Annotated in this window: 51 protein-coding genes and 2 pseudogenes (1 of these 53 only partly in view); 39 read left to right on the forward strand and 14 right to left on the reverse strand. The window is 61.3% G+C overall.

The genetic code is table 11. The features are described from left to right. The 4 genes from msrA to ABI660_RS00860 all read left to right on the forward strand — a co-directional run. On the forward strand, positions 1 to 475 hold the 3' portion of the coding sequence (gene msrA, locus ABI660_RS00845) for a peptide-methionine (S)-S-oxide reductase MsrA (RefSeq protein ID WP_348064091.1). It extends 206 nt beyond the left edge of the window; only the last 475 of its 681 coding nucleotides appear in the window; its start codon lies off the left edge, out of view; the stop codon is at positions 473 to 475. Positions 476 to 596: 121 nt separating this feature from the next. Continuing rightward, a complete protein-coding gene (locus ABI660_RS00850) occupies positions 597 to 1658 on the forward strand; it encodes a 3-deoxy-7-phosphoheptulonate synthase (protein WP_348063983.1) in 1062 nt (353 codons plus the stop codon). A 33-nt stretch (positions 1659 to 1691) separates the two neighbouring features. Further along, entirely contained in the window at positions 1692 to 2312 is a 621-nt protein-coding gene (locus tag ABI660_RS00855; protein WP_348063985.1) for a YdeI/OmpD-associated family protein, read from the forward strand. A gap of 181 nt (positions 2313 to 2493) precedes the next feature. Next, positions 2494 to 2922, forward strand: coding sequence for a MerR family transcriptional regulator (locus ABI660_RS00860; protein ID WP_348063987.1), 429 nt, complete (start codon positions 2494 to 2496; stop codon positions 2920 to 2922). On the opposite strand, the gene ABI660_RS00865 is transcribed toward ABI660_RS00860, so the two are convergent. Both ABI660_RS00865 and ABI660_RS00870 read right to left on the reverse strand, forming a co-directional pair. Further along, positions 2919 to 3056, reverse strand: coding sequence for a hypothetical protein (locus ABI660_RS00865; RefSeq protein WP_348063989.1), 138 nt, complete (start codon positions 3054 to 3056; stop codon positions 2919 to 2921). The two genes, ABI660_RS00860 and ABI660_RS00865, sit on opposite strands and share 4 nt — an antisense overlap. Continuing rightward, positions 3049 to 3393 (reverse strand): hypothetical protein, encoded by a 345-nt coding sequence (locus tag ABI660_RS00870; RefSeq protein ID WP_348063991.1) that lies wholly within the window; start codon positions 3391 to 3393, stop codon positions 3049 to 3051. Before ABI660_RS00870 ends, ABI660_RS00865 begins: the two co-directional genes overlap by 8 nt. 222 nt (positions 3394 to 3615) lie before the next feature. Here ABI660_RS00870 and ABI660_RS00875 point away from each other — a divergent pair, with 222 nt between their 5' ends. From ABI660_RS00875 to ABI660_RS00885, 3 genes are all read left to right on the forward strand, one after another. Continuing rightward, positions 3616 to 4212 carry a cytochrome b/b6 domain-containing protein gene (locus ABI660_RS00875; protein WP_348063993.1) on the forward strand — a complete coding sequence of 199 codons (597 nt, stop codon included), beginning with the start codon at positions 3616 to 3618 and terminating at the stop codon, positions 4210 to 4212. Between the two features lie 35 nt (positions 4213 to 4247). After that, a complete protein-coding gene (locus ABI660_RS00880) occupies positions 4248 to 5039 on the forward strand; it encodes a molybdopterin-binding protein (protein WP_348063995.1) in 792 nt (263 codons plus the stop codon). A gap of 85 nt (positions 5040 to 5124) precedes the next feature. Then, entirely contained in the window at positions 5125 to 5376 is a 252-nt protein-coding gene (locus tag ABI660_RS00885; protein WP_348063997.1) for a pentapeptide MXKDX repeat protein, read from the forward strand. Between the two features lie 232 nt (positions 5377 to 5608). Here the strand turns inward: ABI660_RS00885 and ABI660_RS00890 are convergent, their stop codons facing one another. Next, positions 5609 to 6055 carry a nuclear transport factor 2 family protein gene (locus ABI660_RS00890; RefSeq protein ID WP_348063999.1) on the reverse strand — a complete coding sequence of 149 codons (447 nt, stop codon included), beginning with the start codon at positions 6053 to 6055 and terminating at the stop codon, positions 5609 to 5611. 260 nt (positions 6056 to 6315) lie between these two features. Continuing rightward, positions 6316 to 8793, reverse strand: coding sequence for a transglycosylase domain-containing protein (locus ABI660_RS00895; protein WP_348064001.1), 2478 nt, complete (start codon positions 8791 to 8793; stop codon positions 6316 to 6318). Positions 8794 to 9117: 324 nt separating this feature from the next. Between ABI660_RS00895 and ABI660_RS00900 the strand changes: the two genes are divergently transcribed. From ABI660_RS00900 to ABI660_RS00935, 8 genes are all read left to right on the forward strand, one after another. Continuing rightward, entirely contained in the window at positions 9118 to 9327 is a 210-nt protein-coding gene (locus ABI660_RS00900; RefSeq protein WP_348064003.1) for a DUF3606 domain-containing protein, read from the forward strand. A gap of 51 nt (positions 9328 to 9378) precedes the next feature. Then, a complete protein-coding gene (locus ABI660_RS00905; protein ID WP_348064005.1) occupies positions 9379 to 10659 on the forward strand; it encodes a phospholipase D-like domain-containing protein in 1281 nt (426 codons plus the stop codon). Between the two features lie 251 nt (positions 10660 to 10910). Beyond that, positions 10911 to 11084 carry a DUF3606 domain-containing protein gene (locus ABI660_RS00910; protein WP_348064007.1) on the forward strand — a complete coding sequence of 58 codons (174 nt, stop codon included), beginning with the start codon at positions 10911 to 10913 and terminating at the stop codon, positions 11082 to 11084. A 96-nt stretch (positions 11085 to 11180) separates the two neighbouring features. Then, positions 11181 to 11579: an MAPEG family protein gene (locus ABI660_RS00915; RefSeq protein ID WP_348064009.1), complete on the forward strand. Its 399-nt coding sequence runs from the start codon at positions 11181 to 11183 to the stop codon at positions 11577 to 11579. Then, complete coding sequence (locus tag ABI660_RS00920) at positions 11576 to 12223, forward strand: SDR family NAD(P)-dependent oxidoreductase (RefSeq protein WP_348064011.1); 648 nt, start codon at positions 11576 to 11578, stop codon at positions 12221 to 12223. Before ABI660_RS00915 ends, ABI660_RS00920 begins: the two co-directional genes overlap by 4 nt. Beyond that, positions 12223 to 12903 carry a cupin domain-containing protein gene (locus tag ABI660_RS00925; RefSeq protein ID WP_348064013.1) on the forward strand — a complete coding sequence of 227 codons (681 nt, stop codon included), beginning with the start codon at positions 12223 to 12225 and terminating at the stop codon, positions 12901 to 12903. The genes ABI660_RS00920 and ABI660_RS00925 overlap by 1 nt, the downstream gene beginning before the upstream one ends. A gap of 18 nt (positions 12904 to 12921) precedes the next feature. Further along, on the forward strand, positions 12922 to 13632 hold the full coding sequence (locus tag ABI660_RS00930; protein ID WP_348064015.1) for a Crp/Fnr family transcriptional regulator: 711 nt from the start codon (positions 12922 to 12924) through the stop codon (positions 13630 to 13632). 265 nt (positions 13633 to 13897) lie between these two features. Next, on the forward strand, positions 13898 to 15541 hold the full coding sequence (locus tag ABI660_RS00935; protein ID WP_348064017.1) for a hypothetical protein: 1644 nt from the start codon (positions 13898 to 13900) through the stop codon (positions 15539 to 15541). Positions 15542 to 15596: 55 nt separating this feature from the next. Here the strand turns inward: ABI660_RS00935 and ABI660_RS00940 are convergent, their stop codons facing one another. From ABI660_RS00940 to ABI660_RS00960, 5 genes are all read right to left on the reverse strand, one after another. Then, a complete protein-coding gene (locus ABI660_RS00940) occupies positions 15597 to 16031 on the reverse strand; it encodes a nuclear transport factor 2 family protein (protein WP_348064019.1) in 435 nt (144 codons plus the stop codon). A gap of 71 nt (positions 16032 to 16102) precedes the next feature. Continuing rightward, positions 16103 to 17569 carry an aspartate aminotransferase family protein gene (locus ABI660_RS00945; protein ID WP_348064021.1) on the reverse strand — a complete coding sequence of 489 codons (1467 nt, stop codon included), beginning with the start codon at positions 17567 to 17569 and terminating at the stop codon, positions 16103 to 16105. Between the two features lie 12 nt (positions 17570 to 17581). Continuing rightward, entirely contained in the window at positions 17582 to 17857 is a 276-nt protein-coding gene (locus ABI660_RS00950) for a hypothetical protein (RefSeq protein WP_348064023.1), read from the reverse strand. Continuing rightward, positions 17854 to 18186 carry a hypothetical protein gene (locus tag ABI660_RS00955; RefSeq protein ID WP_348064025.1) on the reverse strand — a complete coding sequence of 111 codons (333 nt, stop codon included), beginning with the start codon at positions 18184 to 18186 and terminating at the stop codon, positions 17854 to 17856. Before ABI660_RS00955 ends, ABI660_RS00950 begins: the two co-directional genes overlap by 4 nt. Positions 18187 to 18281: 95 nt before the next feature. Then, complete coding sequence (locus tag ABI660_RS00960; RefSeq protein ID WP_348064027.1) at positions 18282 to 18905, reverse strand: DedA family protein; 624 nt, start codon at positions 18903 to 18905, stop codon at positions 18282 to 18284. Between the two features lie 187 nt (positions 18906 to 19092). On the opposite strand from ABI660_RS00960, the gene ABI660_RS00965 reads away from it, so the two are divergent. The 3 genes from ABI660_RS00965 to ABI660_RS00975 are packed head-to-tail and all read left to right on the forward strand — an operon-like array spanning position 19093 to position 20334. Further along, positions 19093 to 19374, forward strand: coding sequence for a DUF4389 domain-containing protein (locus tag ABI660_RS00965; protein WP_348064029.1), 282 nt, complete (start codon positions 19093 to 19095; stop codon positions 19372 to 19374). Between the two features lie 34 nt (positions 19375 to 19408). After that, positions 19409 to 19765, forward strand: a complete 357-nt coding sequence (locus ABI660_RS00970) for a VOC family protein (protein WP_348064031.1) — start codon at positions 19409 to 19411, stop codon at positions 19763 to 19765. Positions 19766 to 19797: 32 nt separating this feature from the next. Then, positions 19798 to 20334: a GNAT family N-acetyltransferase gene (locus ABI660_RS00975; RefSeq protein ID WP_348064093.1), complete on the forward strand. Its 537-nt coding sequence runs from the start codon at positions 19798 to 19800 to the stop codon at positions 20332 to 20334. A 65-nt stretch (positions 20335 to 20399) separates the two neighbouring features. Here the strand turns inward: ABI660_RS00975 and ABI660_RS00980 are convergent, their stop codons facing one another. Beyond that, positions 20400 to 21203, reverse strand: a complete 804-nt coding sequence (locus tag ABI660_RS00980) for a tetratricopeptide repeat protein (RefSeq protein ID WP_348064033.1) — start codon at positions 21201 to 21203, stop codon at positions 20400 to 20402. 274 nt (positions 21204 to 21477) lie between these two features. Between ABI660_RS00980 and ABI660_RS00985 the strand changes: the two genes are divergently transcribed. The 7 genes from ABI660_RS00985 to ABI660_RS01015 all read left to right on the forward strand — a co-directional run bounded on the left by ABI660_RS00985 (position 21478) and on the right by ABI660_RS01015 (position 29726). Next, positions 21478 to 22458 (forward strand): tripartite tricarboxylate transporter substrate binding protein, encoded by a 981-nt coding sequence (locus tag ABI660_RS00985; protein WP_348064035.1) that lies wholly within the window; start codon positions 21478 to 21480, stop codon positions 22456 to 22458. A gap of 97 nt (positions 22459 to 22555) precedes the next feature. Further along, positions 22556 to 23233, forward strand: a complete 678-nt coding sequence (locus tag ABI660_RS00990) for a hypothetical protein (protein WP_348064095.1) — start codon at positions 22556 to 22558, stop codon at positions 23231 to 23233. Positions 23234 to 23592: 359 nt separating this feature from the next. Further along, entirely contained in the window at positions 23593 to 24039 is a 447-nt protein-coding gene (locus ABI660_RS00995) for an SRPBCC family protein (RefSeq protein WP_348064037.1), read from the forward strand. Between the two features lie 41 nt (positions 24040 to 24080). Beyond that, positions 24081 to 24728 (forward strand): dihydrofolate reductase family protein, encoded by a 648-nt coding sequence (locus tag ABI660_RS01000; protein ID WP_348064039.1) that lies wholly within the window; start codon positions 24081 to 24083, stop codon positions 24726 to 24728. A gap of 105 nt (positions 24729 to 24833) precedes the next feature. After that, a complete protein-coding gene (locus tag ABI660_RS01005; protein WP_348064041.1) occupies positions 24834 to 25871 on the forward strand; it encodes a VWA domain-containing protein in 1038 nt (345 codons plus the stop codon). Positions 25872 to 26160: 289 nt separating this feature from the next. Then, positions 26161 to 29289 carry a metallophosphoesterase gene (locus ABI660_RS01010; protein WP_348064043.1) on the forward strand — a complete coding sequence of 1043 codons (3129 nt, stop codon included), beginning with the start codon at positions 26161 to 26163 and terminating at the stop codon, positions 29287 to 29289. Positions 29290 to 29540: 251 nt separating this feature from the next. Continuing rightward, a complete protein-coding gene (locus tag ABI660_RS01015; protein ID WP_348064045.1) occupies positions 29541 to 29726 on the forward strand; it encodes a hypothetical protein in 186 nt (61 codons plus the stop codon). Positions 29727 to 29976: 250 nt separating this feature from the next. Here ABI660_RS01015 and ABI660_RS01020 read toward each other — a convergent pair whose 3' ends face one another. After that, complete coding sequence (locus ABI660_RS01020) at positions 29977 to 30360, reverse strand: energy transducer TonB (RefSeq protein ID WP_348064047.1); 384 nt, start codon at positions 30358 to 30360, stop codon at positions 29977 to 29979. Beyond that, positions 30360 to 30590, reverse strand: a pseudogene (locus ABI660_RS01025) (aminotransferase class I/II-fold pyridoxal phosphate-dependent enzyme); the annotation flags it as partial. The gene ABI660_RS01020 and the pseudogene ABI660_RS01025, both read right to left, overlap by 1 nt. A 427-nt stretch (positions 30591 to 31017) precedes the next feature. Between ABI660_RS01025 and ABI660_RS01030 the strand changes: the two are divergent. The 6 genes from ABI660_RS01030 (at position 31018) to ABI660_RS01055 (ending at position 36339) form a co-directional block, all read left to right on the forward strand. Next, the gene (locus ABI660_RS01030; protein ID WP_348064049.1) at positions 31018 to 31818 is read left to right on the forward strand and encodes a hypothetical protein; all 801 of its coding nucleotides are present in this window, start codon (positions 31018 to 31020) and stop codon (positions 31816 to 31818) included. 35 nt (positions 31819 to 31853) lie between these two features. Further along, complete coding sequence (locus ABI660_RS01035; RefSeq protein WP_348064051.1) at positions 31854 to 32714, forward strand: hypothetical protein; 861 nt, start codon at positions 31854 to 31856, stop codon at positions 32712 to 32714. Between the two features lies 1 nt (position 32715). Continuing rightward, the gene (locus ABI660_RS01040; protein WP_348064053.1) at positions 32716 to 33507 is read left to right on the forward strand and encodes an N-acetylmuramoyl-L-alanine amidase; all 792 of its coding nucleotides are present in this window, start codon (positions 32716 to 32718) and stop codon (positions 33505 to 33507) included. Positions 33508 to 33676: 169 nt separating this feature from the next. Next, on the forward strand, positions 33677 to 35320 hold the full coding sequence (locus ABI660_RS01045; RefSeq protein WP_348064055.1) for a hypothetical protein: 1644 nt from the start codon (positions 33677 to 33679) through the stop codon (positions 35318 to 35320). Further along, on the forward strand, positions 35317 to 35970 hold the full coding sequence (locus tag ABI660_RS01050) for a hypothetical protein (RefSeq protein WP_348064057.1): 654 nt from the start codon (positions 35317 to 35319) through the stop codon (positions 35968 to 35970). The genes ABI660_RS01045 and ABI660_RS01050 overlap by 4 nt, the downstream gene beginning before the upstream one ends. 21 nt (positions 35971 to 35991) lie before the next feature. Beyond that, the gene (locus ABI660_RS01055) at positions 35992 to 36339 is read left to right on the forward strand and encodes a hypothetical protein (protein WP_348064059.1); all 348 of its coding nucleotides are present in this window, start codon (positions 35992 to 35994) and stop codon (positions 36337 to 36339) included. A gap of 48 nt (positions 36340 to 36387) precedes the next feature. Here ABI660_RS01055 and ABI660_RS01060 read toward each other — a convergent pair whose 3' ends face one another. After that, on the reverse strand, positions 36388 to 37575 hold the full coding sequence (locus ABI660_RS01060) for a PLP-dependent aminotransferase family protein (protein ID WP_348064097.1): 1188 nt from the start codon (positions 37573 to 37575) through the stop codon (positions 36388 to 36390). A 123-nt stretch (positions 37576 to 37698) separates the two neighbouring features. Here ABI660_RS01060 and ABI660_RS01065 point away from each other — a divergent pair, with 123 nt between their 5' ends. From ABI660_RS01065 to ABI660_RS01100, 8 genes are all read left to right on the forward strand, one after another. Then, positions 37699 to 38328, forward strand: a complete 630-nt coding sequence (locus ABI660_RS01065; protein WP_348064061.1) for a TetR/AcrR family transcriptional regulator — start codon at positions 37699 to 37701, stop codon at positions 38326 to 38328. Positions 38329 to 38358: 30 nt separating this feature from the next. After that, on the forward strand, positions 38359 to 38886 hold the full coding sequence (locus tag ABI660_RS01070; protein WP_348064063.1) for an SRPBCC family protein: 528 nt from the start codon (positions 38359 to 38361) through the stop codon (positions 38884 to 38886). Next, the gene (locus ABI660_RS01075) at positions 38876 to 39304 is read left to right on the forward strand and encodes a PaaI family thioesterase (protein WP_348064065.1); all 429 of its coding nucleotides are present in this window, start codon (positions 38876 to 38878) and stop codon (positions 39302 to 39304) included. The genes ABI660_RS01070 and ABI660_RS01075 overlap by 11 nt, the downstream gene beginning before the upstream one ends. Positions 39305 to 39308: 4 nt before the next feature. Beyond that, entirely contained in the window at positions 39309 to 39731 is a 423-nt protein-coding gene (locus tag ABI660_RS01080) for a hypothetical protein (protein WP_348064067.1), read from the forward strand. 9 nt (positions 39732 to 39740) lie between these two features. Continuing rightward, positions 39741 to 40475, forward strand: coding sequence for a dienelactone hydrolase family protein (locus tag ABI660_RS01085; protein ID WP_348064069.1), 735 nt, complete (start codon positions 39741 to 39743; stop codon positions 40473 to 40475). Between the two features lie 217 nt (positions 40476 to 40692). Beyond that, positions 40693 to 40983 carry a helix-turn-helix domain-containing protein gene (locus tag ABI660_RS01090; protein ID WP_348064071.1) on the forward strand — a complete coding sequence of 97 codons (291 nt, stop codon included), beginning with the start codon at positions 40693 to 40695 and terminating at the stop codon, positions 40981 to 40983. Between the two features lie 2 nt (positions 40984 to 40985). Then, positions 40986 to 42317: a type II toxin-antitoxin system HipA family toxin gene (locus ABI660_RS01095; RefSeq protein WP_348064073.1), complete on the forward strand. Its 1332-nt coding sequence runs from the start codon at positions 40986 to 40988 to the stop codon at positions 42315 to 42317. Continuing rightward, a complete protein-coding gene (locus ABI660_RS01100; protein WP_348064075.1) occupies positions 42314 to 43276 on the forward strand; it encodes an AraC family transcriptional regulator in 963 nt (320 codons plus the stop codon). Before ABI660_RS01095 ends, ABI660_RS01100 begins: the two co-directional genes overlap by 4 nt. Before the next feature lie 77 nt (positions 43277 to 43353). On the opposite strand, the pseudogene ABI660_RS01105 reads toward ABI660_RS01100, so the two are convergent. After that, positions 43354 to 43579, reverse strand: a pseudogene (locus ABI660_RS01105) (methyl-accepting chemotaxis protein); the annotation flags it as partial.

Genomic DNA, 43579 nt, shown 5'->3' on the forward strand with positions numbered 1-43579 from the left:
TGCCGGCGGCGACAAGGCCACCGCGCACTACAGCATGATCGGCTCCGGCCGCACCGGGCATGCCGAAGCCGTGCACATCACCTATGACCCGAAACTGGTTTCTTACGGCAAGCTGCTGCAGATCTACTTCTCGGTTGCCCATGACCCGACACAGCTGAACCGCCAGGGGCCGGACTCGGGCACGCAATACCGTTCAGCCATTTTTTACCAGGACGCGCACCAGAAGCAGGTGGCCGAGCGCTACATCGCGCAGCTGGATGCCGCCAAGGTGTTTCCCCGCAAAGTCGTGACCCAGCTCACGCCGCTGGCAGCTCCGCTCGCTTTTTACCCCGCCGAAGACTACCACCAGGACTACGCCACCCGGAACCCGCGCCAGCCCTACATCGCGCGCTTCGACCGGCCGAAAATCGCCAACCTCCAGACCATGCTGCCCGAGCTGTACCGCGACAAGCCGGTGCTGGTAACCGCGAAGTAGCGCCGGCCAGCTGGTACCGCAGGAGCGGCAAACACCCAGGCTGCTCCATGCAAGAAGGAGGTCCGTCACGCCGTGGGCTATAAAGGCAGGCTGCAGAACATCGCCAACCCACGGAATACCCATGCCGACACGCATCTCGGACGTTCACATCGCCCGCGCCGACCCCTTGCCCGAGCCACAGTTGCTGCGCACCGAACTGCCTTCGGGTGAGGCCGAGGCCGCCTTCATTGCGGCATCACGCGCTGCCACCCGCGCCATCCTGCGCGGTGAAGACAGGCGGCTGCTGGTGGTGGTGGGCCCCTGCTCTGTGCATGAGCCCGAGTCGGCGCTTGAATATGCGGCCCGGCTGCGGCAGGTCGCCGGCCGGCTAGACGATGCGCTGCTGCTGGTCATGCGTGTCTACTTCGAAAAACCACGCACCCGCATGGGCTGGAAAGGCCTGATTTACGACCCCGGCCTGGACGGCGAAGGCGACATTGGTGAAGGCTTGCGCACGGCGCGCCGCCTGCTGCTCGAATGCGCGCGGCTGCAGGTGCCGGCCGCCTCGGAAATCCTGGACCTGGTAACGCCTCAGTATTACGCCGAGCTGCTGACCTGGGGCGCGATTGGTGCCCGCACGGTGGAAAGCCCGCTGCACCGGCAGATGGCTTCGGCCCTGTCTGCACCCGTGGGTTTCAAAAACGCCACCCATGGCAGCGCGGCAGCCGCCATTGACGCCATCCATGTGGCCGCCCAGTCGCACCGCTTTCCCACCATTTCACTCGAAGGCAAGGCCATCGTCATCACCACCACCGGCAACCCCGACGGCCACCTGGTGCTGCGCGGTGCCAGTGATGGCCCCAACTACGACGCCGACAGTGTGGCCCGCGCCGCCGCCGACCTGGCCCAGTCGGGTCTGCCGGCGCGGCTGGTGATTGATTGCAGTCACGGCAACAGCAACAAGGACTACGCGCGCCAGCCTGCGGTGGCCGCCGATATTGCGCAGCAGATCGCCGGCGGTTCCGGCAGCATCTGCGGCCTCATGATTGAAAGCCACCTGGTCGAAGGCCGGCAGGACATCACCGACGGCCGCCACGGACTGCGTTATGGCCAAAGCGTGACCGATGCCTGCATAGGCTGGGACGCCACGGTGGCTGTGCTGGAACAGCTGGCTGATGCGGTACGCCAGCGCAATGCCGGCTGAAGCCAGCAGAACAACGAACGGAGGACCCACAAGATGACAGCTACAAATGAAGTAACGCTGCAGTTCGCACTGCAGGCAGAGTGGGCGCAGTGGCTCGCCCAACACCACGCCGAACCAGCAGGCGTGTGGTTGCGCCACGCCAAAAAAGGCGCGCCAGTATCAACGCTGTCGCACGCAGAAGCGCTGGAGGTCGCCCTGTGTTTCGGCTGGATAGACAGCCAGAGAAATGCCGAAAACGACCACTTCTACCTGCAGCGCTGGAGCCCGCGCGGCGCCCGCAGTGTCTGGTCCAAGGTCAACCGCGACAAGGTGCTGGTCTACATCCAGTCCGGCCATATGCAGCCCTCGGGCCTGGCCGAAATTGAACGCGCCAAAAAAGACGGCCGCTGGGACGCCGCTTACGACCCCGCGAGCCGCGCCACGGTGCCCGCTGACCTGCAGGCCGCTCTTGACGCGCACCCAGGCGCGGCTGACTTCTTTGCCACGGTTAGTGCGCAGAACCGGTATTCCGTGCTGTTTCGGGTCCAGGGTGCCAAGAAGCCTGAAACGCGCGCCCGACGCATTGCCCAGTTTGCGCAGATGCTGGCACGCGGCGAAACCGTCTACCCGCAAGGGCCGCAGAAGAAAAAACCCGGCAAGACGCCCGACGCTTGACACGGCCGCGCAGCCGCGTGGCCACCAAGCTGCGCCTTTTTTGCATCAAATCGGCCTCCAGCCCTTTATGCATAAGCGCAAGCAGCTATTTTTTTTATAGCGAATCGCAGAACTCAGGCGCGTGGCGGCCGGTGATGAACAGGGCTTGAAGCCCCCACGCCCTTGCGCCAGAATCGGGCGCATGGCCACCTCCACACCTCTTCTCCTGCAGGACACGCCCACATTGCGCATCGGCGAACTCGCGCGCCTGAGCGGGCGCAGCGTGCACACCATCCGCTGGTACGAAGCGCAGCGCCTCATGCCCGGCGCCGCGCGGGATGCGGGCGGGCGCCGCGTGTTCTCGCAGGCGCATGTGGAATGGCTGGGCCTGATCAGCCGCCTGCGTGCCTCGGGCATGAGCGTGCGCGACATGCAGGCCTATGCGCGCCTGGTGCGCCAAGGCAAGGCGGCGCTGGCCGACTGCCGCGAGCTTCTGCTGCAGCACCGCCTCAAGGTGCAGCAGCGCGCCGACGAACTGCGTGACGCCGTGGCCCTGGTGGACCACAAGATCGCGATGTACGACAAGTGGCTGGCGCGCGCAGCCACCGGCAGCAAGCCGCCGGGAGGCTAGGCGCCCGGCGCCGGCGCGTCCAGGTATTCCACCGGCTCCACCAGCCGGCCATTGGCGAGGCGGCAGACATAGCAGTAGGTGTTGTTGTAGGGCTTGCCTTTGTGAGTGGTGACCTCGCCGCGGCATTCAATCACTACCCTGTCGCCCTCGGCCACAAACAGTGTGGCCCGATTTGTGTAGGTGCCGGCAAACTGTGCAAAAAAGCGGCTTGAACAATTGTTCCTGCACCACCTGCTTGCCTTCATACCGGCACGACCAGGCGGTCTGGCCTTGCACCACCCAGCAGAAATCGTCACTCATCGCGTCGATCAAAGGCTTGCCGTTGCCTTGGGCCAGCCCGGCAAAAATGGATTGCATCAACTGCTTGTTGGCGGGGGCGCTTGAAAAAGAGGGGCTCGTCATGGAAAAGTCCTTGGCTTGAAAAAGTGGAAGAAGCCGCCATTGGGCGAGTTCGAGTGCACTCGAAGTCAAACGGTTGGCCTCACCACAGCCTCCCGGCAGGTTGCGCCGGTCTCCACCCCCCGGGTCCACGCCACGGCCTTGCGGGGCGTTCAGGGACGGCCCTTAAAAACCCGCCGTGGGCATCGCTGCCCCGGCTTCCGGGTCGCCCCATCTTTTTTTAATTTCTGTAATAAACCCGGCGCGGCCACGACCAACGAACAGTTCAGCCAATGAAAACCGCGAGGATCCCTCATGAAACCCAGCAAACCGACGATTCACCCCGGGTGGCTACGGCTGATGCACTGGCTCAATGCCCTGGCGGTCGTGATCCTGATCATGAGCGGCTGGCGCATCTACAACGCCACAGCCTTCCTCGGCTTCCCGATTCCCGCAGGGCTGACCCTGGGCGGCTGGCTGGGCGGCGCGCTGCAGTGGCACTTTGCCGCCATGTGGGTGCTGGGCATCAACGGCTTGCTGTACCTGGGCTTCAACCTGGCCACCGGCCGGCTGCTGCGCAAGTTTTTCCCGCTGTCGCCGCGCGCCCTGGTGGCCGATGTACTGGCCGCGCTCAAGGGGAAACTGGCCCACGCCGACCCGCAGCACTACAACATGGTGCAGCGCCTGGCCTATCTGTTTGTCATGGCTGACAGTGTGCTGCTGGTGCTCTCCGGGCTGGTGCTCTGGAAGTCCGTGCAGTTCCCGCTGTTGCGCGACCTGCTGGGCGGCTACGAGGGCGCGCGCCTGGTCCACTTTTTTGCGATGGCCGCCCTGGCTGCGTTTGTGATGATCCACCTCGTGATGGTGGCGCTGGTTCCGCGCACCCTGCTTTACATGGTTCGCGGCCGCTGAGTTGGCCGCCGTTTTTTGACGCAAGGAGCACCCCCATGATCATCCAACCCCCTGCCCGTCTGGACATCGACGGCGACGCCGTGCTCGACGAGGCCACCGCACGGATTGCCCACGCCCACAAACTGGGTAGCAGCCGCCGCAACTTCCTGCGTGCGTCCCTCACGCTGGGCGGCCTCTCGATGCTGACCGGCTGCGTGCTGGACGAAAGCGCAGGCATCGAAACGGCCCTGACGCGGATCTCGCGCCTCAACGACGATGTGCAAGGCTGGCTGTTCGACCCCAACCGGCTGGCGCCCACCTACCCCGAATCGATGATCACACGCCCCTTTCCGTTCAATGCGTACTATGGCGAAGACGAGGTCCGGCAGGTCGAAGAAAGCAGCTACCGGCTGGAAGTCACCGGCCTGGTCGCCGACAAGCGCAAATGGTCGCTGCCCGAGCTGCGTGCCATGCCCCAGACCGACCAGGTCACCCGCCACATCTGCGTGGAGGGCTGGAGCGCCATTGGCAAGTGGGGCGGCGTGCCCTTTGCCAGCTTTCTGCGGCAGGTGGGCGCCGACACCGGTGCGAAGTATGTGGGCTTCAAGTGCGCCGACGACTACTTCACCAGCATCGACATGCCCACCGCGCTGCACCCGCAGACCTTGTTGGCGCTGACGTATGACGGGCAGGCGCTGCCGCCGAAATACGGCTTCCCGATGAAGCTGCGCATGCCCACCAAGCTGGGCTACAAGAACCCCAAACACATCCAGGCAATTTTTGTGACCAACACCTACCCTGGAGGCTACTGGGAAGACCAGGGCTACAACTGGTTCGGAGGCAGCTGAGCTTGCTCGGCGCCCCTGACACAAGGACAACGGCAATCCCGCCGTTTCATTCGACGATTGATCCAACCCAATGCAAGGAATTACCATGAAAAAACTGACCTCTGCCCTGCTGGCTGCCTGCCTCCTGTTCGCCGGCGCCAGCGCCTTTTCCCAGGATGCCATGAAGAAGGACCCGATGGCAAAAGACGCCATGGGCAAGGACGCCATGAAAAAGGATGCCATGGGCAAAGACCCGATGGCAAAAGATGCCATGAAGAAGGACGCGATGAAGAAAGACGCCATGAAGAAAGATTCCATGGCGAAGGACGCCATGGGCAAGGACGCGATGAAGAAGTAAGTTCCTCTTCAGGCACCGCCCTCAGAAAGGGGCGGAAAGGCGCGGGCCTGTGGCCCCGCCTATCTGCCGGCGCTGGCCGATTGCCGCGAACTTCTGCTGCAGCACCACATCAAGGTGCAACAGCGCGCCAACGAACTGCGTGACGCCGTGGCCCTGGTGGACCACAAGATCGCGATGTACGACAAGTGGCTGGCGCGCGTTGCCACTGGCAGCAAGCAGGCCGGGCGTTAGTTCAAACCGGCGCGTCCAGCGCGGCGTTTACCAGCTGCGTGTCCATATACTCCACCAGTTCCCGGAGCTGGCCGCCTTCCAGCCGGCAGACATAGCAGTAGGTGTTGTTGTAGGGCTTGCCCTTTTTCGTGTTCACCTTACCGCGGCACTCCACCACCACCATATCGCCCTCGGCGATGAAGTGCTGGGCGGTGTTGGTGTAGGTGTCGGCAAATTGCGCAAACAGGGGGCGGAACAGCTCCTCCCGCACCACCTGCTTGCCTTCGTAGCGCCGCGACCAGGCTGTGTTGCCCCGCAGGATCCAGCAGAAGTCGTCGGCCATGGCATCGACGAAGGGCTTGCCATTGCCCTTGGCCAGCTCGTCAAAGATGGCTTGCATCAGCTGTTTGTTGCTTTCGGCAGGGGACTGACTGTTCGTTGAACTCTGGGTATAGGCTTGCTTGTGCATGGGGAGTCCTTTTCATTTCAGAAAAATTGAAGAGAACCCGATTGGAAAAGCTAGAGCGCACTCGAGGTCAAGCGCTGGTCGGAAATACTTTGAGAGCTAAGGAAGCACTGAATAAGCCCCTGCGGCGCGCGATCAATCGGGCTCGGGCCGTCTGCAGCGTTGAATTTCTTGCCAATAGCCAGCTATTGCCTGCGAAATCCGCCTTGGATCCCATCCCGATCCGGCTGCCGCGCCTCCGCAAGGACTCATTCAGCGCTTCCCTAACGCACCGTACCGGCCGGAAGCACCGGCAGCTCAGACAAGGGGGAGCCGCCCGGAGCTTCTGGGGCTGATGGTTCCACGCGCTGCACCGGCTCGGGCAACTCGCGCGCAGGCGCTTCTGCCGCGTCTCGCGTGATCTGCACTGTCACCGGCCCAGTGGTGGATGTGGTCGGCACGGCCACCGGTTGAATCTGGATGTTCACGTACTTGATGGGGGGCGGTGAGAAGTTGCCGGAAGAAACCGGCTGTCCGCCCGGGGCATTCAATGCCTGCGCCTGGCCCGCGCCAAACGGCGGCTCGGCGCCATTCACCTCCACCAGCGGCATGCCGGGCGCCAGCGGCTCCTGGCCGGCGGCGGGCGGTGCCGCGGTGCTCATGCCCGGCGTGGCCGACAGTTTGGCGCGCGCATCCAGCACCTTGGCCTTGATCGCCTGCTGGAAAAACTCGCCCACCACCGGCAGCGCGCTCTGGGCGCCCGGCCCCCAGCGGTTGCCCATGGTGACGCGGTTGTCGTTGAAACCCACCCAGGCGCCGGCCACCAGCTGCGGATGCATCAGGATGAACCAGCCGTCGGTGTTGTCCTGCGTGGTGCCGGTTTTGCCCGCCACGTCGGCGCGAATGCCGTAGCGGCTGCGAATGCCAGCACCCGTGCCCTGGTCCACCACGCCGCGCATCACGTCCACCAGCATGTTGGCCGCGTGGGTGGACATGGCGGCCTTTGCCACCGCGGGCTGAAACTCTTCCAGCACCCTGCCCTTGCGGTCTTCCACCCGCGTGACCGCCATGGGCTCGATGTAGCGACCGTCATTGGCCAGCGTGCTGTAGCTGGCGACCATTTCCCTGAGCGTCACCGGGCTGGTGCCCAGCGCGAGCGACAGCACCTCATCCAGCTTGCTCTGGCGCACGCCCATGCTGCGTGCCAGCTCGGCCACGCGCTGCGGGCCCACCACCTGCATCACCTGCGCGGTGATGGTGTTTTTTGAATAAACCAGCCCATCGCGCAGCGTCATGGGTGCGCCGCTGGGGCCGCTGCCATCCGAAGGCCGCCAAAAGGTGCCATCACCCAGCGGAATCTCCACTGCCTGGTCCAAAAAAATGTCGTAAGGCCGCGAGCCGTTTTCATAGGCGGCGCCATAGACAAAAGGCTTGAAGGTTGAGCCCGGTTGCCGGCGCGCCTGGGCCACGTGGTCAAACTGGTCACTGGCAAAGCCGCGGCTGCCCACCCACGCCAGCACATGGCCGTTGGCCGGGTTCAGCGCCAGGAAGCCGGCCTGCAGGCGCGTCTTGTCTTCTCGCAGCTTCTGCAGATAAGGCGTATTTCCCAGCAGCTGTTGCAGCGCCTGTTCGTCGGTATGCCCGCCAGCCAGCGCGGCTTTGTATTCGGCAGAGTCGCGCACAAAGGTCAGCATCAGCCCGCGCTTGGCGCCCTTGGCCGTCCAGCCTGATTTTTGTGCCCACTCGGCGTCGGAGATGGCCTGCAGCTTGTCGGCCTGTCGGGTCACCGCTTCGTTGGCCATGGCCTGCAGGCGTGAGTCAATGGTGGTGCGCACCACCAGGCCGTCGGCGTAGATGTTGTAGCCGTTGCGGTCGGCCCATTCAATCAGCCAGCGCCGCAGCTGCTGGGTGAAGTGCGGCGCCGGGCCCAGCTCGGGCTCCTGCCGCTCGAAGGTGACGGCCAGCGGCTTCTGTTTCAAGGCAGCCAGGTCGGCGGCCGGCAGCTTCTGGTGCCGTGCCATCCGGCTCAGCACGGTGTTGCGCCGCTGCAGGGCCCGCTCGGGGTTGAGCACCGGGTTGTAATAGCTGGTGCCCTTGAGCATGCCGATCAGCGTGGCGCTTTCCAGCACGTCCAGCGTGTCGGCGGTTTTGTCGAAGTAGGTGCGAGCCGCCATCTCGATGCCGTAGGCGTTGTACAGAAACGGCACGGTGTTGAGGTAGGTCTCCAGGATCTCGTCCTTGGAATACACCGACTCGATTTTCACGGCAGTGATGGCCTCCTTGATCTTGCGCGTCATGGTGCGCGCGCGGCCAATGTCTTCGGGGTAGAGGTTGCGGGCGAGCTGCTGCGTGATGGTCGAGCCGCCCTGCACCCTGCCCCTCAGCGTGTTCGCCACCGCAGACAGGGTTCGCCGCAGGTCCATGCCATGGTGCCCGTAAAAGCGTGCGTCTTCGGTCGAGATCAGCGCCGCCATCACGTGCGGCGAAATATCAGCCAGCTTCACCCAGTCGCGGTTGGCACGCTCGAAGATTGTTAGCTGCTGGCCATCGGCCGAGAGAATCACCGATGGTTTGGCCGCCTTGATCTTCTGCAGGTCGTCAATGCTGGGGGTGAAGGGAATCAGCGCCAGAACGTAAAGCACCAGCACCACGGGAATGGCGGCCAGCCCCCAGGCGACGCCGCGCAGCGTGGGATGGCGCAAGCCCGAAACAAGGGAGGCGCCGAACTGCCGGAGACGGGGAGGTGGGGGGAGCGGTTTCATCTGCAACGAGCGTAGGTGGCGCCGCAAAGCCGGGCTGTAGGACGGCAGGCAATGCGGCCATCGGCTGGCGCGGGCAGCACCACAGCGCAGACAGGCGCATAGCGGCTGGCAAAGCAGAAATTTTCGAGTTAAATCGTGCGTCAGCCCTTATCCCACACGCACTATCAGCTACATTTTTAATAGCATAGAACTTCTGCAGTACGCCCTCTGCGGTCAAGCACAAAGGCCCACCACGGTCAGGCGTCCGCGCCTCTGGCCTACACCCCTGGGGGGCCTGCCGCCGCTACGCTGAACGCACAAATTGCCAGAGAAAGAAGAGAAGTTATGACCCAACCCGGTACGGAACCCGAACGCATCAACATCAACAACCTGGCCAACTGCGCGCAGTGGGCCAAAAAGCTCAATGTGACTGACGAACAGCTGCGCGAAGCGATTCAGGCCGTCGGCGACAAGGCCACAGACGTTGAAATGCACCTCAAGGGCGCGCGCAGCACCACCAACGCTGACCGCATACGTGACACCCCCGATGCCTAAACACCCAGCCTGGTTCGCCCCCATCCTGGAAACCAAACCCGGTCCAGGCTGATGGCGTCTTTCCTGGGCAGTGCGCTGCACGGGGCCGCGGCGCTTTTTCTGGCGCTGGCAGTCCTGCTGGGCCTGGTGATCTGGTCCATCAAACGGCATCACAGCCCCAAGCTCAAGATTGAATGTGACGCAACCATAGACACGCTTATGCCATCGTTGGCCGGGCTCAGCCTGGGCAGCGTGACTTTCGGCAACTCGGTTGAGCTGTTTGAAAACGGCGCCTTCTTCGACGTACTGATAGAACGCATAGGCGCCGCGCAGCAAACCGTTCACTTTGAAACCTTTCTCTGGAAGGAAGGTGTGCTGGGCCAGCGCATGGCCAACGCCTTGTCAGAACGCGCCCGCGCCGGGGTGAAAGTGCGCGTGCTGCTGGACGCCACCGGCTCCAAAAAACTCGGCAAAGGTGAGCGCCAGCAGATGAAAGATGCGGGCTGCAAGGTCGTGATGTTTCATGAGCGCTCGATCTACACCATCGGCGTCATGAACGACCGCGACCACCGCAAGCTGGCGGTCATTGACGGCAAGGAAGCATTTGTGGGCGGCCACTGCATCGTGGACGACTGGCTGGGCAACGCCGAAGACGGCAAGCACTTTGCCGATCTGAGCCTGCACCTGCACGGGCCCATCGTGCACAGCGTGCAGGCGGCCTTCAGCGAAAACTGGGGTGGCCAGACCGGCGAGCTCTTTGTGGGTGACGATGTGTTTCCCGAGCTGGAAGCGGCCGGTGACGTTGCGATCCATGCCGCCTACGCCAAGCCCGAGGGTTCGGCCCCGGCGGTCAAGATTCTTCACCACACCGTGATCTGCCTGGCCAAAAAACGCATCTGGATCCAGAACCCCTACTTCATCCCGGAGCCGGAAGCCATCGATGCTTTTGGCGAGGCCGTCAAGCGCGGCGTCGATGTGCGCGTGATGATGCCGTCCACCAGCGGCTCGGACAACCCCATGGTGCAGCATGCCGGCCACCGCAATTTTGAAAAGCTGCTCATGTGCGGCGTGCGCCTGTTTGAGTACCCGCACACCTTGCTGCATCAGAAGGTGATGACCGTTGACGGCGTCTGGAGCGCCATCGGCTCCAGCAACTTTGACGACCGCTCGTTTGACACCAACGACGAGATCACGCTGGGCATCAAAGATCGAGCGCTGGCCGGCCAGCTGGATGCCGTGTTCGAGAAATACGTGGGCCGCTGCCACGAGATTGAACTGAAGGCCTGGCAAAACCGCGGCCTGTGGCACAAGTTCAAGGACAACCTGTTTTATGTGTTCAATGAGGTGCTTTGAATAGCGTTTTGCGCGATTTGGGGCAGCTTTTAATGCTTAAATCGGCCTCTAGCCCATATAGAACGGGCGCGAGAAGCTACTGTTTTAATAGCATACGACTGTATTCCTGGAGACCGCCGCGGGTTACAACACCCCATGGCGGGCAAAAACTCTAGCGGCCCGGTGGCGGCGGCTTTTTCTGCTGGCGCGCCACATACCAGCGCGCCATACGCTCCACCAGCGCATCCGCCCCGAACGGAGCAACATCAAAATTGGCCAACTGCGCGCAGTGGGCCAAAAAACTCAATGTGAGTGACGAACAGCTGCGCGAAGCGATTCAGGCCCTCGGAGACAAAGCCACGGACGTTGAAATGCATCTCAAGGGTGTTCGCAGCACCACCAACGCCGATCGCGTGCGTGACGTCCGCGACGCGGGTCCGGGATGACACCTCTGCGTAGCAAAAGCTACAGATCGGGCGCTCGCCAGGTTCTATCGTTCTCCCCGTGTCCACCTTGCGGCACGTTGACGGAGAAAAAATACCATGTCCCGAGAACTGTTCTGGCTGTCTTTGACGCTTGGCGCTACCGCGCTGTTTGTATTTCCCTATGTACTCAACCGCCTGGTCATTCGCGGCCTGGGCGGGCTGCTGGCCAACCCCCTGCCTGACGACAAACCACTGGCGGCATGGGCGCAGCGTGCCCAGCGCGCGCACGCCAATGCCATCGAAAACCTGGCGGTCTTCGCGCCGGCGGCGCTGGCGGTGCATCTTCTTTCGCTCGGCAATGAGGGTACCGCCATGGCCTGCGCGGCATACTTTCTGGCGCGCGTGCTCCACTACGTCGCCTACACCGCAGGCATTGTCGGCGTGCGCACGCTGGCCTACCTGGTGGGCTGGGCAGCTACGGCCTGGCTGATCGTTCGCGCGCTGGGGTGGGTGTGAGCCGGCCTTTTGCGCTGGTGGCGGGCAGCGGCGGCCCGCTGGGCCAGGCGCTGCTCGCCGAATTTGCAGACGCGGGCTATACGGTTGCTGGCCTGCGCAAGGCAGACTGCGACCTGGCCGACCCTGCCGCCGCAGAGAAGCACATCGCGCAACTGACGGACGCCCACGGCCCGGTGGACGTGCTGATCTTCAATGCCGGGCATTTGCTGATTGCTCCTTTTTTAGAGCTGGACGCCGCCGCCTTTGACACCTGCTGGCGCGCAGGGCCGGCAGGCGCTGCCAACTGCGCGCGAGCAGTGTTGCCAAAGATGATCAAGCGCGGGCGGGGCAGCATGATTTTTACCGGCGCCACCATGTCGCTGCGCGGCTCGTCGGGGTTTTCTGCCATGGCCTGCGGCAAGTTTGGTTTGCGCGGGCTGGCCCAGTCGCTGGCCAGGGAGTTTCAGCCCCAGGGCGTTCATGTGGCGCATGTGCTGCTGGACGGACTGCTGGACGGTTCACCTTCGACCCAGCGGTTTGGTACGCGGCAAGCCGCGCCGCTGGAGCCGCGCGCCGTGGCGGGCAACTACCGCTGGTTGGTAGAACAATTGCCTGCAGCATGGACCCATGAGCTGGACCTGCGCACCCCTTCCGAGAGGTTTTAATGGACGCCCTGCAACTGCATGCCGACCGCAGCAGGCCCGCCCTGGCGCACGCAGCCAATCTGCCCTGGCTGGCCTCTTCACAACCCGGGGTTCAACGCAAGATGCTGGAGCGGCTGGGCGGCGAGGTGGCAGTAGCCAGCAGCATCGTGCGTTATGCGCCGCGCAGCCGTTTTACCCAGCACACGCATGCACTGGGCGAGGAATTTCTCGTTCTGTCCGGTACGTTTTCTGACGAACATGGCCACTACCCCACGGGGAGCTATGTACGCAATCCGCCGGGCTCCAGTCACAGTCCGTTCAGTGACGAAGGTTGCGTCATCTACGTCAAGCTGCGCCAGATGGCGCTAACGCAAAGCCGGCGCGTGGTGATGACCGCAGACCAGATGCAATGGGCGACGGACCGCTGCGGCGACGGATGCCAGCAAGCCCTGCTGTACGAAGACGCGCTGGAAACCGTAAGCCTTGTGCAGCTTGGTGCGGGGTGTACCATTCCCGCTCGTTCCGTCACCGGGGGTGAAGAGCTGCTGGTGCTGGAAGGCGCGCTGGACATGACTGGCACAGGGCAAGCGCTCAAACCGTGGAGCTGGCTGCGCCAGCCCTGCACCGCTTTACCCGCCCTCTACAGCGCACGCGGCGCCCGGCTCTGGGTCAAACGGGGCCACTTGCATAGCCAGATTTAAAAACAATGCGGAGGCAGCATGCAGTCTTTGGGTGAGCTGGTTCGGTTTGAGCCTTTCAACCGCCTCAGCAACGAGGCACGCAGACTCCTGAACGAGGGCGTAGTGCGCAAGAGCATGCCCGCAGGCGCCAGCGTCATGTACAAGGGCCAGCCTGCATCGGGCGCCTACATGGTGTTGTCTGGCAGGCTGCGTGTGTTTACCGTCACACCTGGCGGTACCGAAGCCACCCTCTATCTGGTGGACCCTGGCGAGACCTGTGTGCTTGCGCTGAACTGCCTGTTCAACGACCTGCTTTACCCGGCATGGGTACAGGCCGAGGCCGCCACCAGCCTGGCCATCATTCCCGGGCCGTTGTACCGCAAGCTGTTCGCCCAAGAGCCCGCTATCCAGGACCTGACGGTGCAAGCCCTGTCCACACTGGTGTTCCGGCTGATGGCTGAACTCAACGACATCCACTCCTGCAACCACAAGCAACGCCTGGTGCACTTCCTGCTGATGCATGCCTCGTCCGAAGGGTTGCTGGAAACCACCCAGCAGCAGCTTGCCAACCACCTGGGCACCACGCGCGAAGTGGTAGCCCGGCTCATGCAAGACCTGGTGGCTGGCGGCTTTGTCAAAACCCAGCGCGGCCGTATCACCATCAAAGACCTGTTTGGTCTGCGTCGTCTGCAGGCGGGGCAGCTTGAAGCTGCGGCCCCTGCCGGCAAGGCCAAGGCGCCCAAAAGCTGACATGTTATTGCGGTCTTGATCCGCAATCCATGGTGGTATCCATGCGGCGGCAGTACATGCGGCATGGTTCCGGCTCAAGAATAACAAGTAAAACAACGCTTGAACCCTGACGGGCGAGCAGTTCACCCGCTGCGAACCAGGCACAGGACACGCTCTCCCCCGAATTGAGGATGACAGCGGGCGCAGGCCTTGGGATACTGTGGCCAGCTCACCGGGCTTTCCCGCATGAACGCTGGAAATTCGACACTCTCCCAACGGAACACCCATGCCTCGTACCGTCGTCATCGGCACCGGAATTTCAGCTGCGGCCTATCTGTTGTCTGCCAACCGCAATCTGGGCACGGTGTTCGGCACCGGCGGGCCAGACCTGTGGAAGCAGATCGCCCCCACCCACCAAATGGGACAGCCCGCCCCCTTGCTGACGGGTAACCTGCTGGCAGGGCCGCGGGGTTTCATCACACGGCCTCAACCGGGCAGGTCGCCGTTCATGCTGGCGGGTGATTTTGCGGGCCTGGTGGAGCACCACTTCCAGAGCCACACGCATTTCCAGTTTCCGGGCTCTCTGGTGGACAGCATCAGGCGCTTGCCGAACGGGCAATATGAGGTGCGCGGACGGGTGTGGGGTGCGCGCCTGACCATTTTTTGCGACAACGTGATCATCGCCGTCGGACCCGGGCCTTCGCGTCCGCTGATGGTGGGCGAAAACGGTGACATTGGCGTGGACGTGCGAGGGCTCGACGGCTACGTCGTCGGTGGCACCGAATTCATGTCGCCTACCTGGCAGATGCCGCGGGGGGAAACCATGCGCGGCAAGACCATCGCGGTGTATGGCGGCTCTGCCACCGCGGCATGGGTGGTCGAGCTGGCGCAGATGCGCGGGATGAATGTGCTGCGCTGGTTCACGCGCCCGGGCGGCGGCGACGGCGCCTGGAACGTCGATGTGCGCTTCGAGGCCGCCTTTCCCGCGGGTTCAAGAAACACCGAGGTGCAAGAGGGCACGCGGGACCAGCGCGCCGTGCTGAAGCTAACGAACATTAAGATGATCCGGCCGGAGAATGACTCGTCATTTCTGGAGCTCGATTTTCTTGACCAGCACGACCAGATCGTGAGGCTTCCCGTGGATTTGCTGGTGTACGCGCTCGGAGCGGCGCACACCAGGGACACCGGCATTCGTGCGATGCTGGACCGCGACATACAGGCACAGCTGGTGGCCTATTACGACCGCAACCTCGCCATCAGCGCCAGGCCTTCGCTGCTGGCCGTGGGCACAGGCGACGGCTCACTGATGATTGTGGGCTCGGCCATGTGCAGCGTGGCCGGTTTCGGCAACGACATGACGCTTCAGGGCGACCCGAGCAAGACACTGGCCACGCTGGGCCGCTACACCGACATCAGCAACTCGCTCCCGCCGGCCGCACGCCCGCCGGAAGGCATAGGCATGATCATGGCCGGCATTGAAGCCCTGAACGAATTCATGCCTGTCAGGGCCACCGGCGGAGCGTTCGCCGTCTACAGAAGGCCGCACGGCCAGGGCTTGGCGTTTCATGACCTCGCCTTTGTGTGGGACATCAACTACAACACCAGCAACCGCACCCAGCTGGCCGCGTTTCTTGCAAGCACCACCAATTTATCGCCCTTTGCGGCCAACGTTGCCGTGGCGCTGATTGTCAAACTGCGCACGCGCGCCGGCAACACGCTGGGTCTGAGCAATGCGCAGGTGCAGCTGATCATCTGGACGGCGCTGTGTTACGCGCATGCCCTGGCAGCGCTGAACCGTGATCTGGAGGCCATGCGCCTGTGGTCAGACCGGCACCACGGCGCCGACCGGTTTGTCGACATGTGTGTGGACTACATGACCACCGAATACACGCACGTCGCCTGGTGGACGCATCACGGGATCAGTTGCTGAGGCGCAAGGCTTGCCAACGCACCGGTGGCCTGGCTGCATGACGAGTCATTGCATTTCAGGGAGCCTGGGGCTCCACCACCGAATGCCACCATATCCTGAAGTTGCGGCACAGCCCGCCGGCTTCAAACTCGGCCACCGCCACGCCGTCGAGTGCCAGGCGCGGCAACGGGTCACCCGGCTGGCGCGCAAGCTGGCTGGTGCCCGTGGAAGCGGCCCACATGGCAAACATCTCTTCCGAAGTGACCTGGTAAGTGGTGTGCCAGTGCGCAATGCCGCCCAGCGCTTCGGCGTGCAGGATGTTGAAGGTCAGCACGATGTCGGTCTGCAGCTTGACGCGCTGCCAGTACTGTTTGATCTGCGTGTGCCCGGTCTGCACCGCAAACGGCGTGTTGTGGTACTGGCCGTCTTCGGTGAACAGCGAGGCCAGCAAAAACTCGTCGCTGGTTTCCCAGGCCTTTTTGTAGTTTTCCATGAAGCGCTGCATCAGCATGCCGAGGTCCCTTCGTCTTTTGAAAATCTGTGTGCCAACCACGGAGGCCGGGATGACCAGCGTGGTGCGCCTCAGCCTCGCGGGGTCTTGCGCTGCTGGCGCGCCACATACCAGCGCGCCATACGCTCCACCAGCGCATCCACCCTGCCCTTGAGCCCGGGCGCGACCGGCGGCGCGGCATGCAGGTCGATCTGCTGACCGCCGGTGCTGTACATCTGCACAAACATGTCGAGCACCTTTTGGCGCACCATGCCGCGCAGGGGAATGTGGCTCATCATGCCGTAGGTGGCGGCGCTGCCTTCCTGCGCCAGCGCGGGGTTGGCCTTGGCGGTGGCCACGGCTTCTTTCAGGTCGCGCAGATACGCGTCAACCACAGCCAGATGGCCGGCGGTGATCATCGCGTGCAGGCCGTCGGGCTTTTGCAGGCGGTTCACCGTCCAGCCCTTCGCATCCATCTGATCGCCCACGGCAAAGATGTTGACCGCCACATCGCGCGATCCGTAAGCCAGCAGCGGGCCACTGGGCTCACCCATCACATACAGCTCGGGCATGGCGCTGATGCCTTCGCGCATGGTGTCAAAGGCCTGCAGGGTCTGCGCCGCCAGCGCGCGGTAGCCTGACTGGCCGAAGTGCTGCATGGCCGCCCACGCCGCCGCATAGGCGCCACCCGGGCGCGTACCCAGCAGGGCCGGGGAAGCGAACACGCCGCCCGGCCAGTCTTCATAGACAAACATCTGGTGGCGCAGGTAGTCCAGGTTGCGGTAGGTGATGGTGGAAGCGCCCTTGGCCGCAAAGCCGTATTTGTGGATATCGGCCGAGATGGATGTCACGCCCGGCACCCGATAGTCCCACAGCGGCAGCGTGCGCCCGTTCATCGCCATGAAGGGCAGGATGAAGCCACCCACGCAGGCGTCCACATGCAAGGGAACGCCGCGCTGTTGCGCAATGGCGCCCATGGCCTCGATAGGGTCGATGCTGCCGTGCGGGTACTCGGGCGCCGAGCCCAGAACCATCACCGTGCGGCGGTTCAGCAGGCCTGGCAGCTTGCGCACGTCGGCATGCAATTGTTCGTCCAGCGGCAGCAGGCGCACCTTCACATTGAAATATTCCGCCGCCTTGAACCAGGCCACGTGCGCCGTCACGGGCAGCACCATCTCGGGCCGCTTCACACCGCGCTGGCTGCGCGCCATGTCGCGGTAGGTTTTGACGGCCAGCAGGCAGCTCTCGGTGCCACCGGAAGTGACCACGCCGCACACCTCGGGGGTGCCGTGGAACATGTCCGCCACGGCGGCAATGATTTCAGTCTCGAAACGCTTGAGGCTTTTGAAGGCCGTGGGGTTGAGCCCGTTGGCTGACGAAAAAGCCTGGTACGCCGCACCCATGAAAGTGTCGTGCTCTTCGCCCAGGTAATACACCAGGCTCCACAGCCGGTTGCCCTTGTAGTCCGGGTCTTGCGCGCCGTAGCCTTTGAGCTCGGCCAGCACCTCGGCTTGCGGACGGCCTTGCTCGGGCAAAGAATGGGTTGAAGCGGTACTCAAGGTGGGGCTCCGTCAATACACGGCGTCGTGGTCGCCCACATTGATGAGAATGATCTGTTGATCCTGAATCAACAGCTCCAGCGTGATGCGGTATGAGAGATTGATGGACACCGAATGCAAGCCGTCCAGTCGCCCGGCCAGGGCATGCAAACGCAAACTGGGGTGGTGGGGATTGATCTCAAGCAGTTGCAGCGTCTTGAGGTATTGCTTTTGCACGTCTGAATGCCGCGTCAAGAACCGGACCGCACGTTTGACGTATTGCTCGGTAAAGACGAGCTGGAAGCTCATGCAGCACGCTTGCTTGTCTTTTTAGCAGTTTTTTGGGTAGGCCGTTTTTTGGCCGGTGCTTCAGCTGGTTTGGCAGCCAGCGCCGACACGCGTTCCACATGGGCTGCAGCCGTCTCTGCCACAAACCTTCCTGCAGCCATGTCCGCCTGGCTTTGCGCCAGCGCAGCGTCCAGCTCGCATTCACGCAGGTAGTGGTAGTGCGCAACGTCCATCACCACATAGCGGTCTTTTCCGCGCACCGAAATCATGGCCTCCGGCTGCGTGGCCAGCAAGGACTCGATGGCGGCCACACCCCGGGTTTTCAGGTCATTGGCGGTCAGCTGGGTCATGGCATTCCCTGGTTGAAGTGGGGTGGAATTAACAGCTTGATTGTAAATACTTCTAAAAGTACCCTAAAGAGTACTGTTAAAAGCCTTTTCCGGCCTCAGTTTTCAGGTGCCTGCCTTTGCCTGGCGCGCCGACGGCTGAGCAGCCAGATGCCCAGCATCAGCAACAGGAACACCGGCACCAGCCACCCCTGAAAGCGCTGCACCAGCGCAAGAATTTCTTCCCAGCGCCCACCCACATAACGCACGCCGTAGACCAGCAGGGGCAACTCCACCACTGCCGCCACGCCGTCAAAAATGAACAGGTGGCGGTAAGGCATCTTGAGCGAGCCCGCCGCAAAAAACAGCGGTGTGCGCACGCCCGGCATGAAACGGACCACAAAAATATAAGCCGGCCCATAGCGGCGCATGGTGTCCTGCATCGAAGCCAGCCGCGCCTCGGGCACCACGCGCGCAAAGTAGCGGTGCCGCAGCAGCCGTGCCCCGAAGCGGTGGCCCCAGTGAAACACCAGCGCGTCACCCAGCACCAGCCCGAACCACGCCACCACCATCAGGGGCACAGGCTCCATCACTCCCTTGAGCGTGAGCGCCGCCGCTGCCAGCAGCAAGATGTCTTCATTGATGGGCGCGCCTATGCCGCAGCTGAACAAAAGCGCAAACAGCAGCGCATAGGCGGGAAAGCCCTGCAACGATTGCAGGAAAGCCATGGCGGAATCGAACATGGGCGTATTCTGATGCCTCAGAAAAAGGAGGAACAGCTGGTTTCCCCCACTGCGGCCCATCGATCTGGCCCCGATTGCCAGTCCGCTTCCACTCCATGCGGCAGCGCGCTACAGTGGCTTGATGCGCGTCAAGCTCTTCGCCACTTTCAGCGCGCAGCATTTCGACCTGACTTGAAGGAACCCGACCATGACAGACAACGCCCCGCTCACCGTTCCGCCGCGTAACCTCCTGATGCGCACCCTGCTCATGCTGCTGATGGCCGTGGCCTTCCAGCTGGCCACCTGGGTGCTGGTCGCCGTCGCGCTGCTACAGCTGGTGTTTGCCATCTTCACCGACGAGCCCAACCCGCGCCTGCAAACTTTTGGCCGCAGCGTGGGCCGCTACCTGGCGCAGATTGCTGCTTTTGTTTCCTTTGCCACCGAGGCCACGCCCTTCCCCTTCAGCGACTGGCCGGTTGGGGATCTGTAATTAACATGGGAATCACAAGCACCAAGGATTTGTCATGCCCACCACCCCCGAAAACTGCCGCATCAACTACATCGAGCTGAACGTGCGCGACATCGAGAAAGCCAAGGCCTTTTACGGCAAGGCTTTTGGCTGGACTTTCACCGACTACGGCCCGCAATACGCCGAGTTTTCTGACGGCGCGATGAAAGGCGGACTGACCAGCATGGAGCCACCCTCGCCCGCCGGTGGCCCACTGGTCATCCTCTACGCCGACAAACTCGAAGCCGCGCAGGCCAGCGTGCTGGCAGCCGGCGGCACCATCAGCCGCGAGATTTTTCCCTTCCCGGGCGGGCGCCGCTTTCACTTCAAGGATACCGACAGTTACGAGCTGGCGGTGTGGTCCAGTCAGTGAGCCCGGTGGCAAAACCCACCGCGCAAACAGACCTGGTTCAGCGCTTCAGCTTCCGTCCACTCCAAATGGCTGATCTGCCCGTGCTGCATGGCTGGCAGGCCCGCCCGCACTGGACCGAGTGGTGGGGCGAGGCGCCGACCTGGGCCGAGGTTGAGGCCGAATATGGCGCGTACATCGCCGACCCGACTCACGTACAACCGCACATCGCCCTGCTCGATGGCCAACCCTTCGGCTACATCCAGTCTTACGTGGCCATGGGTTCGGGTGGCGACTGGTGGGAGGCCGAAACCGATCCCGGCGTGCGCGGCATCGACCAGTCCATCGCTGACGCTGCGCAACTGAACCGCGGCCTGGGCACGGCCATGGTGAAAGCCTTTGTCGCCAGGCTGTTCAGCGACCCGATCGTCACCCACATCCAGACCGACCCCGACCCGCGCAATACGCGCGCGATTCGCTGTTATGAAAAAGCCGAGTTTCGCGCGGTGCGGGAAGTGCAGACGCCGGACGGCACGGCGCTGCTGATGGTTTGCGAGCGCGAAGGAACAGGGAAGTCAACTGGAGGCACGTAGCTATATCCGTATATTGGCCGTGAAGGTTCTGGCTCGATGGGATCGCTCATGAGGTTCTTTGTTTTTTATTTCGGAAGTGATGGGAGAGGAGAACCATCTCCAGGTGCCGATAAACGCTTCGACCGAACGTCGGCAATGTAGCTCAGTTGCCCCCGGGCTCGCTGGTCATTTTTGTCGAGGCCCAGGCACTGCAGATACATCTTCTCTGCTTCATCCAGGCGGTTTTGCTCGATGTAGACATAACCCATGCCTCGCCAGGCGCGTGAGAGTTCTGCATTTTTCACCTCAGGCGGCGAAAACTCCCCGGCGGCGGCCGCTGCCTTCTCGAAGGTTGCAAAGGCCGACGGCCAGTCTCGCAACCCCAAATACAGATTACCCAGTTCGCCAAGGTACTGTGAGTTTCTGGGCGACAAAGCCAGCGCCGACTCCAGCGCGCTTTTGGCCTCGCTGATGCGCCGGAGTTCGACCAGTGCGTAGCCTTTCAGGTACCAGGCGTCCGACCAGAGCGAAGGCACCACGACTGCGCCCCGCTTGGGCTCTTCTTTGGATGCAGCTGCCTCAACCAGGTACATCAACGTATCAATCTGCCAGCGCCCGGTGTAGAACTTTCGTGTGTCGTCCTTGAAACGAAGTTCAAAAGCCGCAATGACCTTGTCAAAGTGATCGGTGATGGCCTGCGCCGGCCGGCCGGATTGCAGGAGCCCTATCCCCTGACGCAGCTGCTGCTCCAGCGCAAGGTCTTCCGGGTTGCGAACGGCCGCCTGAGCGGCATCTGCCGCAGGCGGTGACGCCGGTGCGGCCTGCCCATATGCAGAAAGAGCGAGTGCTGCCGCGAAAAGCAGCAACGAAAGTTTGCCGAGTTTGATCATTTTTATTCCTCCCATCCCAAAAACACCCCAGACAATACGCCAGCCATCCGCTCGCGCCTATGAGGGTTAGCGCGCGATGTTTGTCATGGCAATACTGAGCAAGGGGTGGGGACATCCCGAATGCAGCCGGGGAACGGTTGGGGTTCAATACCCTACGCAGGAAATCAGACCGCTCGCGACCCGGCGGTTTGGCGCACATGGCTCATGGTGCCGGCACCGTTCCCTGCAGCAGCTGGGTTGAGGGTCACGTGTAAGCAATACAAGGAGACATCCCATGCACCGTCGCGCCCTTCTCGCCGCATCCACCGCGGTGGCTGCCCTCACCCTCGCCAGCTCGCCAGCCCTGGCGCAGGACAAATACCCGGCAAAACCCATCACCTACATCGTGCCCTTCGGCCCGGGCGGCACCACGGACGTACTGGCCCGGCTGGTGACGCTGAAGGCCGGCCCGGCGCTGGGCACCAGCTTCGTCATAGAAAACAAGCCCGGCGCCGGCGGCGGCACGGGCTCTGACTTCACGGCCAAGGCGTCGCCCGATGGCTACACCATCCAGGGCGGCACAATCAGCTCGCATGCCATCAACGTCAGCCTGTACTCGAAGCTGCCCTACGACCCGGTCAAAAACTTCCAGCCGATCACCATGATCGGCTCCATGCCCAATGTGCTGGTGGTGCGTGCAGACAGCCCTTACAAGTCGCTGCAAGACGTGATAGCCGCTACCAGGGCCAAGCCGGGCATGATCAATTACGCATCGTCCGGCAACGGCACTTCGCAGCACCTGTCGGGCGCTTTCTTCGAGCAGCTGACCGGCAGCAAGATGGTGCATGTGCCGTACAAAAGCAGCGCGGAATCGCTCAATGCCATCCTGAGCGGCCAGGGCGCCGACGTCATTTTTGAAAACCTGGCGCCGGCACTGCCGCATATCAGGGCCGGCAAGCTGCGTGCGCTGGGCGTCACCTCTGAAAAACGCTCCGCGGCGCTGCCCGAGGTTCCTGCGCTGGCAGAAACACTGCCGGGGTTTGCGATTGTGTCGTGGCAGGCCATCTTCGCGCCCGCCGGGGTGCCGCAGCCCGTGGTGGACAAGCTCTCCACCGAGATGATCAAGGCCATCAACGACCCCGAGGTCAAATCAAAACTCGTGGCCCAGGGCATCGAACCGTCTGGCATGTCACCCGCCGAGCTCAGCGCGTTCCAGAAGTCGGAAATCGACAAGTGGGCACGCGTGATCAAGGCAGGCAACATCAAAATTGAATGACCCGTCTCATCCATTGATTGATCCGCCCATTCATCCCTTCATCCATTCATCCCTTCACCCGTTCACCCGTTAGTTACCAACCACCGAAAGGAAACCCATCATGCGCAAACTTCACTACCTTGCAGCCGCCGGCGCCACGCTGGCGCTGCTGGCCGCCTGTGCCACTTCACCGGCCACAGGCCCCATGAGCTTTTTTGTCACCAGCGCGGGCAGCGGCAAGGGTGCCGACTTGGGCGGCCTGGCTGGCGCAGACGCGCACTGCCAGCGCCTGGCAAGCGCTGCCGGCGCCGGCGGCAAGACCTGGCGCGCCTACCTGAGCACGCCCCCCACCCTGCCCTCTGCCACCACACCGGGCACGGCCGCCACGAATGCACGCGACCGCATAGGCGCAGGCCCGTGGTTCAACGCCAAAGGCATGCTTGTTGCGCGCGACATCGGGCACCTGCACAACGGCAACAGCCTCGGCAAGGAAACGGCGCTCGACGAGCGCGGCAATGGGGTCAAGGGCCGGGGCGACGCACCCAATGAGCATGACATGCTGACGGGCTCGCGCGCAGACGGCACCGCGTTTGCACCGCAGACCGACACCACCTGCAAGGCCTGGACAAGTTCGACTGACGGTTCCGCCATCGTGGGCCACCATGACCGCGCCGGCCCCAATGCGGACAACTGGTCCACGTCATGGAACTTCTCGCACCAGTCCGCCGGCTGCAGCCAGGAAGCGCTGGTCCGCACGGGCGGCGCTGGCAAGTTCTACTGCTTCGCGGCGAACTGACCTGACGGGGGCGGTAGCTCCCCCCATCATCCTGCCGGTGGGGCGATGGCACCCGTCACTGCAATGGGTCCCGTCATCGCGATAGATTCGGTCGTCCCGGCCTGAGCCGGGATCCACCCCCTTTTCTCCCATTTTCCTTCTTCTCAGAGACAAATTGGCCTCCAGCCCTTATAGGCTATGCCAAAGCAGCTATGAATTTAATAGCCATCAGCGCCAGGTGACGGCTGGGCGGGGCAGCTTCCGTTGCCCTTTGTTGCAGTTTTTATGGCCTTTGCTGCCACTGCGTGTCGATTCCGGGCGCGCCGAATCGTCGTATGGTCAGAGGGCTTTTCCTCTGCACTTCATTAAGGGAATCGATCATGTCCACCAACACAGTCAAACTTCACCGCGTGCTGCGCTCCACCCCCGAGCGGGTTTACCGCGCTTTTCTTGATGCCAATGCCATGGCCAAATGGCTGCCGCCGAACGGCTACACCGGCAAGGTCCACCAGATGGACGTCAAGCTGGGCGGCGGCTGGCGCATGTCGTTCTTCAACTTCACCACAGGCCATGAGATGTCATTCGGCGGCAAATACCTCGAGCTGGTGCCCAACGAACGCATCAGCTACACCAGCGCCTTCGACGACAAGAACCTGCCCGGGGAAATGGTGACCACCATCACCCTCAAGGCCGTGTCGGCGGGGGTCGAGATTCACGCCGTGCAGGAAGGCATTCCCTCCATGATTCCGACGGACCAGTGTTATGTGGGCTGGCAACAGTCACTGATGCTGCTGGCGCAGCTGGTGGAACCGGAAATTAACCAGTGACCGCGCTGCGCACAAATATCATGCAACCCCAGGAGAGCTAAATGAGAAAACTCATTGCGTCCACATTCACATCGCTGGACGGCGTCATGCAGGCACCAGGCGGGCCGACCGAAGACCCCACCGAAAACTTCACCTTGGGCGGCTGGATGTTCGGCTTCGTGGACCCGGAGGCGGATATATCCGCGGCGGGTTTCGATGGCAAGAATCGAGAGCTCGTACTTGGCCGCAAAACCTACGAGATATTCGAAGCCTATTGGCCCCTCCAGCCAGCCGACCATCCCATCGCGAAGACGTTCAACGCGACAAAAAAGCATGTGGCCTCCCGCACCTTGAAGTCATTGCGATGGAACAACTCATCCGTGCTCGACGGTGACGTCGTTTCAGCCATCACCGCGCTCAAGGCCCAGCCCGGACACGACCTTCAAATCATCGGCAGTGGCAATCTGATTCAAACGCTGCAAGCCGCGTCGCTGATTGACGAATACAACATATGGACGCACCCAGTAGTTCTTGGCCATGGAAAGCGGCTGTTTGAAAACGGTGCAAAGCCCGGCGCACTCCGGCTGGTGGCCTCGAAGGTTTCAAAAGACGGCGTTGTGATGAACAGGTTTGTTCCGGCCGGAGATATTGTGCTTGGGACGATTGGCGAGGACGAACCAAGCGGCTCGTCCGGTTCAGCAGCCGTTTGACCACCCGGCCCTCACGCAGCCGGCACGGGCCTGCCTCTGGCCGGGCCTGGGGGAAGCGCTGAACAAGTTGCCCGCCGGCCGCTTCCGGAGGAAGATAAGGGCTCCATGTTCTTCCTGTCGCCCCCGTACCTCTGGCTGATGCTCGCACTGCCCTTGCTGCCGGTGGTGTACCTCTGGCTGCTGCGGCGCAGAGGCAAGCTGGCCGTGCGCTACAGCAGCATTGGCATGGTTCGCGCCGCGTCTGCCGGGCGCCAGTGGCGGCGGCACCTGCCACCCGCCCTGCTTCTGTTGGCATGCACGGGCTTGCTGCTGGCCGCGGCGCGCCCCATGGCGCGGGTGCCGCTGCCTTGGGCTCGCTCCACCATCATCCTGGCGATGGACGTTTCCCTCAGCATGCGCGTGGACGACGTCAAGCCCACCCGGATGGAAGCCGCGCAAGAGGCGGCCAAGCTTTTCCTGCGCGACCTGCCCAGGAACATTGAAGTCGCGCTGGTCACCTTTGCAGGCAGCAGCCAGGTGGCGCAGGCCGCCACGCTGGACCGCGCCTCACTGGTGAAGGCGATCGACGCGTTCCAGATGCAGATTGGCACAGCAGTCGGCAGCGCCATCGTGACCAGCCTGGCCGAGCTGTTCCCCGACCAGGGCATCGACCTCGAAGAAATGACCTTCGGCAGCAAGCGGCGCGGGCGCAGCCTGGACGACAAAGCCAAGCCGCCGCCCCAGCAGATCACCCCCGTGGCACCGGGCTCGTACAACTCCGCGGCGATCATTTTGCTGAGCGATGGCCGCCGCACCACGGGTGTAGACACCCTGGAAGCGGCAAAAATGGCCGCCGACCGGGGCGTGCGTGTCTACGTCATCGGCCTGGGAAGCGTGGGCGGCCCCGGGGCGATGCCCGAAGGCATGCCCATCTACCTGCAACTGGACGAACCCACTTTGCGCGAAGTGGCACGCATGACCGGCGGTGAGTACCACCAGGCGGGCACCGCGGAAGCGCTGCGCAGCGTCTACGAGAACCTGGGCTCGCGGGTGCAGGTGCAAACGCGCGAGACGGAGGTCACGGCCTTGCTGGCCTTGCTGTCGGCGGGGTTGGCGCTGGTGGCGGGGGTTCTATCCCTGCTTTGGTTTCGGCGCGTTGTGTGAGCACCTAGCCACCGACCAAAGCATCTCCTGGACCTCTCCCAGGCAGGATTCATCGGCATGAACTGATTACGGCTAGCGTGTGCGGAAGGCTCATCTTTCACAACATTACCAGATGCAAACCTTGCCGTTCAGGTGTGCTGCACCGTGGGAGCCGAGCACCAAGTGGAATCCCCTCCACTTAGAGGAGGCGACGACGCGAGGTTCGGTCTAAACTTAAGCGGACCCTCGACGTGCGCTGCTATCGCAAAAATTGCTCGCGAGGCAATTTTGAAAAATGACCTAAAAAAACTTGGAAGACAAGATGAAAATACTGCATCTGTCCGATTTGCATATAGATACCAGCATTCTTCGTGATCAGAAAGTCGTCTTAAAGGCTCTTTTCGCAGATATCCGAACTGAAGTCTTCACGAATGGCGCATTTGACCTAGTCTTCTTCACAGGGGACCTTATCGCGAAGGGCGGGTATTCTCAGGAAAATATTCAAGCAGCGAAAGATGAATTCCTAAAACCGCTATTGCTCGCTGCAAATGTTCCAGCGGAAAGGCTGTATGTCGTCCCGGGGAATCATGACGTAAATCTAAAACTGCAATCAAAAAATCTTGCTCGCTCACGCGAAACACTTGATACAAACGAAGCTCAAACACAGTATCTCGATGAAGCCACGCAGGCCAATACCCCTGCAACCGGCTTAGAAAAATACAACGATCTTATAAACAGCCTAGGACGCGCGTCACCTGTTTTGGAAAATAATCATTACAGAGCCTTCAAACTCAAGGTGGGATCTATAAGCATCGGGATCGGCGAAATCAACACAGCCTGGTGTGCGACTGGTGCAGAGTCCGATGGAGACTACGGGAAACTTCTCGTAAGCGGCAAACAAATTGACGAAATTGTTAGTGCATTAGATGGAGTAGATCTCAAACTCGCACTAATGCATCACCCAATCAGCTGGATGAGGCTTAAGGATTCTAGAAATCTACACAGGCAATTACTACTGCATTTTGACGGTCTATTTCATGGGCACAACCATGAACCAGATGCACAAAGCATTTCAGGAACGTCCAACAACTACTTCGTGAGCAATGCTGGTTGCCTTTATCAAAGTCGAGAGTATTTCAACGGTTACTGCATTACGCGCTTTGATCATCTTGCTCAGAAGTGGGACGTGGATTCCAGAGAATATATAGAAGGAAGGCAAAGCTTCGACAAGGCCTTGAGATTTGGCCCCGACGGACATTCAACTTTTTTCCGAGTTAGAAACAATGCCGCGCAGAATGTCCCAGTACTACCTTCCGATGAATATATTGAAGCGCTACATGCTTCATTCAATGGTCATTTGCTTTCCACACTAGTTTCCACTGTTGCCCCGCCATCTCTACGTTCAATTTTCGTTGACCCTCCCATTAGCAAGGTGTCTCCTCGCCAATTCAGTGCAGAAAAGTCAAACGGTGGAAATGCAGTCTTCCTTCCCCTCAAAGATGTTTTAGCAACGCGAAAAAGTACCCTATTCGTGGGGACCAAAGACATCGGAAAAACGACGCTTCTTCATCACATTTGCTCTTTGAGTCTTGATTTTGGCCAGTCGGATTTTCCATCGTTTGCTGCTTATATCGATCTTGAATCGACAGGAGAAACGCGCGCTGCAATACTTGAATCTATTACGTCCTTTGGACGTGGCGCATACAGACGATCGGAGTTTCTTGGCTTATTGGGCTCCGGATCTATAGCGATTTGTTTTGACAATATTAAAAGTGCTCGATCAAAGCAACTGAAAGCCGTACGAGATCTATGTGCCGAATTTCCGAAATGTCGCTTTTTCTTCTCTGTGAATGAGGAAGTCGAGTACTCGCTTTCCGTAACTCAGCTTCCAAAGTTAACTGACGAGCTGGACGTCCTTTATCTACACCCCTTTGGTCGGAAGGAGACGCGGCAACTCACGCAAAAATGGTATGACGAAACACCTATGGAAGCATCTGCCAAAGTAGATGAGGTGCTATCACTGCTCGCCAGGCTCAATATCCCGAGATCCCCATTCCTGATCTCAGCTCTGCTTTGGATACGCGAAAAGCAAGTTCAGTTCGCGCCTGTGAATCAGGCCGAAATTCTCGACGCTCTAATTGATGGCGTGATGGAAAAACTTTCGGAAAGCAAAGACCGATCTGGACTTGATGCAAGTATTAAACGGCATTTTCTCGCAGCTCTTGCTGAGCACTTGTATAAATCAGACTCCCGACGTATCAGCAGCCATGGGCTTGATGCGTTCACCGTGAATTACTTTGGAGCGAAAGGCCTGCTAGCGCCCTCTGGCCCATTTCTGGCCGAGTTAAAAAGGAAAGGAATACTTCTTGAAGTAGGCAGCGACGTCACATTTATGTTTGACAGCATTCGCGCCTTTTTTCTCTCTAGTCGCCTGCAAGAATCTACCGAACTCATGGAACAAGCGCTCGACCCAGAGCATTTCTTGTCATTGGGGGAAGAGCTCGATTACTTTACCGGTCGCCATCGCGACAACCGCGAGGTTTTGGAGCGTGTTGCGGCCATCGTTCAAGGCTTTAGAAGGGAATCAGGTTTAGCAAGCGACTTGAAGGTTTTTGACACCATTTCCATGAAGGAAAGTCCGAACCCTGACCATCCAGAGGGAGACTTAGCCCTTGCGATAGAACAACACCGACCTACCGATCAGAGTCGGGAGGATATCCTGGAGTCTATTGACGAACAGACAAGATTCCGCGGGCCAAATGAAGTGGAAGAGATACGTCTCCAACGGCTTACCGGATCAGTTGGAAAATATCTGGAAGCATTAAGAATTGGATCCGCGGTGCTTCGAAATTCGGAGCTAGTTAATGACTTACCGTTGAAGCATTCGGTTTACAAGCAATTTGCTCAATGTTGGTCCGAGATAATGATTGCGGTCATTCTTTCTGTGGACTCAAAGGATAAGGAAAATCAAGGACTTGATGTACTCCGCAGTCTCCTCCCGACAGGGAATCCAACTCTTGCTGCCTATCTTCTAAAAATGCTTGCGCCTAACGTAATAATGTCTCTAGCCGCAGAATCGCTTGGTACGGCAAAACTTCAACTTATTATTGAAGATCACATTAAAACCGCAGCGAGTACCGTTGAAAAATTAACTAGTACTTTTCTGTCTGTCGATTTGGAATTTTCAGGCCGATTTAAGGCGTTGCAAAGCTTGTTAGATGCTCATAAAAACAATCGGTATGTAGCTGAATTGATTTTTTTCAAGTTAATGCAGTTGTACTTTTTTTCGCGACTTAACGATCGCGATTTGATTAGCATACGTGAAGTTATTGGGTCGGCTGTTACCTTGATGATGTCAGTAGAGTCGCAGAACGACCGTAACGCAATGAAAAGCCGATTGCTTAGTGGCCTCGACAAATCAAGGCTTCTACGAAGCTGAGGCAGGGGCGCCCCTGTTTCCTGTCTCTTTGATCTTAACCAGAGATCACGGCCTCTCTGACAAGGGGACGGCTCGTCCAAATTTTGAGCGCGAATGTTGTCCCGGCGCCGCATTCCCCTCGTCTTATGGCGTGGTACCTCTCCCACACGAGCTCAGGTGTTGCAGCGGTAGCGCGGGGGGTGGCGAGGCGCGCACTGTGAAGGAACAGGTTCATACAGGCCCTGCATCCCCAACACCACCACAGGACTCCCATGACTGACCCGCGCAACATTGCCCACGACAAAAAAGTCCAGCAGGAAAAGAAACACCGCGGCGAAGAGATCGCTCCCGGCGCAGAACATGCCGTGCAGCCCGGCAAGAAGCCGCATATTCAGACCACGGACACGCCGGAGACTGACGCCGACACTGCCGACAAGGATGAACCGCCTGCGAGCTGAGCAAGCCGTCAATTCACAAAACGAGAAAGCCTGCTGCACATGTGCAGCAGGCCTTTTTTTAGGGGTTTGTCCATTCCGCGCAACCAGGCTGGGCAGCGGACCGGCCACGCCCTGCTCGATGGCCTTCTTCGCAAACGCACCTGTATCCTTCGTCTTGCCGTTCGCCCCGGGAGTCAACCCCGGAAAAACAGTTCACCGATCAGCGCCTGCAGCAAAGCTGGGTATATCTGCGTTCTTTTCTCTTGGACGGCTAATCCTCAAGTACGAAGCGGATCGGAACGATGACCAGACTGTCGACGGGCAGCCCGCTGCGATCCCGCGCCGGAATAAACCTGGCCCCGCGTAAGTAAGCGAGCGCCGCTTCATCGAGCAAGGCATAACCGGAGCTGGAGCGCACCTGGACATCTGTCACGGCGCCGCTGGCCAGCACCCGCAGCCTCACCATCACCTGGCCCTGCTGCTCCTGGCGCAATGCCGCAGGTGGATATTCCGGATTCAACGGCGCTTCCGGCCGGGCGTAGGAAGCCAGGGCGGGAGCCGCAGCAGTTGCGACATTGTCACCAGTAGCGCGCGGGGTCTGCGCAAGTGCCGCTGCGCTGATCAAGGCTGCAGCGAACGCCAGCTGCTTCTTCATCACTCGACAGCCTTACCGAGCCTGACCATCCCTTCCTCAATCTTCGCCACATCGGCGGTAGCAAAGCTCAACCGGAAGGTACTCACATCCGGCTCACTCGCATAAAACGGTGCCCCCGGCACAAACGCCACACCCTGCTCAATCGCCTTCTTGGCAAACTCACCGGCATCTTTCGTCTTGCCACCGGCCCCCGTGAGCCGAGCCCAGAAAAACAGGCCGACCTTTAGCCGGAACCTTTCCTTCTTGTTCATTTCGGGTTGCGGCGGGAGTGCGGTCGCCGGATGACATGGCCTTGCTGATGGCTTGGAAAAAAGTAAGCCAGGCCCGCGCTGGTTGCCGTGCCGCCCTGGCATTCCAAGACGAGCTTGAACCACCTGCCTGCACGTTGGTCGAGGCCTTGCCTGGCTTATTACTGATTTGAGCCGCAGCCAACTACCATGGACTTTTCACAAAATCTCGCTGCAAGCCCCCGCGCAGCCAGAAAGCCAATGCGTCATCTGCCCGCGGCTTGGCAACGCAGCTTGCTGATCGTAAAAATAATCCTCCGGCATCCTTCAAATAGAGGAGGACGACCGCCGAAGCGAGGAATAGACTTCAAAAAAAATCACCCAACAAAGAGGGCAATGCTCTGGAAGTGCGGTTAGAAAAGGAGAAGACATGAGGACGAACGCGTTAACCTCTATCGGCCTCGCACAGCTTGCACTGTGCGCCGTCCTTGTGACGCCGCAGTCGGCGAAGGCGCAGCCACTGTGTCCCCCAACTTGGCCGGCAGCCTTTACCGTAAAGGCCAAGGCGATCCTGGAACTTCTGGCCAACACCGCCTATAAAAGAAATCAACCCGTCGCCCTGGCTAATTGTGTCCGCGACGCCGCGATGCAGACGAACATCGATGACGCCCTTACCGCGGACCCCGAACACCTGTCCAAGGTACTGAAACAGGTTGCGGATTTCCAGCGTACGACTTCCGCCACACTCAAGGCCTCAGGTGACTCGGGGGCGGCCGCCTACTGGCTAAAACAGGAGGCCGAGTTCCGCGCCTGGTACCTGAGTGAATTGGCGAGTCCGGTGAAACCGCCACCAACTGCCGGCCCGTTGCGCATCACCTATCTTGAGGGCGTTCATTTCCTGATGGATGGTTATGAAATCGTCAACACGGCGGAGCCGGTGGTGCTCTGGATGTACAGGGCGCCGGTGGAAACCTATTACCCGGCAACTTACGACATCTGGGTGCGGGCGGTTGCCAGTTGCTCGAGCTGGAACTTCAAGGATGCTGCCAATGCGACGGATGCTGCCCTGAAAACCAGCCTTTGCAGCTCGGCCTGCAAACCCATGGCAATCAGCGCACGTGAAGCCATAGATGATTTCGCCGGCCGCGCCCCTCCCGGAGCCCTCGCGAAATCCCGGGGCCTACTTGATCGCACACGCCAGGCCCTTAAATCCTGCGGAGGCGGCAAATGAGGCGCTTGTCCACCTCCGTGCTGACCTGCCTTGTCTTGCTGACCGCGCTGCTGGCAATACCGGCCAGGGCGGAAACGGCAACCGCCAGCGCGTCAATGGCAACGCTCTCGATCGATGCGGACAAGACCGCGGTTTTCGGGCAGCCTTTGCAGTTCATTTTGGTGATTCGCAACAATGCGGCCACGGGTGGCAGCGCCATTACGCCGCTGAGCATCCAGGTCATCCCCATAGGCCGTCTAGCCAGTGCTTACGACGTCCTGAACATTTCGGACGACGTTGCGGGCCTCAGAGCCATTCCGCCGGGTCACACCTTGCAATTGCGGAAACAGCTGAAGCCCACGGAAAGCGAACTCTGGCAGCGCTATTTCCACACGACGCAGGCCTACGATGTGATGGTAGACGCCACTTGGGCCGACAACTCGCAGGCGGCCACGCGTCAGCCCGTCACCATGCTGTCCTCCCCGGCCGCGGTGATATGCGGCGGCATCCTGGGCGCTTTGCTGCTAACGCTTTTCACCCGTCTTTATCCACTGCTGCGCTCCCAGCCCAAAAACATCGAAGAGACAACCGCAGCCTTGATTTGGAGCATGTTCGCCTCCAGCCTGATGGGCGCCATTCTGGCCATGCTGATCATCGCAATCACCCGCGCGACCTCTTCGATTACCTTGCCGGTGGCGATCAAGGTCGAGGATTTTGTCGGAGGCTTGATGGTGGGCATGTTCAGCCACGTGCTGGCCCCGTGGTTGGCTGAAAAACTGAGCGTCCCCGGCGCAACATTGGCATCAGCAGGCCCGGTGAATATCGCGCACCATGACGCCGAGGACGGGTGCGACGCCGCCATCAGCGACGCCACACCCGACGAAGAATTACCGGCAGCCAGGGGAGGCGTCGCCTGATATGGCCTACAAACTCACATGGCTTGCCGACACATTGCTGAATGCCGGGCTCAAGGTTGCCGAGGTTCCGGGCTGGCAAAACCGCGGCCGCGCGGAAATGGGCGATGTGCTGGGCATTCTTTGCCACCACACGGCTGGCCCCAGGGATGGAAACATGCCTTCACTGAGGACATTGATTGAAGGCCGAAGCGATCTGCAAGGCCCCTTGTCGCAACTGGGGCTGGGCCGCGACGGTACCTATTACGTGATTGCCGCGGGCCGCTGCAACCATGCGGGCTCCGGCTCGTGGCAGGGCCTGAAAGACGGCAACTCCAACTTCATCGGCATCGAGGCCGAGAACACCGGGCTGGGTGCGGACCATTGGCCGGATGTGCAGATGGATGCCTACCGCAGGGGTGCGGCAGCCATTCTCAAGCACATCGGGAGGCCGGCAACGATGTGCGCGGGTCACAAGGAATATGCCTTGCCTCCGGGTCGCAAGACAGATCCGCCTTTTGACATGGATGTGTTCCGCTCGGAGGTTTCCCCCATCCTCGCCGGCACCGTGACGCAGCCTCCACTGATTCCAGCGTGGACACCTGCAACGCAGGTGGGGGGTATTAAAAACCCCACTTTACGCCGCAATACCACAGGAGAGTTTGTCGCCCTGCTCCAGCAAAAGCTGCAGACCGATGTCGACGGATACTTCGGCCCGTACACGGAGGCCGCCGTGCGCGCTTTCCAGAAATCCCGGGCCTTGGTGCCGGATGGCATTGTCGGCCCCAAGACCTGGGCCTTGCTGGACCACGGCTGAGTTCGCGCGGAGATGGCGGGCAGCCGGGCAGCCTGCTTTCGGTACCTGTCGGCGAGCTTGCCGATGAACCGTAAGAGAAAACGGACAAGAAAAATAAAAAGAGCAGGACAAAATTCACCGCTCCGGCCAATGAAACCACCGGCCCGGCACAAAGAACAAGGAGGATGAAATGGGAACGCAAAAACTCACGCAAACAGGGCCTGCGAATAGCTTGTACGCCATGCCGGCCTGGCCCCTGGTGTCGCTGGCACTAATGGCCTTGGCCGGCTGCCAGGGCATGTATCTTCACCAACCCGACCGGGCCGCAACGGCAACGACCGCTAAAAAGAACATTGACCTGGTCGACGTGCAGGCCATCACCAAGACCGAGAACGACAACCTCGCAGCGATGCTGAAACAGGAGGTCAAAGGTATTGAGACCCTGGCCAACCAGTCGGCCAGCCTCTCGGTGATCCAGATGAGTTCAAGCGAGCAAAGCATTGCGCGCCACTATCAGGTGGCTATCGAAAAAATGAAGGCCGCACGCGGTGAAGGCAGCATGCTGGAGCTGAAGACGGCAGGTCAATGTCCCGCTCTCAAAAAAACCGATGCGGAGACAGCTGAAAGAGAAAGGCAGCGGATGGCTGTTTATGGCTTTACGACAACAGAAGCTTGCAGTACCAGCATGCCGCTCACCATCATGGCACCAGCAGACCTTTCCGCGACGGACAAGGCCTCTCTTACCGCCATCTACACGGCCTACCTGGGCCACTGTGCAGGTTCCCTGCGGGCTTGCGTTCGCAATGACGCTCAAGAGGACCTGGAGCAAGCAAAGACGGAAGCTGCAACCCGTGCCAAGACCGCCAAGAAACTCGAGGGTGACATCAAGCTCGCACGTTCGGCCTACGCGGCGGCGGCCAAAGCCAATGCCGACAAAACAAAGAACGCCGCCGCTACCGAGGCAGACCTCAATGAAAAAGCCAAGAAACTGGCGAACCTGCTATCTTCCCTTGAAAAGGCGTCGCCCGAATCTGCCCACCGCATCCACGCTGAAGCACTGCTTGACCTGCTGAACAGCGCAGCCAGCGGCCAGCCGGTTGCCGGCAACCCGGACCTGGAGACCGCGTCAAAAATTGCGGCCACCCTGCCCTCGTTGGCGGATTCTGTGGAGGCTGCCAGGGCCGCGTCCAGACAGGTGCCGGTTTCCCACCTGCTGTTGTCGCTAAACAACCTGCTGGTGCTGGGTGAGCGTGATGACCGCCTGGCCGACCTTGAAAAAGAAAGGCTGGGCGCACTGCAGCGCAAAGTCGACAACAGCGTTCAGCAAGACCGCCTGTGGCGCCGCTACAGCGACCAGCTGTGCAACCTTGTGTTGGCAGCCAGCAACCAGCCCCATCCCAACCACTCCTGCGACACCATTGCATTTGAGGGCCCTGACAACGACCCGGTATGCGTGGTAACGGTGGAAGGCAAAGCCGCTCAGCGTATCAAGCCATGCGTGCTGGGCAAGTCCTGGCGCACGCTTTTTAAGGGCGGGCTGAAAGACGGCCAGGCTGGCGCGCGACGCGCGCTGTATGAAGCTGCGGCCGCTTACCTACAGGTTCGCCTGATCGCCCAAAGGCCTGTGATCGATGACTTCAACATCCTGGACGTGCAGTACCGCAAGGCTGTCATTGAAAAGGAAGCCAACCTGCAGCAATGGAAGAACGTGGTGGCCATACCGGCTGGCGAGTTGGAGGGTTACTACAGCGGCGGTGTCAAGCCTGCTGAAATTGCAGACCTGCTGGTCAAGGCGGCCGGGTTCACGGCGGTGGCCATAGGAGTGTCCAAATGAAGTCATCCTGCATCCGGAGATCTCTCACGGCGCTCACGCTGTCTGGCCTGCTGGCACTGGCAGCCTGCCAAACGCCACCAGCGGTGTATGAACTCGCCGAAAAAAGCGGCAGCAATGCCGGCGTGCTGCAAGGCCACCTTGCTGCAGTGGCAGCGCAGAGCAAGACGATTGCCAGTGCGCGCGCTGACCTGATTGTTTCGCTCGAAGCCCACAATGCGAGGCTTGCGGCCACGCTGGCACGCGAGGTCTACATGCAGCAGCATGCGCGGCCCGCCACAGAATGGGCCGAGATCAAGGCCCTGTCGGGCGAGCTGACGGCGCTACGCGACGACCTGGTGCTGATCGAGGCGAAATCCACCATCCTGGAAGCAGACCGCCGCAAGGAGTTGCTGGCCACGCAAACGGCGCTGAACACCTACAAGGCGGCACTCAGGGACACGGCGAGCGCGCTAGGCTCGCTCGCTGAAAAGGAAAGTGCATCGGAGCGGGCCAAGTTCCTGGCTGCATTTGCACGCGAGGTGAGGTCCGACTTCAAAGCTTCTCTGGAAAGCAATGACGCCACCGCCCAGTCCGCCAGTGATCTGCAGGCTGCCATCAAGGCCCAATTGAAGGCAACTGACCCGACCAATCCGTCGGATCCCAAAAACTAGCCCACTTGCCGAGGAACCATCATGCCCGTCAACTACGCAAAACTGCGACTGATTACTGCGTTGCAAGCGGTGGAACAAACCATTGCCTTGCTGGATCTTGCCCTGGACGACAACCCATCGCCGGACTTGGCGCTGGAGTTGGAGGACAAGAAGAACGATCTGGAACTGCTCAGGTCCAAACTGCAAGCCCAGCTGGACCAGATGAACAACGGCGCGATCGTCGTCCCCGCACCAAACCCAGGCGCCCTTGCCCACCTGAACGACTTGCTGGCCCAAGTTAATCAGGCCACACTCAATGGTTCCACTGCACAGGCCAAGCTGGCACTTGCGGGGAAAATTTTCAGTGCCGGGTTAACTGTACTGAGGTAGGCCGGCCGAAACAAACCCAGGCGATGGGCGTAATAAAGCGTTGCGGCTTTACAGCGCCTTGCCCAGCCGCGCCACACCCTCTTCAATCTTCCCCACATCCGCCGTAGCAAAGCTCAGCCTGAAGGTAGATACGTCCGGCTTGCTGGCGTAAAACGGCGCCCCCGGCACAAACGCCACGCCCTGCTCAATCGCCTTCTTGGCAAACTCGCCAGCATCTTTCGTCTTGCCACCTGCGCCCTTGAGCCGGGCCCAGAAGAACAGACCGCCTTGCGGCTGCGTGAACTCCACCGCGTGACCCAGCTCGCGCTTGAGTGCGGCGCCCATGGCCAGGGCGCGCTCGCCGTACACCTTGCGCACATTGGCCAGGGTGGCGGGCATGCGGCCGGCCTTGAGGTATTGCGCGGCGGTGGCCTGGGCAAAAGTGCTGGTGTGGGCGTCGCTGAACTGTTTGCACATGGTGGCCTTGGCCAGCAGTTCGGCGGGGGCGATCATCCAGCCGACGCGCAGGCCGGGGCTCAGCACCTTGCTGAGGCTGCCACAGTGGGCAATGAGTTCGCTGCTTCCCGGAACATCCTTCGACAGGCTCAGGATGCTGGGAGGGGGTGCTGCGGTGAAGTAGAGGTCGCCATACGGGTCGTCCTCGACGACCAGGGTGTTGTACTTCACGGCGAGCTCCAGCACCTTTTTGCGGCGTTCCAGGCTCAACAAGGCGCCGCTGGGGTTGCCGAAGGTGGGAATCAGGTAGACGAACTTTGGTTTGTGCTCGGCCATCAGCTTTTCCAGCTCGTCGGTTTTGACGCCGTTGGCGTCGATGGGCGCGCTGATGAGTTCTGCGCCGTAGAGGCGGAAGCACTGGATGGTGGCCAAAAAGGTCGGACCTTCGACGATCACCTTGTCGCCGGGGCCAATCATGGTTTTGCCCAGCAAATCGAGCGCCTGCTGGCTGCCGGTGGTGACGATCAGGCCGTCGGGCTCAACACTCACGCCCTTGCTGCCCATGAAGGCGGCGAGCTGTTCGCGCAGCGGGTTGTAGCCTTCGGTGGCGCCGTACTGCAGCGCGGCGCCGGGCTCTTCGGTCAGTGCCTGGTTGACGGCTTCCTGGATGCCTGCCACGTCAAACATGGCGCTGTCAGGAAAGCCGCCAGCAAAGCTGATGATGCCGGGCTTGCCCAGCAGCTTGAACAGTTCACGGATGGCGGAGGTTTCTACGTTGTTGAGGCGGTCGGCAAATGGCAAAGGCATGGTGATCTCTCTTTCTGCTGTGCATTGTCGCCAATTTGCATGGCTGGCCGGCGGCGGGTCGTTCACCGGCACTGATCTGGGCTTGACAGAGTAATGATCTAGAGTAATACTCCAGTCATGACCACCCCGCCCAACACTGCTCCAGCGACCGCTTCCACCCGCGAGCGGCTGCTCGAGGCCGCCGCCACCGTGTTTCTGGCGCAAGGCTTCACGGCGGCGTCCATGGACATGGTGCGCCTGGAGGCGGGGGTCAGCAACGGGAGCCTGTACCACCACTTCCCGACCAAGGTGCAACTGGCCGACGCGCTGTACGCCCACATCCTGCGGGACTTTCATGCAGCCCTGCTGCCGCCCATCAGCGGCCGGGCCAGCACGCAGACGGCGGAAAAAGGCGTCAAGGGATTGATACGCACCTACATCCAGTGGGTGTTGCAGAACCCGCAGAGCGCGCGCCTGCTGCACGAATTGCGACGCAGCGGCGATACCTCTGGCGGGGCGGGCGAAGGCGCGGGCAAGGCAGAAACCGACACCGCCAATGCCAACGCGTTTGCCGCGCTGACCGCGTGGATTGCGCAGCGCGTGGAAGCGGGCGACATGCGGGCCATGCCTTTTCATGTGTGGATGGCGCTGGTTTTTTCGCCGGCGGTGTCGCTCACGCAGCGGTGGATCAGCCAGCCCCAGCCCACGGTCGCGCCCAAGGTGCGGGCGGCGCTGGAGCACGCGGCCTGGATGGCTGTGGCCGCCTGAGCCTTTTTTCTTCTTCAAGGAGTTCCTCCCATGAAAGTCGTGAACGTTCATCAACGTCTGATACATGCCAGCCCTGAGCGGGTCGGTGCGCTGATCGACACGCTGGCCTCGCCCGCCGATGCGCTGTGGCCCGGGCGCGCCTGGCCGCGCATAAAGTTCGACCGCCCGCTGGGCGTAGGCGCCAGCGGCGGGCATGGACCCATCCGCTACGTGGTCGAGGCCTACCAGCCCGGCCAGTCGATCCGCTTCCGTTTCACCGCCCCCACAGGTTTTGACGGCTGGCACGGCTTCGAGGTGCTGGAGGCCACCCCGGTGCACTGCGTGCTGGAGCACCGCATCGAGATGAATACGCGCGGCCCGGCCCTGCTGAGCTGGCCGCTGGTTGTGCGCCATCTGCATGACGCCTGTGTGGAAGACGCGCTGTCGCAAGCCCAGGCGTCGCTGGGCAATGAACCCAAGCCGGTGCCTTGGCCGGCGCGGACGCGCCTGCTGCACTGGCTGGCGGCCGGTGGCCGGCGCCTGGCCCCGCCTTTCCCCAAGAGGCAACATGCAGGCTGATCTGGGAACCCCTGCCGATCTGCTCAGCTTTGGCCGCGATGCGATAAGCCGCCAGCCGTTCAGCGCCATGCTCAATGCCAGGCTGGACGCTTTCACACCCGGGCTGGCCGAGCTTTCTGTGCCGGTCGTGCCGGGGCTGCTGCAGCAGCACGGCTTTGTGCACGGCGGTGTGTTGTCTTACCTGGCGGATAACGCGCTCACGTTCGCGGGCGGCTCGGTGCTGGGCGACGCGGTGACGTCAGAGTTCAAGATCAATTACCTGCGCCCGGCCAAAGATGCCGAGCGCCTGCTGGCGGTGGCCACCGTGGTGGGCAGCGGCAAGACACAGGCCGTGTGCCGCTGCGACATCTTTGTACTGCGCGGTGAGGAGCGCACCCTGTGCGCCGCCGCGCAAGGCACGATCCGCAAGGCAGGCTAAAGCCATGGCCCTGAACCTGCCGTCCGTCCTCATCGCGCTCAGCGCAGCCACCCTGCTGTCGCTAGGGCTCGCGCATCTGCTTTTTACCTTCCACGGCAACAAGTTCGACCCGTGCGACCCCGGGCTCAAGGCCGGAATGATGGCGATCTCGCCCGTGATCAGCCAGCAGACAACAATGTGGCGGGCCTGGATCGGTTTTAACTACAGCCATTCCTTCGGGGCCATTCTGTTCGGTCTGGTGTATGGTTATCTTTCGCTGTGGCACGGCGCCTTTCTGTTCGACTCGTGGTTTCTGCTGGGACTTGGCCTGCTCCTGCTGCTGGCCTGTGTGGTGGTGGGCAAGGTCTACTGGTTCGGCACACCGTTTCGGGGCATCGTGCTAGCCGCGGTACTCTACGGCCTGGGCCTGGTTCTCCACTTTATTTAGCGCTTATCCATGATCGAACAGCACATAGACATCCCCGGCGCCGACGGCGCGATGAACAGTTTTGTGGTTTACCCTGAAGAAGGCGGGCCGCACCCGGTGGTGATTTTTTACATGGACGCACCGGGCAAGCGCGAAGAGCTGCACGACATGGCGCGTCGCATTGCGGCAGTGGGTTATTACGTGGTTCTGCCCAATCTGTACTACCGGCGCTCGCGCGACTTCTGGCTGACCGAGCGCACAGAGCCGCTGATGGCCGTGATGTTTGAGCACATGAATTCTCTGACCAATGCCATGGTGGTGCAGGACACCGAGGCCTTGCTGCGCTTTGTGGATGCGCAGCCGCAGGCCGATGCCAGCCGCGTGGGCGCAGTGGGCTACTGCATGAGCGGCCCGTTTGTGATGGCGGCCGCAGCTGCCCTGCCCAAGCGCATCAGCAGCATTGCCAGCATTCACGGGGCCAACCTGGTGACCGACCGGAACGACTCGCCGCACCTGATGGCGCCCATGATCCGCTGCGAAAGCTATTTCGCCTGCGCCGAGACCGACCGCTGGGCACCGGCAGAGCTTGTGCACACGCTGCAGCAGGCGCTGGTGGCTGGTGGCACGCCGCACCGCATTGAGTGGTACCCGGGCACCGAGCACGGCTTTGTCTTTCCCAAACGCGAAGGCATTTACCACCAGGCGGCTGCCGAAAGGCACTGGGAGCGGCTGTTTGATCTTTTCAGGCGCACGCTGCAAGGCTGAGCGCCACGGCGCCCGCCCTTGGGCGGGTTGCCACCCGCAAGACTGAACGCAACGCACTGACTTTTGCCGGTGGCTCGGTACTGGATTGCGGATCAAGCCCGCAATGACAACCGTTCAGGTCCGGGCCATGACTTTTACTAAATCGTCTTTAAACGATATATTGACAGTATCGTCTTTGTACAATAAAGTGTAAATATCCCCTAAAGGTGGTATTTGCATGAACAAGCTCCAAACCTTCCCCATCCAGACATCAGCCCAGCTGTCGGTACATCTGAAATCACTCCGCAAGGTACGCGGCATGACGCAAACTGCGCTGGGTGAACGCATTGGCGTCAAGCAGGTGCGTATCGCCGACATCGAGAAGAATCCGGGTGCCGTCAGCCTGGACCAGTTGCTGCAGGTCTTGCATGCGCTGGACACGCGGCTGCTGCTTGCAGACACCCAGCGCTACGCCGATGCAGCCCCCTCACCCGCCGCCAAGGCTGGCGAACCACCGGCGGACTGGTAAGCATGGCATTTGCTGACCTGGACATATGGATGAACGGCCAGCGTGTGGGCGTCTGGTTCTGGACGCGTACCGGAACACCCGGCCTGCGGTATGACGACGTCTGGCTGCAATCGCCCCATGCACGGCCGCTCTCGGTCTCGCTTCCCTTGCCTGCGGGCGGAGGCGATGTGATGGGCGCCAAGGTAGAACACTACTTCGACAATCTGCTGCCTGACAGCCAACACATCAGGGACCGGCTGCGGCGCCGCTTTGGCAGCCCTTCAACCCGCGCCGCCGACCTGTTGGCGGCCATTGGGCGTGACTGTGTAGGCGCTGTTCAGTTGATGCCCGCCGGTGAGACGCCTCCACCGCATGACCGCATTGACAGCACGCCCCTGACCGAGCACCAGGTAGAAGCCCTGTTGCGTGACGTGACCAATGACGACGTGGCGGAGCCTTTCCTGCCGGACGCTTTTCGCATCTCTATCGCCGGTGCACAGGAAAAAACTGCGCTCTTGCGCGTCCGCCAGCACTGGCATTTGCCGGAAGGTGCAACTCCCACCACGCATATTTTCAAACTGCCGCTCGGGCTGGTGGGCAACATTCGCGCGGACATGTCGGACTCGGTAGAGAACGAATGGCTTTGCGCCACGTTGCTGGCCACCATGGGTTTTACAGTAGCGCCAACTGAAATGGGACAGTTCGGCAAGCAGAAGGTGCTGATTGTTGAGCGCTTTGACAGGCGTTGGGCCGAAGGCAATCGCTGGATAGCCCGCCTTCCTCAGGAAGATTTCTGCCAGGCCAGCGGGCAACCAGGCGAGCTGAAGTACGAGAGCAATGGCGGCCCGGGCTTACGTGCCAGCCTGGCACTGCTTGCTGCTGGAAACAACCCGCGGGAAGACGGCTTGCGCTTTGCCATGGCCCAGCTCGCCTTCTGGCTCATGGCCGCCACCGACGGCCACGCGAAGAATTTCTCTATCTTTCTGGAACGCGGTGGCGGCTACCGCATGACGCCGCTGTATGACGTGCTGTCAGTCTGGCCCATCATGGGCACGGGGCCGAATCAGCTGCACCCGCGCCGCGCCAAGCTGGCCATGGCCATTCGCTCAAACTTGGGCAGCAAAAACACGCACCACCACCTGCACGAGATCCGCACCCGCCACTGGCAGTTGCTGGCGCAGCAAAGCGGCGTGCCCGATGCGTTTGACCACATGGTGGCGCTGGTGCTGCAGGTACCCGACGCGCTGGACCGCGTGGCGGCCGAGCTGCCGGATGGTTTTCCGCAGCGGGTGTTCAAACCGATTCGGGCCGGCATGCTGGCCCAGGCTGAAGCGTTCATGGCGGAGCTGCCGTGAATCCGTCCGACCACAGGCGTGCCTACGTTGCCCGCATCAACCGTGTGGTGGACCACATCAGCACGCACCTGGACGGCACGCTGGACCTGCAGACACTTGCCGGCGTGGCACATTTTTCGCCCTGGCACTTCCACCGCCTGTTTCAGGCGATGACGGGCGAGACACTGGCCGACTGCGTGCGCCGGCTGCGGCTGGAAGCAGCAGCACAGCGCCTGCTGGCTTCACCGCCCCAGGCTGCGCTGGCGGTGGCTCTGGAGGTGGGCTTTGCGTCAGCCGAAGTGTTCACACGGGCCTTTGGCGCGCACTTCGGCATGACACCTACCGCGTGGCGGCGCGGTGGCTGGCGCAGTTGGTCGGCCAGCCAGCGCGAACAACTGAGCAAGATTCATCAAGAGGTGCGCAAGGCGAATCAAGCCGCCGACCCGGGGTTTCCGCAAGATGGTGACAGCTGGCCATTGGGTCAGCCCATCACTGAAAAAGGAATGCTTATGCAAGTCGAACTCAAGACCCTGCCCGCCCTTCGCCTGGCCTATATGCGCCATACCGGGCCCTATGGCCACCCCGATATTGGGGCCACCTGGCAACGCCTTTGGGCATGGCTCGGGCAGCACGGGCTGAACCCGGAACGGATTTACGGCATCGTCCAGGATGACCCGGAAGTCACCCCCGCCGACAAATGCCGCTATGACTGCTGCTTTGAGGTGGATGCCGCCTTCCAGCCGCAGGGCGAAATCGGCGTGCAGACTTTTGCCGGCGGACGTTATGCCTGCGCACCCTTCACTGGCACGGGTGCAACCATTCACGCCGCATGGATGCGCCTGCTCGGCGAGTGGCTGCCGCAAAGCGGCTACCAGGCCGATGACAAACCCTCACTGGAGCTGCACGAAGGTGATTTTGTGGTGGACGAAAAAACAGGCGCTTTCCGCTGCCTGTTGTGCATACCGGTGCGGCCGCTGTAGGCCGCTGTAGCCGGAAGGCTGCGCGGGAGAGGCCGGGCCGCTCACGGCACCCAGCCTCTCTTCGCCTGCTCAAGCCTTTAAAACTCTTTCCACTCACCACCCGCCGCAACCAGCTGGGGCTGTGCCGATGGGGCTGACCTGCGCGGCGCTGCAATCGCCTGCCTGGCCTTGGGTGGCTGTGCGTGCTGCCGGGCCGGTGCCGTGCGCTGGGGCGGTGCCACGTAATGCACCGCCTGGCTGTTGTCCAGCCGGAACACACTGACCACCTGGGACAGCCCGCTGGCCTGCTCCTGCAAGGAAGAC

Source organism: Polaromonas sp. (assembly GCF_039930745.1).
Taxonomy (GTDB): Bacteria; Pseudomonadota; Gammaproteobacteria; order Burkholderiales; family Burkholderiaceae_C; genus Polaromonas.

Bases quoted from the DNA above. Each gene is read 5' to 3' on its own strand.
- ABI660_RS00850 (WP_348063983.1), top strand. From the start codon at position 597: ATGCCGACACGCATCTCGGACGTTCACATCGCCCGCGCCGACCCCTTG.
- ABI660_RS00855 (WP_348063985.1), top strand. From the start codon at position 1,692: ATGACAGCTACAAATGAAGTAACGCTGCAGTTCGCACTGCAGGCAGAG.
- ABI660_RS00860 (WP_348063987.1), top strand. From the start codon at position 2,494: ATGGCCACCTCCACACCTCTTCTCCTGCAGGACACGCCCACATTGCGC.
- ABI660_RS00875 (WP_348063993.1), top strand. From the start codon at position 3,616: ATGAAACCCAGCAAACCGACGATTCACCCCGGGTGGCTACGGCTGATG.
- ABI660_RS00880 (WP_348063995.1), top strand. From the start codon at position 4,248: ATGATCATCCAACCCCCTGCCCGTCTGGACATCGACGGCGACGCCGTG.
- ABI660_RS00885 (WP_348063997.1), top strand. From the start codon at position 5,125: ATGAAAAAACTGACCTCTGCCCTGCTGGCTGCCTGCCTCCTGTTCGCC.
- ABI660_RS00890 (WP_348063999.1), bottom strand. From the start codon at position 6,055: ATGCACAAGCAAGCCTATACCCAGAGTTCAACGAACAGTCAGTCCCCT.
- ABI660_RS00895 (WP_348064001.1), bottom strand. From the start codon at position 8,793: ATGAAACCGCTCCCCCCACCTCCCCGTCTCCGGCAGTTCGGCGCCTCC.
- ABI660_RS00900 (WP_348064003.1), top strand. From the start codon at position 9,118: ATGACCCAACCCGGTACGGAACCCGAACGCATCAACATCAACAACCTG.
- ABI660_RS00905 (WP_348064005.1), top strand. From the start codon at position 9,379: ATGGCGTCTTTCCTGGGCAGTGCGCTGCACGGGGCCGCGGCGCTTTTT.
- ABI660_RS00915 (WP_348064009.1), top strand. From the start codon at position 11,181: ATGTCCCGAGAACTGTTCTGGCTGTCTTTGACGCTTGGCGCTACCGCG.
- ABI660_RS00925 (WP_348064013.1), top strand. From the start codon at position 12,223: ATGGACGCCCTGCAACTGCATGCCGACCGCAGCAGGCCCGCCCTGGCG.
- ABI660_RS00930 (WP_348064015.1), top strand. From the start codon at position 12,922: ATGCAGTCTTTGGGTGAGCTGGTTCGGTTTGAGCCTTTCAACCGCCTC.
- ABI660_RS00935 (WP_348064017.1), top strand. From the start codon at position 13,898: ATGCCTCGTACCGTCGTCATCGGCACCGGAATTTCAGCTGCGGCCTAT.
- ABI660_RS00940 (WP_348064019.1), bottom strand. From the start codon at position 16,031: ATGCTGATGCAGCGCTTCATGGAAAACTACAAAAAGGCCTGGGAAACC.
- ABI660_RS00950 (WP_348064023.1), bottom strand. From the start codon at position 17,857: ATGAGCTTCCAGCTCGTCTTTACCGAGCAATACGTCAAACGTGCGGTC.
- ABI660_RS00955 (WP_348064025.1), bottom strand. From the start codon at position 18,186: ATGACCCAGCTGACCGCCAATGACCTGAAAACCCGGGGTGTGGCCGCC.
- ABI660_RS00960 (WP_348064027.1), bottom strand. From the start codon at position 18,905: ATGTTCGATTCCGCCATGGCTTTCCTGCAATCGTTGCAGGGCTTTCCC.
- ABI660_RS00965 (WP_348064029.1), top strand. From the start codon at position 19,093: ATGACAGACAACGCCCCGCTCACCGTTCCGCCGCGTAACCTCCTGATG.
- ABI660_RS00970 (WP_348064031.1), top strand. From the start codon at position 19,409: ATGCCCACCACCCCCGAAAACTGCCGCATCAACTACATCGAGCTGAAC.
- ABI660_RS00980 (WP_348064033.1), bottom strand. From the start codon at position 21,203: ATGATCAAACTCGGCAAACTTTCGTTGCTGCTTTTCGCGGCAGCACTC.
- ABI660_RS00985 (WP_348064035.1), top strand. From the start codon at position 21,478: ATGCACCGTCGCGCCCTTCTCGCCGCATCCACCGCGGTGGCTGCCCTC.
- ABI660_RS00995 (WP_348064037.1), top strand. From the start codon at position 23,593: ATGTCCACCAACACAGTCAAACTTCACCGCGTGCTGCGCTCCACCCCC.
- ABI660_RS01000 (WP_348064039.1), top strand. From the start codon at position 24,081: ATGAGAAAACTCATTGCGTCCACATTCACATCGCTGGACGGCGTCATG.
- ABI660_RS01005 (WP_348064041.1), top strand. From the start codon at position 24,834: ATGTTCTTCCTGTCGCCCCCGTACCTCTGGCTGATGCTCGCACTGCCC.
- ABI660_RS01015 (WP_348064045.1), top strand. From the start codon at position 29,541: ATGACTGACCCGCGCAACATTGCCCACGACAAAAAAGTCCAGCAGGAA.
- ABI660_RS01020 (WP_348064047.1), bottom strand. From the start codon at position 30,360: ATGAAGAAGCAGCTGGCGTTCGCTGCAGCCTTGATCAGCGCAGCGGCA.
- ABI660_RS01030 (WP_348064049.1), top strand. From the start codon at position 31,018: ATGAGGACGAACGCGTTAACCTCTATCGGCCTCGCACAGCTTGCACTG.
- ABI660_RS01040 (WP_348064053.1), top strand. From the start codon at position 32,716: ATGGCCTACAAACTCACATGGCTTGCCGACACATTGCTGAATGCCGGG.
- ABI660_RS01045 (WP_348064055.1), top strand. From the start codon at position 33,677: ATGGGAACGCAAAAACTCACGCAAACAGGGCCTGCGAATAGCTTGTAC.
- ABI660_RS01050 (WP_348064057.1), top strand. From the start codon at position 35,317: ATGAAGTCATCCTGCATCCGGAGATCTCTCACGGCGCTCACGCTGTCT.
- ABI660_RS01055 (WP_348064059.1), top strand. From the start codon at position 35,992: ATGCCCGTCAACTACGCAAAACTGCGACTGATTACTGCGTTGCAAGCG.
- ABI660_RS01065 (WP_348064061.1), top strand. From the start codon at position 37,699: ATGACCACCCCGCCCAACACTGCTCCAGCGACCGCTTCCACCCGCGAG.
- ABI660_RS01070 (WP_348064063.1), top strand. From the start codon at position 38,359: ATGAAAGTCGTGAACGTTCATCAACGTCTGATACATGCCAGCCCTGAG.
- ABI660_RS01075 (WP_348064065.1), top strand. From the start codon at position 38,876: ATGCAGGCTGATCTGGGAACCCCTGCCGATCTGCTCAGCTTTGGCCGC.
- ABI660_RS01080 (WP_348064067.1), top strand. From the start codon at position 39,309: ATGGCCCTGAACCTGCCGTCCGTCCTCATCGCGCTCAGCGCAGCCACC.
- ABI660_RS01085 (WP_348064069.1), top strand. From the start codon at position 39,741: ATGATCGAACAGCACATAGACATCCCCGGCGCCGACGGCGCGATGAAC.
- ABI660_RS01090 (WP_348064071.1), top strand. From the start codon at position 40,693: ATGAACAAGCTCCAAACCTTCCCCATCCAGACATCAGCCCAGCTGTCG.
- ABI660_RS01095 (WP_348064073.1), top strand. From the start codon at position 40,986: ATGGCATTTGCTGACCTGGACATATGGATGAACGGCCAGCGTGTGGGC.